57 protein-coding genes and 1 pseudogene (1 of these 58 cut by a window edge) are annotated in these 55,591 nt (G+C 63.8%); 21 read left to right on the top strand and 37 right to left on the bottom strand.

What is annotated here, in order from left to right; genetic code table 11:
- On the top strand, window positions 1–728 hold the 3' portion of the coding sequence (locus AWB76_RS31465) for a LysR family transcriptional regulator (protein ID WP_061164017.1). 166 nt of this gene lie to the left of the window's left edge; 728 of the gene's 894 nt are visible here — the last part of the coding sequence; its start codon lies beyond the left edge, outside the window; it ends in the stop codon at window positions 726–728.
- 6 nt (window positions 729–734) lie between these two features.
- Here the strand turns inward: AWB76_RS31465 and AWB76_RS31460 are convergent, their stop codons facing one another.
- The 7 genes from AWB76_RS31460 to AWB76_RS31430 all read right to left on the bottom strand — a co-directional run bounded on the left by AWB76_RS31460 (window position 735) and on the right by AWB76_RS31430 (window position 7,186).
- Window positions 735–1,613: an ABC transporter permease gene (locus AWB76_RS31460; protein WP_061164016.1), complete on the bottom strand. Its 879-nt coding sequence runs from the start codon at window positions 1,611–1,613 to the stop codon at window positions 735–737.
- Window positions 1,610–2,434 (bottom strand): ABC transporter ATP-binding protein, encoded by an 825-nt coding sequence (locus AWB76_RS31455; RefSeq protein ID WP_061164015.1) that lies wholly within the window; start codon window positions 2,432–2,434, stop codon window positions 1,610–1,612. Before AWB76_RS31455 ends, AWB76_RS31460 begins: the two co-directional genes overlap by 4 nt.
- A gap of 99 nt (window positions 2,435–2,533) precedes the next feature.
- Entirely contained in the window at window positions 2,534–3,556 is a 1,023-nt protein-coding gene (locus AWB76_RS31450; RefSeq protein ID WP_061164014.1) for an ABC transporter substrate-binding protein, read from the bottom strand.
- Window positions 3,557–3,584: 28 nt separating this feature from the next.
- Window positions 3,585–4,496, bottom strand: a complete 912-nt coding sequence (locus AWB76_RS31445) for a TauD/TfdA dioxygenase family protein (RefSeq protein ID WP_061164042.1) — start codon at window positions 4,494–4,496, stop codon at window positions 3,585–3,587.
- A 119-nt stretch (window positions 4,497–4,615) separates the two neighbouring features.
- Complete coding sequence (locus tag AWB76_RS31440; protein ID WP_244173516.1) at window positions 4,616–5,248, bottom strand: hypothetical protein; 633 nt, start codon at window positions 5,246–5,248, stop codon at window positions 4,616–4,618.
- Window positions 5,249–5,475: 227 nt separating this feature from the next.
- Window positions 5,476–6,654 carry a DNA polymerase IV gene (dinB, locus tag AWB76_RS31435; RefSeq protein WP_061164012.1) on the bottom strand — a complete coding sequence of 393 codons (1,179 nt, stop codon included), beginning with the start codon at window positions 6,652–6,654 and terminating at the stop codon, window positions 5,476–5,478.
- A 166-nt stretch (window positions 6,655–6,820) separates the two neighbouring features.
- A complete protein-coding gene (locus tag AWB76_RS31430) occupies window positions 6,821–7,186 on the bottom strand; it encodes a hypothetical protein (RefSeq protein ID WP_061164011.1) in 366 nt (121 codons plus the stop codon).
- Window positions 7,187–7,463: 277 nt separating this feature from the next.
- Between AWB76_RS31430 and AWB76_RS31425 the strand changes: the two genes are divergently transcribed.
- A complete protein-coding gene (locus tag AWB76_RS31425; RefSeq protein WP_061164010.1) occupies window positions 7,464–7,652 on the top strand; it encodes a DUF3563 family protein in 189 nt (62 codons plus the stop codon).
- Window positions 7,653–7,667: 15 nt separating this feature from the next.
- Here the strand turns inward: AWB76_RS31425 and AWB76_RS31420 are convergent, their stop codons facing one another.
- Together AWB76_RS31420 and AWB76_RS31415 are read right to left on the bottom strand one after the other, a co-directional pair.
- Window positions 7,668–8,351, bottom strand: a complete 684-nt coding sequence (locus tag AWB76_RS31420; protein ID WP_061164009.1) for a response regulator transcription factor — start codon at window positions 8,349–8,351, stop codon at window positions 7,668–7,670.
- A 175-nt stretch (window positions 8,352–8,526) separates the two neighbouring features.
- Window positions 8,527–9,876 carry a sensor histidine kinase gene (locus AWB76_RS31415; protein ID WP_061164008.1) on the bottom strand — a complete coding sequence of 450 codons (1,350 nt, stop codon included), beginning with the start codon at window positions 9,874–9,876 and terminating at the stop codon, window positions 8,527–8,529.
- 462 nt (window positions 9,877–10,338) lie between these two features.
- Between AWB76_RS31415 and AWB76_RS31410 the strand changes: the two genes are divergently transcribed.
- Window positions 10,339–11,856 (top strand): MDR family MFS transporter, encoded by a 1,518-nt coding sequence (locus AWB76_RS31410; RefSeq protein ID WP_061164007.1) that lies wholly within the window; start codon window positions 10,339–10,341, stop codon window positions 11,854–11,856.
- 55 nt (window positions 11,857–11,911) lie between these two features.
- On the opposite strand, the gene AWB76_RS31405 is transcribed toward AWB76_RS31410, so the two are convergent.
- Window positions 11,912–12,139, bottom strand: a complete 228-nt coding sequence (locus AWB76_RS31405; protein ID WP_061164006.1) for a hypothetical protein — start codon at window positions 12,137–12,139, stop codon at window positions 11,912–11,914.
- 340 nt (window positions 12,140–12,479) lie between these two features.
- Here AWB76_RS31405 and AWB76_RS31400 point away from each other — a divergent pair, with 340 nt between their 5' ends.
- Window positions 12,480–14,426 carry a PAS domain-containing hybrid sensor histidine kinase/response regulator gene (locus AWB76_RS31400; protein WP_061164005.1) on the top strand — a complete coding sequence of 649 codons (1,947 nt, stop codon included), beginning with the start codon at window positions 12,480–12,482 and terminating at the stop codon, window positions 14,424–14,426.
- 6 nt (window positions 14,427–14,432) lie between these two features.
- On the opposite strand, the gene AWB76_RS31395 is transcribed toward AWB76_RS31400, so the two are convergent.
- Together AWB76_RS31395 and AWB76_RS31390 are read right to left on the bottom strand one after the other, a co-directional pair.
- Entirely contained in the window at window positions 14,433–15,563 is a 1,131-nt protein-coding gene (locus AWB76_RS31395; RefSeq protein ID WP_061164004.1) for an FUSC family protein, read from the bottom strand.
- Window positions 15,564–15,599: 36 nt separating this feature from the next.
- Entirely contained in the window at window positions 15,600–16,526 is a 927-nt protein-coding gene (locus tag AWB76_RS31390; RefSeq protein ID WP_061164003.1) for a LysR family transcriptional regulator, read from the bottom strand.
- Between the two features lie 115 nt (window positions 16,527–16,641).
- On the opposite strand from AWB76_RS31390, the gene AWB76_RS31385 reads away from it, so the two are divergent.
- Window positions 16,642–17,076: a VOC family protein gene (locus AWB76_RS31385; protein ID WP_061164002.1), complete on the top strand. Its 435-nt coding sequence runs from the start codon at window positions 16,642–16,644 to the stop codon at window positions 17,074–17,076.
- A 45-nt stretch (window positions 17,077–17,121) separates the two neighbouring features.
- On the opposite strand, the gene AWB76_RS31380 is transcribed toward AWB76_RS31385, so the two are convergent.
- The 10 genes from AWB76_RS31380 to phnG form a co-directional block, all read right to left on the bottom strand.
- Window positions 17,122–17,406 (bottom strand): hypothetical protein, encoded by a 285-nt coding sequence (locus AWB76_RS31380; RefSeq protein WP_061164001.1) that lies wholly within the window; start codon window positions 17,404–17,406, stop codon window positions 17,122–17,124.
- 156 nt (window positions 17,407–17,562) lie between these two features.
- A complete protein-coding gene (locus AWB76_RS42780; RefSeq protein ID WP_061164000.1) occupies window positions 17,563–19,101 on the bottom strand; it encodes a methyl-accepting chemotaxis protein in 1,539 nt (512 codons plus the stop codon).
- 235 nt (window positions 19,102–19,336) lie between these two features.
- Window positions 19,337–20,701, bottom strand: coding sequence for an MFS transporter (locus AWB76_RS31370; protein ID WP_061163999.1), 1,365 nt, complete (start codon window positions 20,699–20,701; stop codon window positions 19,337–19,339).
- A 281-nt stretch (window positions 20,702–20,982) separates the two neighbouring features.
- Complete coding sequence (locus tag AWB76_RS31365; protein ID WP_061163998.1) at window positions 20,983–22,116, bottom strand: alpha-D-ribose 1-methylphosphonate 5-triphosphate diphosphatase; 1,134 nt, start codon at window positions 22,114–22,116, stop codon at window positions 20,983–20,985.
- Window positions 22,110–22,877 (bottom strand): phosphonate C-P lyase system protein PhnL, encoded by a 768-nt coding sequence (gene phnL, locus AWB76_RS31360; RefSeq protein ID WP_061163997.1) that lies wholly within the window; start codon window positions 22,875–22,877, stop codon window positions 22,110–22,112. The genes AWB76_RS31365 and phnL overlap by 7 nt, the downstream gene beginning before the upstream one ends.
- A 10-nt stretch (window positions 22,878–22,887) precedes the next feature.
- Entirely contained in the window at window positions 22,888–23,658 is a 771-nt protein-coding gene (gene phnK / locus AWB76_RS31355) for a phosphonate C-P lyase system protein PhnK (protein WP_061163996.1), read from the bottom strand.
- Window positions 23,655–24,509 (bottom strand): alpha-D-ribose 1-methylphosphonate 5-phosphate C-P-lyase PhnJ, encoded by an 855-nt coding sequence (locus AWB76_RS31350; RefSeq protein WP_061163995.1) that lies wholly within the window; start codon window positions 24,507–24,509, stop codon window positions 23,655–23,657. Before AWB76_RS31350 ends, phnK begins: the two co-directional genes overlap by 4 nt.
- Entirely contained in the window at window positions 24,506–25,606 is a 1,101-nt protein-coding gene (locus AWB76_RS31345) for a carbon-phosphorus lyase complex subunit (protein WP_061163994.1), read from the bottom strand. The genes AWB76_RS31350 and AWB76_RS31345 overlap by 4 nt, the downstream gene beginning before the upstream one ends.
- The gene (phnH, locus tag AWB76_RS31340; protein WP_061163993.1) at window positions 25,606–26,229 is read right to left on the bottom strand and encodes a phosphonate C-P lyase system protein PhnH; all 624 of its coding nucleotides are present in this window, start codon (window positions 26,227–26,229) and stop codon (window positions 25,606–25,608) included. The genes AWB76_RS31345 and phnH overlap by 1 nt, the downstream gene beginning before the upstream one ends.
- Entirely contained in the window at window positions 26,226–26,708 is a 483-nt protein-coding gene (gene phnG, locus AWB76_RS31335) for a phosphonate C-P lyase system protein PhnG (RefSeq protein WP_061163992.1), read from the bottom strand. Before phnG ends, phnH begins: the two co-directional genes overlap by 4 nt.
- A 163-nt stretch (window positions 26,709–26,871) precedes the next feature.
- Here phnG and phnF point away from each other — a divergent pair, with 163 nt between their 5' ends.
- From phnF to AWB76_RS31310, 5 genes are all read left to right on the top strand, one after another.
- Complete coding sequence (phnF, locus tag AWB76_RS31330; protein WP_061163991.1) at window positions 26,872–27,630, top strand: phosphonate metabolism transcriptional regulator PhnF; 759 nt, start codon at window positions 26,872–26,874, stop codon at window positions 27,628–27,630.
- Complete coding sequence (locus tag AWB76_RS31325; RefSeq protein WP_061163990.1) at window positions 27,627–28,319, top strand: DUF1045 domain-containing protein; 693 nt, start codon at window positions 27,627–27,629, stop codon at window positions 28,317–28,319. Before phnF ends, AWB76_RS31325 begins: the two co-directional genes overlap by 4 nt.
- Window positions 28,316–28,876 (top strand): phosphonate metabolism protein/1,5-bisphosphokinase (PRPP-forming) PhnN, encoded by a 561-nt coding sequence (gene phnN, locus AWB76_RS31320; RefSeq protein ID WP_061163989.1) that lies wholly within the window; start codon window positions 28,316–28,318, stop codon window positions 28,874–28,876. The genes AWB76_RS31325 and phnN overlap by 4 nt, the downstream gene beginning before the upstream one ends.
- Before the next feature lie 80 nt (window positions 28,877–28,956).
- Entirely contained in the window at window positions 28,957–29,994 is a 1,038-nt protein-coding gene (locus AWB76_RS31315; RefSeq protein WP_061163988.1) for a C45 family autoproteolytic acyltransferase/hydrolase, read from the top strand.
- A complete protein-coding gene (locus AWB76_RS31310; protein WP_061163987.1) occupies window positions 29,966–30,916 on the top strand; it encodes a MurR/RpiR family transcriptional regulator in 951 nt (316 codons plus the stop codon). The genes AWB76_RS31315 and AWB76_RS31310 overlap by 29 nt, the downstream gene beginning before the upstream one ends.
- Window positions 30,917–30,928: 12 nt before the next feature.
- Here AWB76_RS31310 and phnE read toward each other — a convergent pair whose 3' ends face one another.
- From phnE to phnC, 3 genes are read right to left on the bottom strand one after another with little or no spacing between them, the layout of a single operon-like run.
- Window positions 30,929–31,699: a phosphonate ABC transporter, permease protein PhnE gene (gene phnE, locus AWB76_RS31305; RefSeq protein WP_374729960.1), complete on the bottom strand. Its 771-nt coding sequence runs from the start codon at window positions 31,697–31,699 to the stop codon at window positions 30,929–30,931.
- Window positions 31,700–31,747: 48 nt separating this feature from the next.
- Window positions 31,748–32,710, bottom strand: a complete 963-nt coding sequence (phnD, locus tag AWB76_RS31300) for a phosphonate ABC transporter substrate-binding protein (protein WP_061163985.1) — start codon at window positions 32,708–32,710, stop codon at window positions 31,748–31,750.
- Window positions 32,711–32,742: 32 nt separating this feature from the next.
- Window positions 32,743–33,564 carry a phosphonate ABC transporter ATP-binding protein gene (gene phnC, locus AWB76_RS31295; RefSeq protein ID WP_061163984.1) on the bottom strand — a complete coding sequence of 274 codons (822 nt, stop codon included), beginning with the start codon at window positions 33,562–33,564 and terminating at the stop codon, window positions 32,743–32,745.
- A 228-nt stretch (window positions 33,565–33,792) separates the two neighbouring features.
- Here phnC and AWB76_RS31290 point away from each other — a divergent pair, with 228 nt between their 5' ends.
- Complete coding sequence (locus AWB76_RS31290; RefSeq protein ID WP_061163983.1) at window positions 33,793–35,187, top strand: dihydrolipoyl dehydrogenase; 1,395 nt, start codon at window positions 33,793–33,795, stop codon at window positions 35,185–35,187.
- A 9-nt stretch (window positions 35,188–35,196) separates the two neighbouring features.
- Window positions 35,197–35,940, top strand: a complete 744-nt coding sequence (locus tag AWB76_RS31285; protein ID WP_061163982.1) for a Pr6Pr family membrane protein — start codon at window positions 35,197–35,199, stop codon at window positions 35,938–35,940.
- Here AWB76_RS31285 and AWB76_RS31280 read toward each other — a convergent pair.
- From AWB76_RS31280 to AWB76_RS31230, 11 genes are all read right to left on the bottom strand, one after another.
- Entirely contained in the window at window positions 35,937–37,160 is a 1,224-nt protein-coding gene (locus AWB76_RS31280) for a YbfB/YjiJ family MFS transporter (RefSeq protein WP_061164041.1), read from the bottom strand. The genes AWB76_RS31285 and AWB76_RS31280 overlap by 4 nt on opposite strands.
- Window positions 37,161–37,229: 69 nt before the next feature.
- Window positions 37,230–37,844, bottom strand: a complete 615-nt coding sequence (locus AWB76_RS31275; RefSeq protein ID WP_061163981.1) for a TetR/AcrR family transcriptional regulator — start codon at window positions 37,842–37,844, stop codon at window positions 37,230–37,232.
- 190 nt (window positions 37,845–38,034) lie between these two features.
- Window positions 38,035–38,343: an EthD family reductase gene (locus AWB76_RS31270; protein ID WP_061163980.1), complete on the bottom strand. Its 309-nt coding sequence runs from the start codon at window positions 38,341–38,343 to the stop codon at window positions 38,035–38,037.
- A 53-nt stretch (window positions 38,344–38,396) separates the two neighbouring features.
- Window positions 38,397–39,332, bottom strand: a complete 936-nt coding sequence (locus AWB76_RS31265) for an MBL fold metallo-hydrolase (RefSeq protein ID WP_061163979.1) — start codon at window positions 39,330–39,332, stop codon at window positions 38,397–38,399.
- Window positions 39,329–40,195, bottom strand: coding sequence for a quinoprotein dehydrogenase-associated SoxYZ-like carrier (locus AWB76_RS31260; protein WP_082864572.1), 867 nt, complete (start codon window positions 40,193–40,195; stop codon window positions 39,329–39,331). Before AWB76_RS31260 ends, AWB76_RS31265 begins: the two co-directional genes overlap by 4 nt.
- Before the next feature lie 20 nt (window positions 40,196–40,215).
- Window positions 40,216–41,148, bottom strand: a complete 933-nt coding sequence (locus tag AWB76_RS31255; RefSeq protein WP_061163977.1) for a quinoprotein relay system zinc metallohydrolase 2 — start codon at window positions 41,146–41,148, stop codon at window positions 40,216–40,218.
- Window positions 41,145–42,119 carry a LysR family transcriptional regulator gene (locus AWB76_RS31250; RefSeq protein ID WP_061163976.1) on the bottom strand — a complete coding sequence of 325 codons (975 nt, stop codon included), beginning with the start codon at window positions 42,117–42,119 and terminating at the stop codon, window positions 41,145–41,147. Before AWB76_RS31250 ends, AWB76_RS31255 begins: the two co-directional genes overlap by 4 nt.
- 686 nt (window positions 42,120–42,805) lie before the next feature.
- Window positions 42,806–43,570: a hypothetical protein gene (locus AWB76_RS31245; protein ID WP_061163975.1), complete on the bottom strand. Its 765-nt coding sequence runs from the start codon at window positions 43,568–43,570 to the stop codon at window positions 42,806–42,808.
- Entirely contained in the window at window positions 43,567–44,478 is a 912-nt protein-coding gene (locus AWB76_RS31240; protein ID WP_061163974.1) for a substrate-binding domain-containing protein, read from the bottom strand. The genes AWB76_RS31245 and AWB76_RS31240 overlap by 4 nt, the downstream gene beginning before the upstream one ends.
- A 61-nt stretch (window positions 44,479–44,539) precedes the next feature.
- Complete coding sequence (locus AWB76_RS31235) at window positions 44,540–44,932, bottom strand: c-type cytochrome (RefSeq protein WP_374729959.1); 393 nt, start codon at window positions 44,930–44,932, stop codon at window positions 44,540–44,542.
- A gap of 133 nt (window positions 44,933–45,065) precedes the next feature.
- Window positions 45,066–46,877 carry a methanol/ethanol family PQQ-dependent dehydrogenase gene (locus AWB76_RS31230; protein WP_061163972.1) on the bottom strand — a complete coding sequence of 604 codons (1,812 nt, stop codon included), beginning with the start codon at window positions 46,875–46,877 and terminating at the stop codon, window positions 45,066–45,068.
- Window positions 46,878–47,250: 373 nt separating this feature from the next.
- Here AWB76_RS31230 and AWB76_RS31225 point away from each other — a divergent pair, with 373 nt between their 5' ends.
- The 9 genes from AWB76_RS31225 to AWB76_RS31185 all read left to right on the top strand — a co-directional run bounded on the left by AWB76_RS31225 (window position 47,251) and on the right by AWB76_RS31185 (window position 55,415).
- Entirely contained in the window at window positions 47,251–47,631 is a 381-nt protein-coding gene (locus AWB76_RS31225) for a 4a-hydroxytetrahydrobiopterin dehydratase (RefSeq protein WP_061163971.1), read from the top strand.
- 676 nt (window positions 47,632–48,307) lie between these two features.
- Entirely contained in the window at window positions 48,308–49,351 is a 1,044-nt protein-coding gene (locus AWB76_RS31220) for a beta-ribofuranosylaminobenzene 5'-phosphate synthase family protein (protein ID WP_061163970.1), read from the top strand.
- A gap of 39 nt (window positions 49,352–49,390) precedes the next feature.
- Window positions 49,391–50,320, top strand: coding sequence for an NAD(P)-dependent methylenetetrahydromethanopterin dehydrogenase (locus AWB76_RS31215; protein WP_061163969.1), 930 nt, complete (start codon window positions 49,391–49,393; stop codon window positions 50,318–50,320).
- Window positions 50,317–51,492 carry an ATP-grasp domain-containing protein gene (locus AWB76_RS31210; RefSeq protein WP_061163968.1) on the top strand — a complete coding sequence of 392 codons (1,176 nt, stop codon included), beginning with the start codon at window positions 50,317–50,319 and terminating at the stop codon, window positions 51,490–51,492. Before AWB76_RS31215 ends, AWB76_RS31210 begins: the two co-directional genes overlap by 4 nt.
- Window positions 51,489–52,487, top strand: a complete 999-nt coding sequence (mch, locus tag AWB76_RS31205) for a methenyltetrahydromethanopterin cyclohydrolase (RefSeq protein WP_061163967.1) — start codon at window positions 51,489–51,491, stop codon at window positions 52,485–52,487. Before AWB76_RS31210 ends, mch begins: the two co-directional genes overlap by 4 nt.
- Complete coding sequence (locus tag AWB76_RS31200) at window positions 52,484–53,413, top strand: ATP-grasp domain-containing protein (RefSeq protein ID WP_096031380.1); 930 nt, start codon at window positions 52,484–52,486, stop codon at window positions 53,411–53,413. The genes mch and AWB76_RS31200 overlap by 4 nt, the downstream gene beginning before the upstream one ends.
- The gene (locus AWB76_RS31195; protein WP_061163965.1) at window positions 53,400–54,257 is read left to right on the top strand and encodes a triphosphoribosyl-dephospho-CoA synthase; all 858 of its coding nucleotides are present in this window, start codon (window positions 53,400–53,402) and stop codon (window positions 54,255–54,257) included. The genes AWB76_RS31200 and AWB76_RS31195 overlap by 14 nt, the downstream gene beginning before the upstream one ends.
- Window positions 54,258–54,425: 168 nt before the next feature.
- Window positions 54,426–54,935, top strand: a complete 510-nt coding sequence (fae, locus tag AWB76_RS31190; RefSeq protein WP_061163964.1) for a formaldehyde-activating enzyme — start codon at window positions 54,426–54,428, stop codon at window positions 54,933–54,935.
- A gap of 78 nt (window positions 54,936–55,013) precedes the next feature.
- Window positions 55,014–55,415 (top strand): hypothetical protein, encoded by a 402-nt coding sequence (locus AWB76_RS31185; RefSeq protein WP_061163963.1) that lies wholly within the window; start codon window positions 55,014–55,016, stop codon window positions 55,413–55,415.
- Here AWB76_RS31185 and AWB76_RS41895 read toward each other — a convergent pair.
- Window positions 55,391–55,591: pseudogene (locus tag AWB76_RS41895) on the bottom strand (hypothetical protein); the annotation flags it as partial. The gene AWB76_RS31185 and the pseudogene AWB76_RS41895 overlap by 25 nt on opposite strands.

The following is a 55,591-nucleotide window of genomic DNA, read 5'->3' as shown; positions in this document are numbered from 1 at the left end:
GCAGCGTCACGCCGACCGAAGCAGGCGAGCGGCTGATCGAGCGGCTTGCGCCCGCGTTCACGGAAATCGCGGGCGCGCTCGATGCCGTCAACGGCTTTCGCGACAGCCCGACCGGCACGCTGCGGCTGAACGTGCCGCGCATCGTCTCGCGGGAAATCTTGCCGCCGATCGTCGCGCGCTTTCTGACGGCGCATCCGGGCATCAAGCTGGAGATCAGCGCCACGGATACGTTCATCGACGTGCTCGCCGCCGGTTTCGATGCGGGCATTCGCTATGACGAGCGCATCGAGCGCGACATGATCGCGGTGCCGATCGGGCCGCGCACGCAACGCTTCGTCGCGGTTGCGGCGCCGTCGTATCTCGCGGCGCACGGCGAGCCGAAGCATCCTCGCGATCTGGTGAATCACGCGTGCATCGGACATCGGTTCGATAGCGGTGTGCTCGCCGTGTGGGAATTCATGCGCGGCAAGGAAGTGATACGCATCGCGCCGGAAGGGCCGCTCGTCACGTCGTCGATCGAAATCAGCCGAAGCGCGGCCATCGCGGGACTGGGTCTCGTCTATACGTTCGACGAGTTCGTGCGCGAAGCCATCGACAGCGGCGCGCTCGTGCCGGTGCTCAAGCCGTGGTGGCAGAGCTTCACCGGGCCACGGCTCTACTATCCGAGCCGCGCGCACATGCCGGGGCCGCTGCGCGCGTTCATCGACTTCATTCGGGCGGAGAGTTGAGCGCGCTTATTGCTGCACGCCCCAGCGACGCACCGTCACGCGCTCGACGGTATCGAAGACGAGATGCTCGACCGCGAGCCCGATCACGATGACCGCCGCCAGTCCCGCGAACACGCGGTCCGTGTAAAGCTCGTTGCGGTTCTGGAAGATGTACCAGCCGAGTCCGCCCTTGCCCGAGCTCGCGCCGAACACGAGTTCCGCCGCGATCAGCGTGCGCCACGCGAACGCCCAGCCCACGCGCAAGCCGGCGAGAATCGAAGGCAACGCGGCGGGCACGAGAATCAGCATCACATGACGCATGCCGTTGAGTCCATAGTTGCGGCCCGTCATGCGCAAGGTCGAAGGCACGGCCTGAAAACCCGCATACGTGTTGAGCGCGAGCGGCCACAACACCGAATGCACGAGCACGAATAACAGACTGCCCGTGCCGAGGCCGAACCATAGCAACGCGAGCGGCAACAGCGCGATGGACGGCAGCGGATTGAACATCGCGGTGAGCATCGAAAGAATATCGCGGCCGATGCGCGTCGATACCGCCAGCGATGTCAGTACGAACGCAAGCGCCGCGCCGAGCGCATAGCCGCGCAGCAATACAGACATCGAAATACCGATCTTCTCGATCAGTTCGCCCGACGCGATGCCCTGCACGAACGCGACGAAGGTCGCGCTGAACGTGGGCAGCAGCAGATCGTTATCGACGGCGCGCGCGGCGATTTCCCACAATGCGATCAACACGAGCGCGATGATCGACTTGCGCAGCCACGAGCGATCCACGAGCCGCTTCGACAGCGGCAGCGGTGCTTCATGTTCGACCGCGACGCTCGCGGCGGGCTTGACTTCGTATTCCGGCCGCACCGGCGGCTGGATCAGATGCGGCGTGCTCACAGCGCGGTCTCCTCTTCGAACAGCAATCGATGAATACGCGCGACGCTCTGCTGAAACTCACCGCGACCCAAGCTTTCCTGCGTGTATTGATGACTGTTCAGCTCGGCGCGCACGCGTCCCGGATGCGGCGTCAGCAGCAGAATGCGATTGCCGACGATGAGCGCCTCCTCGATCGAATGCGTGACGAACAACAACGTGAAGCGCTCGTCGCTCCACAGGCGCAAAAGCTCTTCCTGCATGCGGCGTCGCGTGAGCGCATCGAGCGCGGCGAAGGGCTCGTCCATCAGAAGCACGCGCGGTTGCATCGCGAGCGCGCGTGCGATGGCCACACGCTGCTTCATGCCGCCCGATAGCGTATGCGGATAGGCATCGGCGAATGTGGCGAGACCGACCTTGTCGAGATAATGCAGCGCGCGCTCGCGTGCTTCGGCGCGGCCGAGTTTGCGCGCGGCGCGCAGCGGAAAAGCGACGTTCTGCACAACGGTTTTCCACGGCGGCAGCTGATCGAACTCCTGAAACACGACGATGCGATCCGCGCCCGGCCCGCGCACGCGCTCGCCGCCGATCTCGATGCTGCCCGCAACCGGCTCGAGGAAACCTGCAACGGCCTTGAGCAAGGTCGACTTGCCGCAACCCGAAGGCCCGAGCAGCACGAAGCGATCGGCGCCATAGATATCGAAGCTGACATCGTGAGTTGCGCGCACGAGCCGCTCGGGCGTGCGGTACTCGAGCGTGACGTTCTTCGCGCTGAGCAGCTTGCCGCTCGTGGAAGCCTCGCGAACGGCTTCGTGCGAATAAAGCGCTTGGGGATTGGCGGCCATGTTCATCTGCCCGATTGCAAACGATCACGATACCGGCGCGCTGCGCCCGAGCGAACCAATCATTGCGCATATCGAATTCGCAATCGTCGATAAGCGGCGTCAGCTTCCGTCCTTCGTCGCGGGATCGCTGAAGAAGTAGTCCTGCCACGACTTCGGCTCGTTCCTGATGACGCCGACGCGATGCATGAACTGCGCGAGCGCGAACGTGTTTTGCGGCGCGACCTTGAATTGCACCGACGGATCCTTGATCACCTTGATAAGCAGATCGCGGTCGATCTTCGCGTTGTTCACGCGCAGATAGATATCGGCGGACTGCTCGGGATGCTGCGTGATGTAGCGCGCGGCATCGGCGAGACCGGCGACGAATGCGCGATACGTCTTCGGATTCTCGTTGCGGAATTTCTCGGTCGCGTAGAGCACAGTTGCCGAACTCGGGCCGCCGAGCACATCGTATGAATTGAGCACGATATGCGCTTTCGGATTGCCCGCGAGTTCCTGCTGCTGGAACGGCGGATTGCCGAAGTGCGCGTTGATCTCCGTGCCGCCCGCGATGAGCGCCGCCGTCGCATCGGGATGCGGCACGGCTTGCGTGAGCTTGTCGAGGCGATCGTATTGCTTGTCGCCCCATTGCTTCGCCGCCGCGTATTGCAGGATGCGCGACTGCACCGAGACACCGACCGCCGGCACTGCGATACGGTCCTTGTCGGTGAAATCGGCGATGGTCTTCACGCGCGGATCGTTCGATACGAGGTAATACGGAAAATTGCCGAGCGATGCAACGCCCTTTACGTTTTGCCGTCCGTGCGTGCGATCCCAGATCGTCAGCAACGGTCCGACGCCCGCCGCCGCGATATCGACGGAACCGGAAAGCAGCGCATCGTTGACGCTCGATCCGCCCGAGAGTTTGGCCCAGTCGACCTTGATATCGAGCCCCTCCTTCTTGCCTTCCTGCTCGATGAATTTCTGATCGCGCGCGACATTGAGCAGCAGATAGACGACGCCGAATTGTTCGGCGATACGCAACGTGCCTTCCGCACGCGCGCCCGCCGACGTCATGCCGAGCGTGACCGCGAGCGCGGCGGCGAGCGCGCGCACGGCGCCCTTCCCTGTTCGAGAATGCATCGATGAAACCCCGTAAAAAATAGTGTTCTTAGAAAGGCGCGTCGCCTTCGATGGTCGTGCGATACAGCTTGCGGCGCTGATCGTCGGGCGTGCCGGCCGCGAGATGCATGACCGAGCGGTTGTCCCAGAAGACCATGTCGCGCGCCTGCCATTGATGCCGGTAAATGAACTCGGGCTTCGTGCCATGCGCGAACAATTCCGCGAGCAAGGCGCGGCTTTCGTCTTCGGGAACGCCGATCACGCGCGTCGTGAAATGCTCGCTGACGAAGAGCGCGCGGCGCCGCGTTTCCGGATGCGTGCGCACGATCGGATGCGTCACGGGCTTGACCTGCGCAATCTGCTCCGCCGACAGATTGGGCCGCCACGGACTGCGCTTTTGCAACTCGCCGTATTTGGCGAGATACGTATGCTCGGCGACGCGCCCTTCGACTGCATTGCGCAAATGCGCGGGCAGCGCGTCCCACGCGAGATGCTGATTGGCGAAGAGCGTGTCGCCGCCGGTCGCCGGCAGTTCCTGCGCATGCAGCAGCGAACCGAGGCTCGGCTTGTCCTTGTACGAGAGATCGGAGTGCCAGAAATGGCCGGCATCGCCGAGACCGATCGGCTTGCCGTTCTCCACGATGTTCGACACGATCAGCACTTCCGGATGCCCCGCGAGCCCGAACTGATGCAGCACGTGAATCTGCAGCGGGCCGAAGCGCCTGCTGAACGCGATCTGCTCGTCGGGCGTGATGCGCTGATCGCGAAACACGAGCACGTGATGATCGAGATGCGCGCGGTGAATGCGCGCGAAATCGGCATTCGACACCGGCTTCGACAGATCGAGCCCGATCACTTCGGCGCCGAGCGGCGCGTCGAAACGGCGAATTTCGATGGTTTGATCGGCGGCTTCCTCGAGTGCTTTGCGCGAAGCGAGGGCAAAATTGGGGTCGGTCTGAATCGTCACGGGCGAGCGGATGGCAGTCGATAGCTTCGGGGAAGCGATCAATCTAACGCGCGCCGATCCGCCCCGCAACGAAGCATCCAAGCTTTGAATATGCGCCGGATCGCTAAAGCCGCCTAGAAGCGATACGACACGCCGACCTGCACCACCGGATACCAGCGATAACGCCACGCCTTGTCGTTGAGCTGCTGCTCGCCCGTGCTGATCAGCAAGGCGCTGTTCGATCCCGCGATCTGCGCCAGGCTCGGCGACAAGGTGTAGGTCGTTTTCGGCACGCCATACGCGACGCCGATATCCGCGACGAACCCGAAGCCCTTGCCCGCCGGCGCATGTCCGAAGCCCAGGCCGAAGTACGGCATCGCGGCCGGGTATTTGACCGTCGCGGTGGCGGTCGCGTCGGGCGGCACGGCGAAGCGCTTGCGCTCGAATACGTAGGTGCCGTTATTCTGCTGCGACACGGCGGTGAGCGAGTCGTCGTTGAACCGCACGCCCGCCGTGACGCGCCATCCGCGACTTTCGAACGGGAAGTAATCGAGGTAGATGCCGCCTTGCCTCAGGCGCACATCGCCTTCGTAACGATTGCCGCCCAGATTAAAACCGCGGCCGTAGTTCCAGCCGTTGAAATCGGCGTGCACGCCGAAGGACGAACCCAGCGAAAACGCCGCGCCGATTCCGATGCCTTGCGTTCCGCCCTGCGTGAAAATCTCCTGCCCGAATGCCGTCCCCGAACAGACGACGCTGCTTATCATCCAGACCAACGTCCGCTTTCTCATTCTCGTTTTCCCCGGGTGCATGTGAGATGACCCGCATCAGCGAGCCGATGTCCTGCGTCCAGAAGCGCGACTTACGTGTGACTGTGAGAACTTAGCGACACGATTTAATTAAGTATGTGTGTCGCGTAACCGATTGAAAGCCCGATGTATTGATCAGACTAATAACTTGGCGACGAACGCGCCATGAGGGGAAACGCAGAGGACTATTCGCCGGCGATATCGAACGGCAATTCGACCTGCACCGGCTCGACGAAGCCGCTTTCGTCACGCCCGGCGAGCGCACTGACGCGCACGCCCAGCAGTCTGATGCGGCGATCGAGCACGATCCGCTTCAGGCATTCGGTCGCGGCACGGCGAATTTCAACGGGATCCGCCGTCGCGACGGGCACCGTCAGATCGCGCGTGACGGTGCGGAAGTCGTCGAAACGCAACTTGATGCCGACCGTGCGCCCGACATAGCCCTTGCGCTGCAAATCTTCGGCGACGCGCGTGCAAAGCCCGGTGAACTCGGCGGAAAGCGTCGCGCGATCCTGCTTCGGATGGAAGTCGCGCTCGAAGGTCGTCTCGCGGCTCATCGACTTGGGCGTCGAGGTCACGACGACGGCCCGTTCGTCCTGACCCTGCGCGATCCGCGCGAGCCACGCGGCATACGTATGACCGAAATGCGTCTGCAGCAGACCGGGATCGGCGGCGGCGATATCGCCCACGGTGACGATGCCGAGCGCCGCGAGCTTCTCGCTCGCCTTCGGCCCGATGCCGTTCACCTTGCGCGCGGCGAGCGGCCAGATGCGCGTTTGCAGATCGTCCATCGTGAGGATGGTGAGACCGTCGGGCTTGTCCAGTTCGGAGCCGATCTTCGCGAGCAGCTTGTTCGGCGCGATGCAGATGGAGCACGTGAGCCCGGTCGCGTCGCGCACGGCGTCCTTCATGCTTTGCCCGATCTCGGCCGATTCGCCGGGCAGATCGCTCACGTCGATATAAATCTCGTCGATGCCGCGATTCTCGATCTGCGCCGTAAAGGTCGCGACGGCCGCCTTGAAGAGCCGCGAATAATGGCGATAAGACTCGAAATCGGTGGGCAGAAGGATCGCGTCGGGTGCGAGCTGGGCGGCTTTCATCATGCCCATCGCGGAGAAGACGCCGAACTTGCGCGCCTCGTAGGTGGACGTGGTCACGACGCCGCGTCCCGCATAGTCGCGCAGACGTCTGAACCGGCGCGTGCCGTCAGGAAGCGTTTCGGGCGTGGCGCTGCGGCCGCCGCCGACCACGACCGGCATGCCGCGCAGCTCGGGATAACGCAGAAGCTCGACCGACGCGAAGAACGCATCCATGTCGAGATGCGCGATGCGGCGCGGCAGCAGTGCGGAAGACGGCGCGTCCATGTGCAGCGGTCAGCTCGCCGCCGCGCGAAGAGACGCGCTCAAAGCGAAATCGACAGGAACGAACGCACCGAACATGCTCGTGGCAGTGCCGCCAGGCCAGGAAAATGGCTTACTGTACATCCATACAGTGATTCGCGCTAGGGCCAGACTGTGCGGGACCGGCACGTCATTCCGGCGTGCGCTTTTCCGCGAGCGCGCGGCGGCAGTCGTCGAAAACCTGCCGCACGACATCCGATTGATAGTTCAGGTCTTCGCTGTCGAGAATTTCTTCGACGGCGGCGCGCGCCCAGTCCGCTTCGAGCATTGCGCAGTGTTGCGTGGCGATTTCGCGGGCGATGGCCGCAAGCTTCGCGACCGTGAGCCAGTCCGCCAGCCGCTGATGCCGTTCGAGCCATTTGTGCGCCGCCTGCACGTGAAAAGACGCCGCGGGCCAGTCGCCATTCAGGTAGTACGCGCCGAGACTGCCGCACGTGAGCCAGCAGAGCAGCTCGACGCGGTCGCGGGCACTGAGGGTACGAGACACATCGTTCATGGCGGCCTTCACGAGAGACGATCGACGAATGCGGAGAGCGCACCGTTCCGTATGAAACCCCTACGAAACACAATATCACGGGATGGTGCGACGCGGCAGTGCCTTCCCGCTGCGCGATCCATGTCACGGTGCGTTGCCGAACGCTTCGTCATGCGAAGAGCAGCATGGCGCATGCCGCGAAGCACGCGCCCGCGTTCTCATTCGCCGCTAATTCGCGGGGCATAACCTGCTTTCGTCTGCCCACTCATCGGCCTTCCTTCAACGACGGGAGCACATCATGTTTGAACGTCTCACTCACTCCATCGACAGTCTCTTTTCGATTCACACCGCGCAGGAAACGCGCGACGCCTATCTCGCATCGTCGAGCGATCTCGCCGATCTCGAACGGCGCATGCGTCAGGTCGAAACGCAGGATCACGACTACAGCATGTACTTTTGCGGCTCGCTCGGCCGTCGATACGATTAAGCGATGAACCGCGCGCTATTTCGTTTCCTCGCGGCCCGACTGGCCGAGCATCACGGTCCAGCCGAGTCCGCGCACGTTGCGGATCACGCCCGCTCCGAACTTCTTGCGCACCGAATGGATCAGCACGTCGACCGCGTTGCTCTCGACTTCCTTGCCCCAGCCGTAGAGCCGGTCTTCGAGCTGGTCGCGCGAGAAAATCGTGCCGGGACGTTCGAGCAGCGCGTGCATCAGCGCGAATTCACGCGCGGACAGCACGCCCGAATTTTCGCCGCACGTGAGCGTGCGTTGATCGAGATTGAGGCTGATCGAATCGTCGCCGAGACGCGAGACCGCGTAGCCCGCCTTGCGGCGCAGCACGGCGCGGATGCGCGCGAGCAGCTCGGGCATGTCGAAGGGTTTCAGCAGGTAATCGTCGGCGCCGAGATCGAGGCCCTGCACGCGTGTGTCGAGATCGTCGCGCGCGGTGAGGATCAGCACCGGCGTCGCGTTGCCGGCGGTGCGCGCCTGCCGCAAGAGCTCGATGCCTGTCATGCCCGGCAAGCCGAGATCGAGCAGCACCACGGTGTATTCGGCGGCGTTGATCGCCTCGCGGCCGGCGTTGCCGTCGCGCACCCAGTCCACGGCATAGTCGGCATCCTTGAGCGCACGCATGAGGCTCGTGCCAATCTGCACGTCGTCTTCGATCAGAAGAATTCGCATGTTCCACCCCGCGCGTCGCGAGAATGGCGCGCGCCACGCGCCCGGAATGCGGCCCGAAGGATCGGAAGAATCGAAAACGCACGACCGGTCTTTGTGCTCTTCTACTGACCGGCGATGATCGCTTCGCGCCACGCAGCGAATGCATTGTAATCGGCGTAAAACCGCGCGCAAATCACTAAAGGTTTAATGCGAGCGCGACCGTGTTTTCCTTGACTTCCTCGACCGGAAAGCCGATCGAAGCGACGATGCCCGAGCGTCCGTCGCTGCGGTTTTTCAGCGTCACGTCGCCGCCGTAGCGCGCGGCGATCGCCTTCACGATGGAAAGCCCCAGCCCGCTGCCCTCCACGTCCGGATTCGCGCGGAAAAAGCGGTCGAAGACGCGCGGCAGCAAGGTCTCGTCGATGCCCGGTCCGGTGTCGATCACGTCGATCCACACCATGTCGCCGTCGCGTCGCATGTGCAGGTCGATGGTGCCGCCGTCGGGCGTATAGCGCACCGCGTTCGACACGAGATTCTTCACCGCCATGCCGATGTCGGTTTCCACCGCGCGCACGTGCGCGTTCACCATTTCCTCCGCGCCGATATCCATGCCGCGCGCGAGCGCGATCGGCAGCACATCGGCGACGGCGCCCGTCACCACTTCCGAGAGGTCGACGCGGGCGAGCGGCGAGCCATTCATCGGCGCATCGGCGCGCGCGAGCCGCAACAGTTGCGTGATGAGCTTGCCGCTGCGCGCGATGCCCTTGCGCAACTCCTGAAAGCGCTCCTGATTGCCGGGATAGATATGCGGCGCGAGATTGTCGGCCTGAAGCTGCAACGCCGTGAGCGGCGTGCGCAGTTCGTGCGCGGCATCGGCGATGAACTTGCGCTCCTTTTCGATGGAACTCGCGAGGCGCTCGATCATCGTGTTGATCGAATGGATGAAGGGCTCGATTTCCGTGGGCACGCCGACCGTCGACAGCGGCTGGAGATGACCCATGTCGATCGCGCTCACTTCCGCGCCGAGTTCGTTCAACTGACGCAGCGAGCGCCGCACGACGAGCGCCACCGCGATCCACACGAGCGGCAGCAGCACGGCGATCGGCCAGAGCGTTTGCGTCGCGGCTTCCTGCGTGATCTCGCGACGGATCGACGAGCGTTGCGCGACCTGAATCGTCATGGTCGGCTCCTGGCGCGTGAAGATGCGCCAGTGCTCGCCGTTGAATTCGGCGCCGGAGAAGCCCGGCTGCGCGTCGCGCGGAAAATGCAGCGACGGGTCGGTCGTGCGGAACGGCACATCCTGGCCCGGCTTCCACACGACGGCGACGACGTCGCGCTCGTCCTGCGTGCCGCGCGCGGGATTTTTCGGCAGGCTTTCGGCGAGTCCGTCGCGCAGACGCGCCGCCACCTGTTCGAGCCGCATGTCGAGCAGCGCGCTCATGCCGGTCTTGCTCAGCTGATACGAACTCACGCCCTGCACGACGCCAATCACGGTGACGAGCAGCCCGAGCGCGAGCACCAGCTGATTCTTCAGTGACTTGATCATTCGGGTCCGCCGCTTCGGAAGGGAACGGGGCAACGCTGCAGCCCGTTCGATTTTAGGCGACATTCCCGGCGATTTCGGTCTGAAAGACGACATGTGCATGACAGATGCGCGTAAGCGCGGAGGAGAAAAAAAGCGCCGGTCCATGCGGCCGGCGCCAAGGGCTGAGGAGATACGAGAACGTGAAACGGGCCGCAGATTGCCGGGGAAGCGCGCCGCCCGTCCACAGAACCAGCGTAGGTGCGAAGAATTAGCGTTGAATGAGCGCGCCGCCGGCCCATCGAGCAGCGATTCGCGCGGCGGGATAACATTGCAACCGGCGCTTCTTCATCGGCGACATTGCGTTGGCTGCAAGGATTCTGCAAGCCTGAACGTCGCCGCCGCATCTCCATCATTCGGGCATGACCCGCCTGCGCGTATCGTCATTGCGGTTCGCGCGGCGGCGGATAGGCCATTCAAAACCGCATGTCACAGAACAGCAAAACCGTCCGTCCCCTCGTCATTGCCGCGGTGATGGCCTCGATGGCCATGGTCGCGATCGAAGCCACCATCGTCTCCACGGCGATGCCGCAAATCGCGACGCAGCTCGGCGGCCTCAATCTCTATAGCTGGGTGTTCTCGTCGTTCCTGCTCACGCAGACGGCGCTCACGGTCGTGTTCGGCAAGCTCGCGGACCTGTATGGCCGCAAGCCAGCGATCCTCGCGGGCATCGTGATTTTCCTGATGGGCTCGGTGCTCGCGGGCTTCGCGTGGTCGATGCCCGCGATGATCGTCTTCCGGCTGATTCAGGGCGTCGGCGCGGGCGCGATCCTGCCGGTCGCGCTGACGGTCGTCGGCGATCTGTACCCGGCGCGCGAACGCGGCAAGGTGCAGGGCTATCTGGCGAGCGTGTGGGCGGTGTCCGCCGTGCTCGGGCCGATGGTCGGCGGTCTCCTGATCCGCCAGTTCTCGTGGGCGTGGATCTTCTGGATCAACGTGCCGATCGGCATCCTGGCCGCGCTGCTCTTCACGCTCTTTCTGCACGAGGAGAAGCGCCACGACCGCCCGGCCATCGATCTCGCGGGCGCGTTCTTCTTCACCGCCGCCGTCGCCGCGCTGATGATGGCGCTCACCGACGCCGGTCACGCGAGCAACCTGCGCGTCGGCGTGGAAATCGCGGTGCTGGTGCTGGCCATCGCGGGCTTCGTCGTGCAGGAACGCCGCGCCGCCGATCCGATGATCTCGTTCAAGCTGTGGTCGCATCGGCCGATCGCGGCGAGCAACGTCGCGACGCTCCTCGCCGGCATGGCGATGATGGGCCTCACCACCTTCCTGCCGATGTACGTGCAGGGCGTGATGCACCGCACGCCGGTGCAGGCGGGCCTCGCGCTCACGATGATGATGATCGGCTGGCCGAGCGGCGCCACCTTCACGTCGCGCTCGTTCAGCCGCATCGGTCTGAGGCGTCTGCTGATGATCGGCCCGGTGTTCATTCCGCTGGGCGCGTTGCCGTTCGTGCTGCTCGGCCCGCAATCGAGCCCGCTGTGGGCGGGCGTCGGCTCGGCGGTGCTGGGCTTCGGCATGGGCATTACGAGCGTGTCGTGCCTCATCCTGATCCAGGAAATCGTGCAGCCGCTCGAACGCGGCAGCGCGACGGCATCGAACCTGTTCTCGCGCAATCTCGGCAACACGCTCGGCGCGGCGGTGTTCGGCGCGGTGCAGAACTACGGCCTCACGCACACGGACGGCCTGCCGCCCGTGCATGCGGATCAGTTGAAGCAACTGCTCTCTTCCGTGCCCGGCGACTTCGCGATGAACAACGACATTCGCCTCGTCCTGCATCATTCGCTGCATCTGACGTTCACGGCGATGTTCGTGATCGCGCTCGGCACCGTGATCGCGATGCTCTTCATGCCGAAGATCGAGATCGGGCGCGCAAAGGAAACGGTCGAGACAGCCGGCGCCGCAGACGCGCAGCGCGCCGCGAGTCAGGCGTTCCACTGAACGCGGATCGCATCCCGCCGATCAATGGCGGGATGCGACTTCATACAGATGCGCTTTAATCCTGCGCCTGGATGAGCGGGCTGTCCTGCTTCGATTTATCGACGCTCGCGTCGTTGCTCTGCTCCGCATCCTGCGCGATGGTCTGCATGTTCATGCCTTGCTGCGACGTGGGCGCGCCGTCCATCGGTGTGTAATGCGGTGCGGGACCATAGCCGCTTGCGAGCGCATAGGAAGCGCCCGCGAGCGCCGCGACGAAGATGATGCCTTTGAGATTGCCGATCATGATAGTGCTCCTGAGGGTTTCACATGGCCACTTCAATCGGCCTCATTGCACTGCCTGCCAGCAACCGACCTTCTGAAATGTGCACGCAGTCTACGTGCGCGAATCGGCGTTGAAATCCCCTCAAAAGCACGGTTAAGAACGGATGGATGCGTCGCGCATGTATGAAGCGCATTGTGCGAATCGATCGCATCGTGCGCTGCCGATGCACGCTTTCTAGCGACGGCACGCGGATAGCTACCTCGTTACAAAGGCATGGCAGCGATGCCGGGGCTGCGGGTAGACTGTGGCGTCGGCGGACGTTTTGTCCAGGAATCGTCCGCCGCGCGAACCAACCAGACCCATGACCAGACCCAAAGCCGCTTCGACGCTCGACATCGCCCGCCATGCGCCCTCGGCGCCTTCGATGAGCGAGCCGCAGTATCACGCGCTCGTCGATGCGATCGAGGACTGCGCGATCTTCATGCTCGACCTGAACGGCCGCATCACGAGCTGGAACAAGGGCGCGCGCAAGATCAAGGGGTATGAGGCGCACGAGATCATCGGGCAACACCTGTCGCGCTTTTACACCGAGGAATCCGTGGCGCGCGGCTGGCCCGAATACGAGCTGAAACAGGCCTACGCGACAGGCCGCTTCGAGGACGAAGGCTGGCGCGTGCGCAAGGACGGCTCGCTCTTCTGGGCCAATGTGGTCATCACGGCGGCGCGCGACACGAAGGGCGAGATCATCGGCTACGCGAAATACACGCGCGATCTCACCGCGAAGCGCGCCGAGGAAGAGAAGCTGCGGCTCTCGGAAGAGCGCTTTCGTCTGCTCGTGGAAAGCGTGAGCGACTACGCGATCTTCATGCTCGATCCGGCCGGCCATATCGCGAGCTGGAATACCGGCGCGATGCGCATCAAGGGTTATCGCCCGTCGGAGATTCTGGGCAAGCACTTCTCCACTTTCTACTGCCCCGAGGATCTCGACGCCAACGTTCCCGAGATCGAACTGCAAACCGCGATCCGCGCGGGCCGCGTGGAAAACGAAGGCTGGCGCGTGCGCAAGGACGGCTCGCTGTTCTGGGCGAACGTCGTGATCACGGCGGTGTATGACGAACATCGCGTGCTGCGCGGGTTCGCCAAAGTCACCCGCGACATGAGCGAGCGAAAGCGCCTGGAGCAGCTCGAAGTCTCGTCGCGGCGCATCAGCGAGTTTCTCGCGACGCTCGCGCACGAGTTGCGCAATCCGCTCGCGCCGGTGCGCAACGCGGTCGGCGTGATGCAGATGGAAGCGGACATGTCGCCGCGCGTCGCCGCGTGCCGGGACATCATCGACAGACAGACTTCGCATCTCGGCCGGCTCGTCGACGATCTGCTCGACATGGGCCGCATCACCACGGGCAAGATCGATTTGCGCATGGCGCGCGTGGACGTGAGCGATATCGTCGCGCGCAGCATCGAGCTCGTGCATCCGTTCATCGATGAACGCACGCAGCGCGTCGTGACGAAGCTGCCGACGGAGCCGGCCCACGTCCTGGGCGACAGTACGCGGCTCGTGCAGGTCGTGCAGAACCTGCTGAACAATGCGTCGAAGTTCTCGCCGCGCGGAAGCACGATCTCGGTCGAAGTCGAGTGCGAAGCCACGGCGCTGCTGCTGAAAGTGATCGACATGGGGCGCGGCATTTCGCAGAAGGGCCTCACGTCCATCTTCGATCTGTTCGTGCAGGAAGATCACTATCTCAATCCGGGCGAGGCCGGGCTCGGCATCGGACTCACGCTGTGCCGCTCGATCGTCGAGATGCATGGCGGCTCGATCAGCGCGGCGAGCGCCGGGCCGAATCAGGGCAGCACGTTCACCGTGCGCCTGCCCTACGCGTCCGAAGACGATGCGCCGCGGCCGCATCGCGTGCTCGCCCAGAGTGCGACGCAGGGCGTGGGCGGCGGTCTGCGCATCGTCGTCATCGACGACAACCGGGATTCCGCCGATAGCCTCGCCATGCTGTTGCAGATGAAAGGGCACGACGTGCGCATTGCCTATCACGGCAAGGAAGGGCTCGATGTCATCCGGCATTTTCCGCCTGAGCTGATTCTGCTCGATCTCGCATTGCCCGATATGGACGGGCACGCGGTGCTGCGCACCTTGCGCTCGCAACGGCTCCTCGGGCATGCGACGGTGGTGGCGATGACGGGCTTCGGGCAGGAGAGCGACAAGGAACGCTCCGCGCAGGCGGGCTTCCACGCGCATCTGGTGAAGCCGGTGGACTTCGACGTGCTGGATAAGTTGCTGGAGAAGGCGACGCAGAGTTGAGGGCGATTACGCCCTCACCATCCGCAACGGAAAGACGATCCGTGACGCGATCAACCCGAGCGCGCCGCCCAGCAAGGTCTCCCACGCGCGCGCCGTGAGCAGCTCGACCGAATGCACGCCGCTCGCGGCAAGCGTCACGATGAGCACGAACGCGAACGCTCCGCACGCGATGTCATATCGCTCGGGCAGCGCCATCGCATAGGCGATCATCGCGAACGCGGACAGTGTCCAGACGACGAGCGGCCAATGCTCGGCGAGCGGCAGACACACGATGCCGATCGGCACGCCGACGAGCGTGCCGTAAATGCGTCGCCGCACGCGCTCCGCCGTCCCGACCGCCGACGTCGCGACGACATACACGCAAGCCGTGATCGCCCACGCCGATTCCGCCAGCCCGAACAGGCGATTCAACGCCACCACGACGAGCGCGCCGCACGCCGCCTGCAGGCCCATCGCGAATGCGGGCGAGATCGCGTGACGCCCGTAAGCCGGCTCGGACGCCAGCGCAGGCAGCACGACCGGATGCTCCGCCGGCCCGCTCAACACGCGCGGCACGACAGCCGCGAGCATGCCGATCAGCAACGCGAGCAGGATCGCCCATGAATCGCCGGGCCTGAGATTCATTCCATACCCGAGAAGCTGGCCGATATAAAGCTGCGAGCCAACGCCCGCGCCGGTCATTCCGAAGCGCTTCAGATAGCCCGCGAGGAACGCGCCCGTGACGAGAATCAGCTCGGCGCCGCCGCGCCCGAAGCCACGAAGCATCGGCGCGAACAGCGTGAAGGTGAACGCGCCGAACGCCGCCGCGAGGCACAGAATGACGAGATCGCGGCTCGACTCGAAGCGCGTGCTGCGCGCTTCCGACACGCTCGCCCACAGCGCGAAACCGCCCGCGAGCGCGCCCACCGACACGCCCGACGGCACGCTCTGCGTCACGTCCTGCAACGCGCCGAGCGCCGCCGCGAGCCCGTACGCGGTGACGAGCCGCAAGCCCTTGATGCGCCGATGCGTGCCCGGGTCCACGCGATCGAGCCACGCATTCGCCGCCCGCACGCGATGCCCGAGCGCTTGCGCGATCGTCAGCGTGGAATCCGCGAGACGCGTTTTCGCGTCGCCGATGTGCTGCTCGTCATCCATAGGCACTCACCGAAGGAAGCGGCTCTGCCACGCATTCTAGGCCGCGTTACGCGTCCGCGCGCGTTTCGCGGCCGCGCTGGCGCCGCCACGCTTCGCCGCCTCGACGATGCACGCGGCGAGGCGCGCCGCCGCGTCCGGCTCGTCCGCACGCACGCGCCGCGCACGCTCGACAAGGCCGATCTCGCGATGAAACGTGTCATCGCCGAGATCGAGCGCGACCGCGCCGCGCGGCCACGCACCGATGCCATCGGACACCGGCACGAGCGCCACGCCCAGCCCGCGCGCCACCAGTTGCGCGATGCCCGGCAACTCGTCGACTTCGATCGAATCGCGCACCGCGATGCGGCGCTTCGTCAAAAACGCGTCCACTTGCCGGCCGCCGAACGAACGCCGGTCATAGCGGATGAACGGCTCCGAGCCGATCAGCGCGCGCCAGTCGCCACCCTTCTTCGCGGCGGGCGCGAGCAGCACGAACGGCTCCGCGACGAGCGGACGCCATTGCAGCTCCGCCGGCAGCGAGAACGGCGGGCGGATCATGACGGCCATGTCCATCTCGCCGGCATCGACGCTCGCGAGCAGATTGAGCGAGACGCCCGGCACGAGCCGGATGCGCCACGCGGGCAGCATGCGCCGGAACGCATCGATCGCGTCGGGCAAAAGCGCCGCATGCGCCGACGCGATCGCGCCCACCGACAGCGAGCCGCCGCGCCCGTCATCGCCTTCCGGCCCGGCAAGGCGCGCGTACAGCGCGATCAGTTCATCGGCGAGTTCGAGCGTGCGCTTGCCGGTCTTGTTGAGCGTCGCGGAGCGTCCCGTGCGGTCGAACAGCTTGACGCCGAGATGCGCCTCGAGGCGCTGCATCTGCGCGCTGACCGCCGATTGCGTGAGGCCGATGTGCGCGCCCGCGCCCGCGAAAGTCCCGTGGCGCGCCACCGCGATGAAAGTCTGGAGTTCGCGCAGCATGTCGATTCATCGAAAATATTTGGTCTGACTCCAGAAATATATCGTTTTTCAACAGAAATATTTATTAATAGGCTGTGGCTTCCGTTCCCCACACGTCGTAATAAGGACAATCGCCATGAGCACGACCCAGCACGCCATGCCGCCGTTTCACCTCGCGTTCCCCGTTCACAGCCTCGCCGCCGCGCGCGAGTTCTATGGCGAACTGCTCGGCTGCCCGGAAGGCCGCAGCTCGGACGCCTGGGTGGATTTCGATTTCTACGGACATCAGATCGTCGCGCATCTCGCGCCGGAAGAATGCGGGCATCGCACGACGAGCGCCGTCGATGGCGACGCCGTGCCGGTGCGTCACTTCGGCGTCGTGCTGTCGATTCCGCAATGGGAAGAGCTCGCGGACAAGCTGCGCGCGGCGGGCACGCGCTTCATCATCGAGCCGCATGTGCGCTTCAAGGGCGAAGTCGGCGAGCAGGCGACGATGTTCTTCCTCGATCCGTCGGGCAATGCCGTCGAGATCAAGGCATTTGCCGATATGTCGTCGCTCTTCGCGAAATAAAAAACGGGACGCCGCGCGGCGTCCCGTTCGTCATTGCAGCGCGCGTTACTGGCCGGAGCCGCTCGCGCTGACCGGCGCGCCCGGACCGCTCGGCGTCGCGGTGCCGCCCGGCTGCGTCGACGGGCCGGCGTTCATCGTGCTCTTGTGCATCTTCTTCGACTGCGTCGATTTGTGCGCATGCGAATTCGGCTGCGCGGGCTGCGCCGTGGTCTGCGCGTTGTCGCCGGCCTGCATGCCCGTGTTCGAGCTCGGCGGATTGTCCTGCGCGAATGCGGACGCACAGACGAGCGCGAAAGCGCCGGCAGCGGCGGAAAGGGCAAAACGTTTCATATCGAAGACTCCTGTTGGCTGTTAGCGAAATGCGATGCTTGCGGCTGGGTTCTGCCTGCCGGCCGCCGCGATGTGCGCGAGCGGCCGGTTCGCACCAGATAGTTCAGCACGCGCTATGCCACGGTCTGACGATTCGCCAACGCCTTTTGTCTTCGTTCAGGTCCTGAACACCGCGACCGCACGCTTCAGTTCTTCGGCCTGCACCGCGAGCGCGGACGCCGCGGCCGTCGCCTGCTCGACAAGCGCCGCGTTCTGCTGCGTGACGGCGTCCATCTGCGTGATCGCGACGCCAACCTGCTCGATGCCCTGCGTCTGCTGCAACGAAGCCGACGAGATCTCGTTCATGATGTCCGTCACGCGCGAGACCGACGCGAGAATCTGCTTCATCGTGTCGCCGGATTGCTGCGCGAGATCCTGGCCCGCCGTGACGTTCGTCACCGATTCGTCGATGAGCGTCTTCACGTCTTTCGCCGCCGCCGCGCAGCGCTGCGCGAGCGCCCGCACTTCCGATGCGACCACCGCGAAACCACGGCCATGCTCGCCCGCGCGCGCCGCTTCGACGGCCGCGTTCAGCGCGAGAATGTTGGTCTGAAACGCGATGCCTTCGATCACGCCGATGATGTCGACGATCTTCTCCGAGCTGCCCGCGATCTTGTCCATCGTCGCGACGACGCCGAGCACGACGCCGCTGCCGCTGTCCACCGTCGACGATGCGCTCGCCGCGAGCTGGCACGCCTCGCCCGCGTTGTCGGAGTTCAGTCGCACGGTCGACGTGAGCTCTTCCATGCTCGATGCCGTTTCCGCGAGCGAAGCCGCCTGCTCTTCGGTGCGCGACGACAGATCGTGATGGCCGTCCGCGATTTCGCGCGACGCCGCCGTGATGCCGTCCGCGACGAGCTTGATCTGCGCGATCGTCTGCGTGAGACGCGACTGCATCGTGTGCATCGAATGCATGAGGCTCGAATCGTCGCCGCGCTGCACGTGCACGGTCTGCGCGAGATCGCCGGCCGCGATGCGCTGGCAGACGATCGCCGCATCGCGCGGATCGCCGCCGATGCTCTTCAGCACGCCGCGGATGATGAGCGTCATCGCGAAGGTCAGCGCCGCGCCGATCACGCCGATGAGCAGCAACGACTTGAGCACGACCGCATGAAAGGCGGCGTCGATATCGTCGATATACGCGCCCGTGTACACGTGCCAGTCCCATTCGCGCACGTAGTCGCCATAGGTGATCTTCGGCAGCGGCTCGGTCTCGCCGGGCTTCGGATAGAGATAGGTCGTGACATGCGAGCCGTCGAGGCCGTGCTTCACGATTTCGCCGGTGAAATGCTTGCCGGTGCTATCGACGAAATCATTGATCTTGTTCTCCGTATCGGGGCGCACGGGGTTCAGGATCTGGAACAACTTCGAATCGAGGATGCCGACATAACCGCTCGTGCCGTAGCGAATCGCGCGCACACTGGCGATGGCGAGCTTCTTCGCCTCTTCGTCGGACAGCGCGCCGCTTTGCGCCTGCTTCACATAGAACCGGACGACGCTCGTCGCCGACTGAACCTGTTCGGCGAGCGCATCCTGACGGTTCTTCATCAGCGAATGTCTGGTGGAGATCGCGTTGACCGCGCAAAGAAGAATCAGACTGAGCCATACGAAGCCCACGGTGCTCATGAGCTTGGTCTTGAAGGAAAGTTTATTCACGATCTGGTTGGAAGAGCCGAAGGATGCGCCGGGGCGGGCGCTCGCTTTGCGGCCTTCGATCGCGGGCGGTTTTTACGTTTGCGCGCCGGCTTGCGACGCCGCCTCGTAATCGAAAGCTGCTCGCAATTTAACGGCAATAGATGCGGAATCTTGAGCCGCGACGCGCGCCGCGCACAAAGCAAAACGCCCCGCGCGACCGGCGTCGCGCGGGGCGCTTTGTGCAGCCGTCAACCGTTCAATGTCCGACCGGCTCCGTGGCCTTGAGGTCGCTTGCCATCGCCGTTTGCGGATGCGCGGCCTGCTTGATGAGCAGCGCAACGGCCGAGACGATGCCCGCCACCGCGATCGTCGCGAAGATGCCGCCGAAGGTGAAGTGCCGACGCGTCAGTTCGGCGACGAGAAACGATCCCGCGATGCCGCCGAAGCGCCCGATGCCCAGCATCCACGCGACGCCTGTGCCGCGCCCTTGCGTCGGATAGAACGCCGCGGCGAGCGCGGGCATCGACGATTGCGCGGTGTTCATCAGCACGCCCGCGAGGAACACGACCAGCACCAGCATGCCGACGTTGCCCGCCGCCTGGCCGATCAGATACACGCTCACGGCGGTCAGCGCATAGCACGCCGCGATGATGCGGTTCGCGTTGAACTTGTCCATCAGCACGCCGCACAGCACCGCGCCGACGCCGCCGAGCGGGAACAGCGCGGAAATGAGCGTCGCCTTTTGCGGCGTGAGGCCGGATTCCTTGAGCAGGATCGGCATCCAGTTGATCGACGCATAGAAGATCACGAGGCCCATGAAATACGTGAGCCACAGCATCACCGAGCCGACGATATACGAGCGCGACAGCACCACGCTCATGCCGCTTTGTCCAGCCGCGGCGGGCGCGACTTCGGTCATGAAGAACGAGCTGGCGTTCATGGCGTCCGACGAGAGGCGCGCGAGCGTCGCGCGAATCTTCTCGACGGGCTTCGACTTCGCCACCATATAGCGCACCGATTCCGGCAGCGTCGCGATCAGCAGCACCGAGAGCACGAGCGGCGCGATGCCGCCGAGCATCAGCACGCTGCGCCAGCCGAACTGCGGAATCATCCAGGCCGCGAGAAAGCCGCCGAATGCCGCGCCGAGCGGAAAGCCGCAGAACATCAGATTGATGAGCGTGGCGCGGCGGTTGTCGGGGCAGAACTCGCTCATCATCGTGACGGCGTTTGGCATCGCGGCGCCAAGACCCAGGCCGGTAATGAAGCGCAGCGTCGTCAGTTGCGTGATGTCGGCCGAGAACGCCGATGCGAGACACGCGACGCCGAAGATCAGCACCGACGAGAGCAGCATCGCGCGGCGGCCGAGTTTGTCCGAGAGCGGGCCGGACAAGAGCGCGCCCGCGGCGAGGCCGAAGAGCGCGGCGCTCAGGACGGGGGCGAGCGCCGGACGGCTGATATGCCATTCGGCCACGAGCGAAGGCGCGATGAAGCCGATCGCGGCGGTATCGAAACCGTCGAGCAGGACGATGACGAAGCACATCCCGAAGATGAGCCACTGAAACGGCGAGAACGGATGCTCGTTGATGAACGTCTGTACGTTCACGGCAGGACTTCTACTCACTTCATTCCCTTTTCAATGATGGGCGCGCGCCTGGCAAGGCGCATCCCGGAACTGAAATCGCGTCCCGCCGCCGTTCTTGTTGTTGTCGTGCGAGCCGCGGACCTCGGTCGAAATACATGCGAATCGGCAGAAAAGTTCGACAGACGAACACCGATTCACATAGCGAACACGCGAGTGAGGGTACTTAAGAAGTTTGCGCTTCGTCAACGCGGGCTTACCCGTGTATGACGAAGCGCTGACGTGTGGCTGTCGGGCGGGAGTCGGGAATGAAGCGTGGAGCGTCAGGCGACGCGCCGTCCCGCGCGATACGTCTCGCGCGGCACCTGCACGCCGTCGACCGAGGCGACGCGCACGAAGTCCGCGCGCAGACCCGTGGCGATCGCGCCGCGGTCCGCGAGACCCGCCGCGTGCGCGGGCGCCCACGATACGGTCGCCACCGCGCGCGGCAAGGACCAGCCCGCCTTCGCGACGAGATCGAACACCGCGATCAGCAGACTCGACGGCACATAGTCCGACGACAGGATATCGAGCAGCCCTTCGCGCGCCAGTTCGAGCGCGGACACGTTGCCTGAATGCGAGCCGCCGCGCACCACGTTCGGCGCCCCCATGATCGTCGCGATGCCGTGCTCGCGCGCCGCGCGCGCCGCTTCGAGCGTCGTCGGAAATTCGGCGAGCGCGATGCCGTCGCGCGCCGCTTCCTCCACGTGCTCGACGAGCGTGTCGTCGTGGCTCGCGAGTGAGATGTTCAAGCTCTTGCAACGCGCGACGATTTCCGCGCGATGCTTCGCCGCGTAACGTGCCTGATGATCCGCGAGCTCGGCGAGAATCTTGTTCGCGTGCTCGTCGCTCCACTTGCCGTGACGCTCCTGATACTTGCGCCACTTCTCGTGGTCCTGCCACTGACGCTGGCCCGGCGTGTGATCCATCACCGACGCGAGCCTGAAAAGCGGATCGGACGACAGCGAATCGAACACCTCGACAACATCCGTCGTCCCTACTTCGCAGCGCAGATGCAGGAAGTGATCGGCGCGCAAGAGATCGCGCGCGACGAACTTGCCGATCGACTTCGCGCACTGCACCTGAAGCTCGCGGCCGCGCACGCCGTCTTCGGGACGCGAACCCACGCCGAGCGCATCGAACACGGTCGTGATGCCCGCCGACGCCACCTGCGCGTCATGCACGATGATCGCCGCTTCGTGATTCCACAGCACGCCGGGACGCGGCGCGAGATGCTTCTCGATGTTGTCCGTATGCAGCTCGACGAAACCGGGCAGCAGATAATCGCCGTCCCAGTCGAGCGCCTCGCGCGCGGCGGTGTTGCCCGGCGCGATCTCTTCGATGCGTCCGTCCTCGACACGCACGGTGCCCACGAAATCCTCGTCGCGCGTCACGATGCGCGCATTCTTGATCAGCATGTCTGCAACACTCCGGAATCGGTTTGATGAGTGGCGGCGGCGGTCGATGCGAGCCGCACGATGCGCGTCGCGACGCGCTCGCGCGTGTCTTCGTCGTGAAAGATGCCGACGATCGCCGCGCCCTTCTCGCGCGCCTCGACGATCAGATCGGCGACCACGTCGCGGTTCCCGGCATCGAGCGACGCGGTGGGTTCATCGAGCAGCAACAGCGGATGCGCCGCGATCAGACCGCGCGCGATATTCACGCGCTGCTGCTCGCCGCCCGAGAACGTCGCGGGCGCGAGCGTCCACAAACGGCGCGGCACGTTCAGGCGTTCGAGCAACGCGCTCGCGCGTTCGCGCGCTTCGTCTTCATCGACACCGCGCGAGACGAGCGGCTCCGCGACGAGATCGAGCGACGACACACGCGGGATCGCGCGCAGGAACTGGCTCACGTAGCCCATCGTCGTGTTGCGCAGGCGGATGATGTCGTGCGGCGCGGCTTCGGTCAGCATCGTATGGCGCGATGGCTTGCTGTCGTCGCGAATCGCGATGCTGCCGCGCGTCGCGAGATAGTTGCCGTACATGCAGCGCAGAAACGTGCTCTTGCCCGCGCCCGATGCGCCCGCGAGCACGACGCATTCGCCGCGCTCCACATCGAGCGATACGCCCGACAGCGCAGCGATACGCGCGCCGCCTTGCTGATGCAGCGTGAAAGTCTTTTCGATGCCGCGTGCCTGCAGCATCAGCTTGTCGTTGGTGATAAAGGAATCGTGGGTCATCGGTCGAACCTCAAACGGGCAACACGGACGCGACGAGCGTCTGCGTATAAGGATGTTGCGGATCGTCGAGCACCTGATCCGTGAGGCCGCTTTCGACGACGCGCCCGTCCTTCATCACCATCAGCCGATGCGCGAGCAGCCGCGCCACGCCGATATCGTGCGTGACGATCACCGCCGCGAGATGCAGCTTGCTCGTGAGCGTGCGCAGCAGATCGAGCAGACGCGCCTGCACGGAGACATCGAGGCCGGCGGTGGGTTCATCCATGAACACGAGACGCGGACCCGTCACCAGATTACGCGCGACCTGCAGACGCTGTTGCATGCCGCCCGAAAACGCCGAAGGCAATTCGTCGATGCGCGCCGCATCCAGTTCGACGCGGCTCATCCAGTCGGCGGCCGTTTCACGCAGACGGCCATAATGACGCGCGCCGATCGCCATCAGCGGTTCACCGATGTTCGCGCCCGCCGATACATTGCGGCGCAAGCCATCGCGCGCGTTCTGATGCACGAAGCCCCATTCGGTGCGCGACAGGAGGCGCTTGCGCAGCTCGGCGAGCGTCAGCAGATCGAGCGCTTCGCCTTCGCGCGTCGTGTAGGTGAGCGCGCCGCCATCGATCTCGCTGCGCAATGCGAGCGCGTTCAGCAAGGTCGATTTGCCCGATCCCGATTCCCCGACGATGCACAGCACTTCGCCCGGATGGACATCGAGATCGACATCGACGCAGCCGCCGCGGCCGTCGTAGCGCTTCGTGAGGCGCGTCGCTTTCAGGAGTGCGTTCATTGCGTCACCTCTTCGTCGTCGCGACGGCTATGGCAGTAATCGCTGTCGGAGCAGACGAACATGCGCGTGCCCTGATCGTCGACGATCATTTCGTCGAGGAAGCTTTCATGCGAGCCGCACAATGCGCACGCATGCTCCCACTTCTGCACGCTGAACGGATGGTCCTCGAAATCCAGGCTCTTCACCTTCGTATAAGGCGGAATGGCGTAGATGCGCCGCTCGCGGCCCGCGCCGAAGAGCTGCAACGCGGGGTTCATGTGCATCTTCGGATTGTCGAACTTCGGGATCGGCGAGGGCGACGTCAGATAGCGGTCGTTCACCAGCACCGGATAATCGTAGGTCGTCGCGATGCTGCCGTGCTGCACGATATCCTCATAGTATTTGACGTTGATGAGGCCATAGTCCGCGAGCGCGTGCAGCTTCTTGCATTCCGTCACGCGCGGTTCGAGGTGGAACAGCGGCTCGGGCATCGGCACCTGATAGACGATGATCTGCTTGTCCGTCAGCGGCGTCTCCGGAATGCGGTGACGCGTCTGCACGATGCTCGCATCGGCGGTGCGCGTGGTGGTCGCGACGCCCGCCGTGCGCGCGAAGAAGCGGCGGATGTTCACCGCGTTCGTCGTCTCGTCGGAGCCTTGATCGATGACCTTCAGCGTATCGCTTTCGCCGATGATGGCCGAGGTCACCTGCAAACCGCCCGTGCCCCATCCATACGGCAACGGCATTTCGCGCGATGCGAACGGCACCTGATAGCCCGGCACCGCGACGGCCTTGAGCAGCGCGCGGCGGATCATGCGCTTGGTCTGCTCGTCGAGATACGCGAAGTTATAGCCTTCGGTGAGTGCGTTCATGCCGCATTCTCCTGGTTGTCGTCCGGGCCGTGCGCGGCGCGCAAACGGCGCAGCAATTCCAGCTCGGATTGAAAATCGACGTAATGCGGCAATTTCAGATGCTGCACGAAACCGGACGCTTCCACGTTATCGCTGTGATACAGCACGAATTCGGGGTCCTGCGTGGGCGAGCCGACGGACTCGCCCAGTTCTTCCGCACGCAACGCGCGATCCACGAGCGCCATCGCCATCGCCTTGCGCTCCGAATGGCCGAATGCGAGACCGTAGCCTTGCGTGAACGTCGGCGGCACATCGCCGCTGCCCGCGAACTGGTTGATCATCTGACACTCGGTGATGTCGATATCGCCGATCTCGACGGCAAAGCCCAGTTCATCGACCCATATTTCCACCGCCACTTCGCCGTGACGGATCTCGCCCGCGAACGGATGACTGTGCGCATAGCCGCGCTGCGTCGCGTAGCCGACCGCGAGCAGAAAGCCTTCGTCGCCGCGCGCGAGGTTTTGCAGACGCGTCGAACGATCGGCGGGAAAGGACAGCGGCTCGCGCGAGAGATCGCCTGGTTCCGGCGCATTTTCGTGCGCGCGTTCCTGCTCGATCAGACCTTCCTTGTCGAGCATGGACAGCACGCGGGGCATCGCACTCGCATCCAGCGCTTTCGCTTCGATCGTTGCATCGCTGGCTTGCTGACCTTCGGCGAGCAACGTGAAATCGAGCAGACGTTGCGTGTAATCGTACGTGCCGCCCAGCATCTGACCGCCGGGAATGTCCTTGAAGGCCGCCGAAATGCGGCGCTCGACGCACATTGCTTCCGTGTCGATCGGCAGCGTGTAGCCGAAGCGCGGCAATGTCGTGCGATACGCACGCAACAGAAAGATGGCTTCGACGAGATCGCCGGCAGCCTGCTTGATCGCGAGCGCGGCAAGGTCTTCGTCGTAGACGGAGCCTTCGGTCATCACGCGCGCGACGGCGAGCCGCATCTGCTCGCGAATCTGCGCGACCGACAACTCGGGCACGGAGACATCGCCGCGACGCTTCTTCGCGAGCACATCCCATGAACGTTCGATGGCGCGTTCGCCGCCTTTGACCGCGACGTACATCAGTTCACCTCCACATGCGTCGTGCGCGGCAGGCCGACGAGCGCGCTGCCCGCGACGAAGTAGCAATCGATGCCGCAAGGAAAGAGCGCGGTGAGCGCCGCGCGCTGCCGCCAGAACTCGCGCGACAATCCCGCGATGGCCACGCTGCGCGATTGCGCGATGCCGGGACCGCGCCACACGAGCGGCTCGCCTTCGGTCAGCGACGGCACGCGAATGAAGAGCGTCGCGGCATGCTCGGGCGATTCGGGCTCGCCGTGCGAGAACGCATCGAGCGAAGGCATGGTGCGCGCATCGTCGATATAGACGAACGCGGCCTCGCGGCGATCGCGGGTCAGTGGCGCGCTCGCATGGAAACGCAGCGCGTCGCCGAGCACGTTGTCTTCGCGTTCGATGAAGACCGGCGTCGAATAATCCGTCAGCGCCAGCAGCGACGCGAAGGCCGCGAGCGGCACGCGTCCGGCGAGCCCGTCGCGCATTGCGTGGTTATTCGGCAGCGCGGCGTCGATCGCGACGATGCTGCCCGGGCGCGACAACGCGTCGAGCAAGGCGCGAAAGACGCGCTGTGCGTCGTGCACCGTGTCGTTGAAGCCGGGCACGAGCGTGGTCATGTCGATCCGCATCATTCGCCTCTCACCATCGTGAAGAATTCGACCTTCGTCGCGGCCGCTTCGGCCTCTTTGCGACGCCTTTCATCGGCGATGCGCGCAGCCAGCGGCTCGACCAGCCGCGCCTGCAACGTGTCCGCGAAACGCGGCATCTGCAACAGCGCGTCGACGAGCGCGGCGAGCGTCGCGCGTTCCTTGTCGCGGCCCATGTGCACCGCGACGCCGACCGGCGCGCTGCCGTCGCCGGTGCGCAGACGCAGCGTGGCCCGCGTGACGGTCGTTTCGCCGAGATTGAACGCATCGCCCGTGCCGCCGATGCGCGCGCGCACCATCGCAAGCCCGATGTCCGGCGCGCGCAGCCACTCGTAGTCGGGCACCTTCGCGCCGTCGAGCGCGGCGTCCAGCGCGTGTTGCAGCGCGTCGCGCGGCGTGCGCGCAAGCACCGCCATCCACTCGCGGCGGCCTCGTGCTTCGCGCGGCTCCATTGAAGTACTCATCGCTTTCCCTTTGTCTGGAAGGATTCGGTCGTCGTCATGCTACTCGTTGTCTGATCTAGTCGTCTAGACGTTTAGTCATGTAGTGAGGCTTTCACATTTCCATCACGAGTTGCGCACTACAATCCGAGAGAACGATATTCAAACCGACAGGAATGACAGCGCAATGACATCCAATGAAAATGCCGCGCCTGGCGTTGCCGTCGAGCGCGGCGCGGGGGTCGCGGTCTGGCGGCAGATCGAGCAGATCCTGGCCGCCGAGATCGCCGCGAAAAGCTTCGGCGACGAAGGACGCCTGCCCAGCGAGGCGGAGCTGGCCAAGCGCTTCGACGTCAACCGTCATACGGTACGCCGCGCGATGCTGCGGCTCGCCGCGACCGGCCTCGTCAGCGTCGAGCAGGGGCGCGGCACGTTCGTGCAGCCGGGCGCGATCGACTATCAGATCGGCCGGCGCACGCGCTTTACCGAGAATCTGCGCCGCCAGAAGCATACGTCGGCGGGCGTCGTGCTCACGTCTGAGCGCGTGAAGGCCGATCCGACGGTCGCGAAGGCGCTCGGCGTGCGCGCGGGCACGCTCGTCTATCAGATCGAAACGCGCCACGACTCCGACGGCATTCCGATGACCTACGCGCGCAACTGGTATCCGGCCGCGCGCTTCAACGAACTGCCTACCGCCATCGAAGCGGCGGGCGGCGTCAGCGCGGCGCTCGAACAGTTCGGCGTAAAGGATTACATGCGCAAATGGAGCCGCATCGGCAGCGTGCTGCCCTCGTCGGACGTGGCGCGGCGCTTGCAGATCAATCGGCAGCAGCCGGTGCTGTGGGTCGAGAACGTCGATGTCGACGAAGACGGCGTGCCGATCAAGTACGGCATCACGCATTTCGCGGCGGATCGCGTGCAACTGATGGTCGAGCACGATCTATGAGCGGCGCCGCCCATCCGCGCGTGGCGCTGTATTACGCGCCGCCCGCGTCGTCCGCATGGTGGCGCGAAGGGTGCGATTGGCTCGGCCGCGATCCCGAGAACGGACGGGAAAGCGCGACGCCCGCGCATGCCGTGACGCACGCGCCGCGCCGTTACGGCTGGCACGCGACGCTCGTCGCGCCGTTCCAGATGGCGCCGGGCGTCGAGTTGTCCGATGTGCTTGCATGCGCGCGCGCATGGGCCGGCTCGGTGCCGCGCTTCGAGATGCCGGTGAAAGCCGCGGAAATCGGCCGTTTCGTCGCGCTGCGGCCCGCCTTGGAAAACGACGATGCGACCCTTCGCGCACTGGCCGCAAGCGCACTGAACGCACTCGCGGCGTTGCGTATGATGCCCTCGCGGGAAAGCATCGAGCGGCGCATCGTCGATGGCATGAGCGCGCGGCAAATCGAACTGCTGCGCGAATGGGGCTATCCGTATGTCATGGACGAATATCGCTTCCATATGACGCTTTCCGATTCGCTCAACGACGCGAACGCGCGCGCATCGATCGTATCGGAATGGACACAGCGCATCGACGCGCTCGGCGCGTTGCCGGTGCACGGCGCCGCGCTTTTCATCGAACCGCAACCGGGCGCGCCGTTCACGCTGTGGCAGCGCCTGCCGTTCAACAACGCACAGGACGTGGCATGAAGGAAGTGGACAGCACGAAACTGATCTACGTGATGGGGCCGTCGGGCGCGGGCAAGGACTCGCTGCTCGGCTTCGCGCGCGAACGCATCGGCGCGGAGGTGCTGTTCGCGCATCGCTATATCACGCGCGCGGTCGCGGACGGCGAGAACCATATCGCCCTTTCGCCTGATGAATTCGTTTCGCGGCTGTCGTACGGCCTCTTCGCGATGCATTGGGAGAGTCTCGGGCTGCGCTATGGCATCGGCATCGAGCTGGATGCGTGGCTCGCGCGCGGCAGGCCCGTCGTCGTGAACGGCTCGCGGCAGCACGCGGAACTCGCGCTCGCGCGTTATCCGCACGCGCACTTCGTGCATATTGATGCCACGCCCTCCGTGCTGGCCGCCCGCCTCGCGCGTCGCGGACGCGAAGACGCGCGGCAGATCGAGGCGCGTCTCGCGCGCCGCCCGGCGTTCGAACTGCCTTCGCATGCGCATGTTGTGAAGATCGACAATTCGGGCATGCTCGCCGACGCCGGCACGCAATTCCTCGATCTACTCGCGCTCGTGAGCCGCGCTTAAGGTGTCCCTGCGCTGATTGCAAGCCGATTTGCGTTGATATAATCGACGCAAATCCACTTGCAATTACGCGACTCATCTTCATGGCAGCACTTGGCTTTATCGACATTTCCGGCTCGCCGCGCGAGGCGGGCGAAGCACTCGGCCGATTCGGCGCCAACGCCGTTCACACGCACTTATTGAACACGCACGCATGGGCGACGGTCATGCAATGGCGCGGCAGCGAGCCATCCCGCGCGATGGCCGCGCTCGTGCGCGAGCGCTTCCCGCGCGTGTGGAACGAGCTTCACGGTCTCGCTGCGGGCTTGCGTCTGCCCTTCGAAGACGTCTTCCTGTGGAACTGCCGCGGCGATCTCTGGGCGATGTCACCCGATGGCTGCACCACCGTGCAGCTTCCCGGCGCGCAGATGCGCCGCATCAGCCATAACGAGGACGGCCTTCCCTGCTTCGCGGGAGAGTGCGCGATCGCGCAATGCACTATCGACGGTGGAACCGGCTTCGCGGCATTCGTCTATCCCGGCTCGCTGCCGGGCCACACGTTCGCCGTAACGGACAACGGCCTCGCGATCACCGTGAACAACCTGCGTCAGCGTGAAATCGTCGCTGGCGTGCCGCGCATGGTAATGACGCGTGCGTTGCTCGATGCCGGAGATATCGACGAAGCGGTGTCGATCGTGCGGGACAACCCGCGCGCGGGCGGCTTTCATCTGACGCTGGGCGCGTGCAAGAGCCCGGCGTTGTTGAGCGTCGAATTCAGTGCGCACGCCTGTTCTGTCGTCGAAGTCGCGACGCCATCGTTGCATGCGAATCACGCGATTCATCCCGCGATGCAGAGCTACGCGCAGGTCATCACCGATTCGTCGCGACATCGGCAGACACGCGGCGATGCGCTGGTCGCATCGAATGACGAGATCGATCCGATCGCGATCCTCGCCGATCGTGGCGACGCCGCGCTGCCGATTCATCGCACGCAGCCGGACGATCCCGATCACGAGAACACGCTCGCCACCGCCGACATCGCCATTCATGCGTCTCACATCGAATGGGCGGTTCACGAACACCCCGGACAACCCGCCCGCTACCGGATGATCAATGGACACAGGCAAAGAGAGCGCGACTGAAACCGCTATGCAGATGCCGCCGCGCAATGTCGACGGCTTGCGCGAGCTCGCGATACGCATCGGACGCGACGAAGCCGACGTTTCGCTCGGCGGCAAGGCGCACACCGTGCTCGCGAAGCTGCTCGAGCGTCCCGAGGAAGTCGCGGTGCGCACGATCACCGAACTCGCGGCATCGCTCGATGTGAATGCATCCACGCTCACGCGTCTGTCGACGAGGCTCGGCTATGCCGGATTCGCCGATTTTCAGAGCGTGTTCCGCGATAGCCTCGCGCAACGTCATCGGCACTTCTATAGCGAGCAGGCGGAGCGCATCGTCGCGAGCCGCAAGACGCGTGCGCGAAACGCCGCGCCCGAAGTCGACATGGTCGTGAAGCTCGCGCGCGAATCGATCGGCAATGTCGAAGGCTTCATCGCGCAGTTATCGCCCGCCGATTTGCGCGGCGCCGCGCGCCTGCTCGCCGATGCGAAGCGCGTGCGCGTGCACGGCCTGCGCCAGTTCAGCGCGCTCGCGAGTTTCCTTTGCTACGGCCTCGGCATGATCCGCACCGATGTCGCGCTGCTCGACGCGCACGGTCTCGGCGTCGCCGAAGGGCTGGCGCAGTTGCAGCGCGGCGATGTGGTCATCGTTGCGAGCGTCGCGCCGTATACGCGCAGCGTCGTCGATGCAGCGCTCGCCGCAAAGGAAGCGGGCTGCACCGTCATCGCGATCACCGATACGCTCGCGTCGCCGCTCGTGCCGCCCGCGCGTCATGCGTTTCTCGTTCCGCACGAGAGCAGCTTCTTCAGCAACAGCATCGGCGCTTATTTCGTGTTCTGCGAGGGTCTGCTCAATCTCGTCGCCGCCCATCTCGGCAAACGCTCGCTGCAGGCGCTGGAACGACGCGAGCGCCTGATTGCGGCGCTCGGCATCGAAAGCACATAGCGTCAGCGTGGTTCAGATCACGCGCTCGCGCACCCAGCCCGAAACGAGATCGATCAGCGACACGATCACGATAACGATCAACATCACCGCCGATGTCTGCGCATAGTTAAACGAGCGAATCGCTTCGTACAGCACGACGCCGATGCCGCCCGCGCCGACCATGCCGACGACCATCGCGGAGCGCACATTCGACTCGAAGCGATACAGTGCGAACGAGATCCATAGCGGCAGCACTTGCGGCAGCACGCCGTAGACGATCTCATCGAGACTGCTCGCGCCGGTCGCACGCACGCCTTCGGCCGACCTCGAATCGACGGCTTCGACCGCTTCGGCGAAGAGCTTCGCGAGCACGCCCGTCGTATGCACCCACAGCGCGAGCACGCCCGCGAAAGGCCCCAGTCCGACCGCGACGATGAACAACATCGCGAAGACCATCTCGTTGATCGCGCGGCACGCGTCCATCAAACGGCGCACGGGTTGCGAGATCCACACCGGCGCGATGTTCTGCGCCGAGAGCAGTCCGCACGGCACCGCGCAGATCAAAGCGAGCGCCGTGCCCCATACCGCGACCGCGAGCGTCACGATCATTTCATGCGCATACGTGCGCCATTCGGTGAAGTCGGGTGGAAAGAAGTCGCGCGCGAACTGACTCATGTTGCCCGATGCGCCGAGCAGATCGAGCGGGCGCATGTCCGCGCTCTTCCATGACAGACCCAGCACCGCGATGACGACGATCCAGCCGAGCGTCGACGTCCAGCTGCGTTTGGGCGCGCTCGCCTGCACGGGCCGGACGATGCCGGCCTCGAACGTGGTTACGTCGAGCGGCTTCACTTACTTCGCCGCCGTGGTGTCGAGCGCGGCGATCTTCTGATCGAGCGCGGCGATCTGCGCTTTCTTGTCGGCGTCATCGAGATGCGTGTCGTTCTGCACTTGCTGCTTCTTCTGGAAGAGCGCCATCTGGCGGATCGGCACGAGTTGCGCATTCGACGAATCCGCGAATCCCGAATAGCCCGAAATCGACGTCATCACGGCCTGCTCGCGCGGGTCTTTTTCCGCGTAGTGATCGAAGAAATTGCGCAGCTTGTCCTTCGTTGCTTGCGGCAGATCGCGACGCCACACGAGCGGGTCCGACGGAATCAGCGGCGACTTCCACAGCACGCGCACCTTCGGATACAACTCCGGATGCTGCGTCTTGATGGTGTCGAGCATGTCGGTGTTGTTGGTCGCGACGTCGATCTTGTCGTTCACGACCGCGAGCATGTTCGCTTCATGGCTCGACGGCAGCACGCTCTTGAGCGCCGACTTCGCGTTGATGCCGTTCTTCGCGAAGAGATAGTACGAAGGCACGAGCGTGCCCGACGTCGAGTTCGGATCGCCGAAACCGAGGTTGATGTCCTTCGTGTTCTTCAGCACCTGATCGAGCGACTTCCACTTGCTGTTCGTGTTCGTGATGAGCAGCGAGTAATAGCCCGCTTCGCCGTTCCTGTACTTCACCTTCGCGAAGACTTCGCCGTTGGAGCGATCCACCGCTTCGATCGCCGATGCATTGCCGAAGAAGCCGATCTGCACCTTGTTGAAGCGCATCGCTTCGATGATGCCCGCGTAATCGGTCGCAAAATACGCCTTCACGTCGAGACCGGTCTGTTTGTTCAGATCGTCGATGAGCGGCTGCCAGCGCTGCTTGAGCGCCGCGGACGAATCCGTCGAGATGATGCCGAAGTTGATCGTCTCGGCAAGAACGGACTGCGTCAGCAGGAAAGACGCGAGCGCGGCGCCGGCCAGGAATGTTTTCATGATGCGATCCAGGGTTGATGTTGAGCGATGAGTCAGGAGGCGGCGAACGCCGGTGCGTCGTATCGGGCCTGCGCGATGGAATGAGTCAGCAGTTCATCCGCGGACGAACCGTATAACTTGTGCAGCATGTCGGGCGTGAGGCGCTCGCTCGCGCCATCGAAAACGACGCGGCCATCGCGCAGCGCGACGGTGCGCGGGCAGTACTTCATCGCGACATCGATCTGATGCAGCGACACGACGACCGTCAGCTTGCGCTCGCGGTTGAGCGTCTGCATCAGCTCCATCACGCGGCGCGCGGACTCGGGATCGAGCGATGCGATCGGCTCGTCGGCGAGCACGATGCGCGCGCGCTGCACGAGCGCACGGGCCAGTGCCGCGCGTTGCTGCTGACCGCCCGACAGATTGCTCGCGCGTTCGAACGCGTGTTCGCCGATGCCCATCGCGGTGAGCGAATCCATCGCGAGCGAACGTTCGCCGCGCGGAAAACGCCCCGCGAGCCTGCGCCACAACGACACGCGCGACAACGCGCCGATGAGCACGTTAGTCAGCACGGAAAGACGTCCGACGAGATTGAACTGCTGAAACACGAAGGCGACGTCGCGGCGAATCGAACGCACTTCGCGCACGATCTTGCCGTTCTGCTGAATCGGCCGGCCGAGCAGCGTGACGTGCGACGGCGCGGGGTCGGATGCCGTAAAGCCGGCGATATGCCGCAACAGCGTCGACTTTCCCGATCCCGATGCGCCGATGAGCGCGACCATTTCGCCCTCTTCCACGCGCAGATCGACGGAGTCGAGCGCCTTGCGGCCGTTCCTGAACGTCTTGGTGAGACGCTCGATGCGAATTGCGTCCATAGCTTCCCTCGATGGGCGCGCTCAAACGGCGCGCTGAAACGTTGGGGAGATTCTAGGAAGCGAACATGACGAGAGAGTGACGCGCATGAGACGTCTAGATGACTACATGCCTTCGAGGCGTCGGCGGTTGAGACGATCGAGTGGAAAATCGATCCGAACGAGCATTCACCTTTTCGACGTCGCGCCTCATGATGATCCGCAAATGCAGCAACCATTCGGGACTTCATCATGAACACGATCCATACGGACGTCGCCATTATCGGCGCGGGCAGTGCGGGACTTTCCGCGTATCGCGCGGCGAAGGCGGCAGGTGCTTCGGCGATTCTCATCGAAGGCGGCGCGCACGGAACGACGTGTGCGCGCGTCGGCTGTATGCCGTCGAAGCTGCTGATCGCGGCGGCCGAAGCGGCGCATCACGCGACGCACGCGGCGGCGTTCGGCGTGCATATCGACGGCGCGGTGCGCATCGACGGACGCGAGGTGATGGCGCGCGTGAAGCGCGAACGCGATCGCTTCGTGGGCTTCGTCGTCGCGGGCGTCGATGCGATGCCCGACGCGGACAAGTTGACCGGCTACGCGCGCTTCATCGACGATAACGTGCTGCAAGTGGGCGAGCATACGAAGGTGCGGGCGAAGAGCATCGTCATCGCGACAGGATCGAGTCCGGTCATGCCGGCGATGTATCGCGCGTTAGGCGATCGCGCCATCATCAACGACGATGTCTTCGCGTGGGACGACTTGCCGAAGCGCGTCGCGGTGATCGGCGCGGGCGTCATCGGCCTCGAACTCGGTCAGGCGCTGGCGCGGCTCGGCGTGCGCGTGTCCTTGCTCGGCGCGCGGGGGCGTGTCGGGCCATTGAGCGATCCCGATGTGCGCGACTATGCAGGGCACGTGTTCAGCGAAGCGTTTCGCTTCGAGCCGAGCGCGCAGGTGCAGGCCGCCGTGCGTGAAGGCGATGAAGTGCGTTTGCGTTATGTGTCGAGTTCGGGCGAGCTGGTCGAAGACACGTTCGATTACGTGCTCGTGGCGACGGGGCGCAAGCCTAACGTCGGCGGGCTTGGTTTGAGCAACACATCGCTCGCACTCGATGAAGATGGCTTGCCCGTCTACGATCCGCTGACCTTGCAGGCGGGCGCGCATCCGGTGTTCATCGCGGGCGATGCGAACGGCGTGCTGCCCCTGCTTCATGAAGCCGCCGATGAAGGCCGCGCCGCTGGCACGAATGCGGCGCGCTATCCGGACGTTGCAGCGCTCGAACGTCGTGCGCCGATCGCGATTGCGTTCACCGATCCGGGCATCGCGATGGTCGGTGCGCGCTACGTCGATTTGACGCCGGCATCGTTCGTGGCGGGCGAAGTGAGTTTCGAAGATCAGGGCCGCAGCCGCGTGATGCTCAGGAATCGCGGGCTGATGCATGTGTATGTCGATCGCGCGAGCCGCCGCTTTGTCGGCGCGGAATGGATCGGACCGGATGCCGAGCATATCGCGCATTTGCTTGCATGGGCGCTGCAGATGAAGCTCACAGTCGATGAGATGTTGCGGATGCCGTTCTATCATCCGGTGGTCGAGGAAGGGCTGCGGACGGCTTTGCGGGATGCGGTGGTGAAGCTTGCCGGCACGTAAAATGGCGTAATGCCAAAGCCATCCAGCAAACCCCACCGCCAACAACCCGACTTGCCGCTTCACACGCCGAGCACCGCATCGCTCGCGCTTGCCGCAGCCATCGCGATGATCGCGTGGCTCGCGTTCGCCGCGCAGACGGACATCACCGTCGCGCGGCTCGTGAATCGCGGCTTCACCGTCATCGACGGCCTCGCGCGCATGAGCAGCTATCTGACGAATCTGACCGTGCTGCTGACCGCCTTCTGCTTCACGTGCGTCGCCACGCGCGCGCAGTTTCCCGTCGCGTGCTTCTTTCGCAGACCGACCGTCGTGACGGCAGTCGTCGTGTATATCGTGTTCGTCGGAATTGCGTATAACGCGTTGCTGCGTTATCTATGGACGCCATCGGGCTATCGCGCGCTCGTCAACGAAGCGCTGCATACCGTCGTTCCTGCGCTCGCGGCTTTGTACTGGTTTTTGTTCGTGCCGCGCTTTCATCTCTCATTGCGACGGTGCGCGCTCTGGCTCGTCTATCCGCTGTCTTATCTCTGCATCACGCTATGGCGCGGACGTTTATCCGATTTCTATCCCTATCCGTTCATCAATGTCGCCGAACTCGGCTATGAGCGCGTCTTTATCAATGCCGCAATGCTCGTCGTTGCGTTCCTCGTGTTGATGAGCGTGTTCCTCGTGATCAATCATCGGCGCGAGGACTTGAGCGTGGCCGATCCGGAAGTCGAATCCGGCGATTCGTCCTCCGGCCGCATCGATTAGATCGGCGCTTGCGTGCGATTCACCACGAGATCCGCGACGAACGCGACGGCCAGCGCGAACGCGCCGCACGCAAAGATCAACGCATAGTTGTTATGCGTGTGCGAAAACAGGAACGAATAGCCATATCCCGCGAGCGCCTGGCACAACGCAAATGCCGATGTCGCCCTGCTCCATGCCGCCCGCTGCTCGGTGTGATCGTGCGGCAAGAGTTCATGCACGCGACCGAGTGCGAGCGGCACGATGCCCGTCGTCAAGATGCCGAGCGCGACCGTCGCGACGCCGATCACATACGCATTCGCCGATAAAGCCAGCAACGCCGCTGCGCCTGCCTGCACGAACAGCGCAAAGCGATACGCCATGCCGAAGCCGATGCGATCGCCCGCATTGCCGCAAATGAGCGGACCAGAAATCGCCGCGACGCCATACAGCACCCAATAGCTCGCGCCCACTTCCGCGCCCCGTCCATAACCGCGCGCGATGCAGTCAACGAGCAGAATCATCACCGGCACGAGGCCGAGCGCATTCGCCGCGTATTGCGCGTACAGCAGTCGCAGACGTGTGCCGCCTTGCGCATTCGAATGTGTCCCGGCGCCTTGCGTTGCGACGGCGGAAGGATTCGATGCAGGCCAGCCGAACCATGCGATCGCAGTCAGCACGAGTGAAAAGACGCCGAGGCCTATCCAAGTAGCGTGCAGACCGTGATGCAGCAGCTTCGGAATCAGCGTGCCCGATGCCGCAATGCCGAAGCCCAGTCCGACGAAGATCATCCCGCTCGCGAAGCCGCGACGCGCGGGCGGAACGTGCGGCAGGATCGTCGTCGCGACGAGCACCATGATCGCGCCGCCCGACAATCCCGAGAGAAAGCGCCACGCGAAGAACCACGCGATAGAAAGCGGAAACGCGCACGCGAAGAACGCCGCCGTTGCCATCGCCATGAGAAGGCGCAACGCGTGACGATTCGTGAGCACGTTGGCAATCGAGCGGCCGAACAGCGCACCCGCGAAATAGCCCGCGAAATTCGCTGCGCCGAGCGTTACGGCTTGCGACGACGTGAACCAGTGCGCCTCGATCAGCGGCGGGATCAGCGGCGTGTAGGCGAAGCGTGCAAGGCCGATCGCGACGAGGCTTGCGCAGAAGCCCGCGAGCATCGCGAAGAAGGTGCGCGAATCGAGTGAAGTGTGTTGATCGGCACGAATAGCCGATACCGTTTGATCCGACATGATGACGACTCCCACGGCCAGTGCGGTTGCACGCGGCCGGACACGTGACGTGAAAGAATGCGATGGGCGTTAGCGCTTGCCGACGTCGAGGCCGAGCGGCGGCAGCTTCAGCATTGCCAGCGTCGGTGCGACGGCGCCACTCAGCAACGCGGGCTTCGGGTCCACGCGCGCGAGCACGCGCAGCCCGAGCAGCACGGCGAGCAGGCCGGTGGCGGCAGCATCGGCCGGCATCACGCGCTCGATATCGCCGCTCTTCAAGCCCGCCTTCATGCAGCGCTCGAAAAACGCGCGTATCAGCGACATCTCCTCGGCGATGAGCACTCGAAACTCTTCGTCCTCCGGCGACGCGCCAAGCGCCGCATTGACGAGCATGCAGCCGCGCCGATGCTCGTCGGATACCGAACGCTCGACGATCTCGCGAAAGAACGCGGTGATGGCGCGATCGGGCGTCATCGACGATTCGAGCCGGTAAATGCGCTCGCGCAACGTGTGTTCGAGATAGTGGTCGAGCGCGCGCAGAAAGAGCGCGCGTTTGTCGCCGAACGCGTTATAGAGGCTCGGCTGCGTGAGGCCCGTGTACTGAACGAGGTCGCGCGTGGAGGTGCCGTCGTAGCCGTGCGTCCAGAACGCGTCGGCAACGGCATCGAGCACGCTGTCCTCGTCGAAATTGCGCGGTCGCGCCATGATCCCGCTCCATTGAGTTGACGAACGAATGTTTTATATCGGTCGATACATAACGGATTATATATCGATAGATACAAAACCGCGCAGCATCTCCATTCGACGATGCGGGTCTTGCGCTGGAAGGGAATGAACTGAGGAAAGCAGAGGCTGTTCGGAGACGCACGCGCATCTCCGAAGGCGTGGAGGTCGGTCAGGCTTGTTTCGAATCGAACATCAGTAGTTCGACGCCGGCTTGCGCGAAATTGGCGAGATCGCCGGCGGTCTTCTGGCCTTCGGCCGAATTGAGCGCGGTCTGGATGGCTTCGAGCGAATCGAATTGCAGCAGCGCGACGAGGTAATACGGCGAGTCCCCCGACGCCGCCACGATCGGCCCGGTGCTGATCTCATAGCGGCGCAAGCCCGGCAGCGTCTTCGCGAGCGGCGCGTGAGTCGAAGCATAGTAGTCGTCGAATGCCTTCGGATCGGACGGATTCTTGTACAGCGCTACGAGCTGGGCCATCGTCGTGTCTCCTGGTGGTTGTACGGCGTTTGAAGGAACATCGTCTCGATGCGTTATTGCTTTTCCAGTTGAAGCCAGATGCGCTGCACGTTCTGTGGCTGCGCGATCGCATAGAGCTTGTCGTGTTTGAACGCGGGCACCTGCACGGTGTGCATCGCCTCGGTAAGACCGATGCCGCTCGCGTATGCGCGCTTCACCGCTGCCTCGAGCGCCCGCAGATATACGCCCGTCTGCATGATGTCGTCGCTTCCGTGCAAGGGCGCGCCGAAGCCGGGTATGACCGTTTTCAGATCGAGACCGCGCAAGTTCTCCAGCGCGGCGAGCCAGCCGGAAATCTGTTCGTTCCGCAACTCGGGTATGCGTCCGTTCGAGACGAGTCCGCCCGCGAATAGCACGCCGGTTTGTGTGTCGAGCACGGCGAGGTCGCCGGGCGTGCTGGCGGGGCCGAAGTGCAGCAGTTGCAGCTTGCGCCCGCCGCTGTCGATCTCCGTCGTGCCGTTCACCGTTTGATCGGGCACGGTGACGCGCGAGCCGGCCATCTCGTCTTCGCCGAGCGTCTTACGCAGATTCGCGAGGCAAATCGAACAGCGTTCGCGAATCAATTGCGCCGCGCGTGCGTGCGCGAGGATCGGTACATCGTCGTCGCGAAAGGCAGCCGCGCCGAACACGAACTCGGGTGCCTGATGCGTGATGATGACGAGCTTCACCGGCAACGGCGTGACCTTGCGGATCGCTTCGATCATCGCGCGGCCATAGCGATACGATGATCCCGTGTCGACCACCGTCACGCCATCTTGTCCGACGATAAAGCCATTGTTCGCGACGATGCCATGATTCGCGGGCGCGACGGCATCGCTGTCGCCGATGAACGCGTACACGCCCGGGGCGATCGCGACGGGTGCGGGCATGCCGCTCATCGCCGCATGCGCGAGCGCGCTTGCAGCAAGAAGCAGCGTGCAAACGAGCGCTCGCAAACTGCGCACCGTCATTTCATCGCCGATGTTTGCGCGCCGCCCGGCTGCGCGGTGACCGCCACGGCGCCGTCCCAATGCTTGTTCTTCGTATCCTCGATGTACGCCTTCAGTTCGCCACTGCCGCTCGGCACGAAATAGAAGCGGAAGTTCGGGTTCTCGCTGATCGAGAAATTGACGTTCGCGGTCATCACCGGCTTATCCGCATACGTGACCGAGATCTTGCGAATGAAATACGCCGACGCGTAATTTCGCGTGACCTGATTCATCGCCATGCCGGTTCGATTCGGGTGACGCACCATCAATTGCGCGAGCTCGGGCTTGCCCGTCACGGGCTGTCCTTCGGCCTGAAGCTTGACTTGTCCCGCCGCGCGCTCGGCGGCGTCTTCGTCCTTGTCGGCCGGTGCCGAACAGCCGCCCGATGCCTTCACGAAGCGGACCGCGCTATAGAGCTTGCCGTCGTTAGTCTCGGCGACTACGCGCATGAATGTGTAGTCCTCCACGCGCACGCGTGTTTCGATCGTCGCGAGTCCCGATTCCGGCGTGAACTCGAACGATCCCGCATAAGGCTCGGGATTTTCGTCGATGAAAAGATAGACCTTCCTGATGTAATGCGAGGGCGTCTGCGGAAATTGCGCGTTGATCGCAATCGGCACAACGGCGGCATCCGCTGCGCGCGCGGGTGCGTCGAGCTTGATGACGGCATCGGCGTGCGTGTCGATCGTGCGGCCCTTGAACGTGCCTTCCCTGAAATCGACCCAGCGCGCGACTTTGTCGGGATCGTCGTCGGGCTGCGCCGCCTGCGCGGCATAGGGCGCGAGCGCCGCGGCTGCGAGACTCGCGATCGTCATCACGCGATTGCCGGACCATGCTGTATTCATGATGTCCCTCCAGTGCTGCACTACTGCTCCCACTCGAGCTCCGCATACGCGGCCGTCACATTGCGACGGTGATAGTTATCGAAGAGAAGCCACTTGTCTTTCTCGTCGAGACCGATGTTATCGACGGCTTGCCGGATCGTTTCCCCTCGCTTGATGGCCGCACGCACATCGCGCGCCAGATCGGCGAGATAGCGCTCTTCGGCATCGAGCGATTGATGCCACGGCGGATCGAGCGGACCGTGTCCCGGCACGACATGACGCGGATTCATCTGGCGAATGCGCGCGATATCGTCGAGCCAGCCGAGCACGCTGCCATCGACTACGGGAATGCAGCGCACAAATAACAGATCGCCAGTCCACAACGTGCCGCTCTTCTCATCGTATACCGTCAAATCGTTGTTGGTATGCGCGGTTTTCCATGTACGCAAAGTGACCGTGCGCCCGCCGAGATCGATCGTGCCTGTGCCGTCGATTGTCTTCGTCGGCATGATGATCTCGCTGCCCGCCGCTGCGCTGCCCAGTTCGCGATTCAGCGCGCGCATATAGTTGTCCGCGCGCGAGGCTTCCGCTTGTGCCAGCTTCGTGCTGCCGACGAATTGCGGATGATCGTCCTTGAATGCAGCATTGCCGAAGATATGATCCGGATGCATGTGCGTGTTGATGACATAGCAAACCGGCAGCGTCGTCACGGCGCGTATTGCGGCGCGCAACGCCCGGCCTTCCGCGAGCGTGCCGCCTGTGTCGATCACGGCGACGCAGCGCGTTCCGACGATAAAGCCGACGTTCGCGATATCGCCGCCGTTCTCGCGTGTCGCGACTTCGTCGTGGCCGCGATGGGCGTAATTGCCCGGTGCGATTTGCGTGACCGGCAATGCAGTCTCGCTACGCGCGATGGTGGCGCACGCGATAAGTATGAAGAACACGACATGACGCCAGGCCGATGCAATGTTCATCGGACGTCGCTTGTCTCTGCGAGACGCCTGGGGCGGCGCAAGCCGAACTGTGCGTATTCGCGCTCCAGGAACGGCTCTGCGTTTTCGAGGAGGAAACGGCGGAATGCGAGACACGTCGGCGAAAGTTGTTTCGAGCGCGAATGCACGAGTTGCCAGGTTCGTTCGACGGGCGTGCCGTTGACGTCGAGCACGGCGATCTCGCCGGTGCGCAACTCCAGCGACAGTGTATGCAGTGAGATGAGACTCACGCCCATGCCTGCCATCACCGCCTGCTTGATGGTTTCGTTGCTGCCGAGCGTGACGCTGTGCGCGGGCACGAAGAGGTTTTGCCGGAAGACGTGCTCGGCGACCGCGCGCGTGCCCGAGCCGGGCTCGCGCAGGAGGAATGTATCATTCGCGAGTTCCTGCAAGTCGAATCGCTTTGCATGACGCAACGGATGCGAGAGCGGCGCGACGATCACGTGCGGATGATAGGCGAGCGGTTCGGCTGTCGTCCCGAGTTCGGGCGGCGGCCGCCCCATGATGGCCAGATCGGTTGCATTGTCCTGCAAGAGACGCAGAAGCGTTTCGCGGTTTCCTACGGAGAAGTGCACATCGACTTTCGGATACTGCTGCCTGTAGAGCGCGAGAAGCTTGGGTGCGAAGTATGTCGCCGAGCTGACGATGCTTACCGCTATCGAACCGCTGTCAGCTTGTGTGAGCGACATCATCGCGTCTTCGGCGTCTTTTATCTCGCCTAGTATGCGGGTTGCGTGGTGTGAAAGCCTTTCGCCGGCCTCCGTTAGCGAGAGGCGTCGGGCGACTCGTTCAAAAAGCGGCAGGCCTATCGCGTCTTCCAGTTGCCGGATTTGCATCGATACCGCTGGCTGCGTCAGGTGCAATTCTTCCGCCGCGCGGGCGAAGCTCGGACAGCGGCTCGCTATCACGAAGATTTGCAACTGACGCAGGGTCAGAGAGCGGATGAAATTCACTGAGGGTTCGTCGTCGGGTCGGGGGATTGGGCTTTTGTGGAATCCTGAATTCGCGTCGGTCTATTAGCACTGCCCCTATGCGGGGCGGCAGTCACTTTCTTTGCTGCTGCAAAGAAAGTAACCAAAGAAAGCAGCTCGATACGCCCGCGGTCACACGCAATTTGGGTAGTTCTCTCGTCCTCGGTGGCACTCGCCTAAGTGTCGCCCTCAAAGGCCCAGCCGGGCTTGGCTCGCGCACGGTCTGTCACATCGCGACGCACAACACACTGGTTCAGCACGAAATGGCTCCGGCCCGCTTCGCGGCCGACCGGTGCATCGGGGACGCATGAGCTTCTCTACTAATACTTCCATCTCACTGCATCTGCCACCCGTTGGTTTCCCTTGCCGACCCAACGGCAGCGCGGAGCGCTGTGCCGAAACTCTTTCGTGCTGAACCAGCGCCCTAAGACGACTAGCTAGTCAGACCGTGCGCGATCCAAGCCCGGTTGGGCCTAGGAGGGCACTCTTTAGGCGAGTGCCACCGAGGACGAGAGAACTACTCAAACTACGTGTGACCGCGGGCCTGAAAAGCTGCTTTCTTTGGTTACTTTCTTTGCAGCAGCAAAGAAAGTGACTGCCGCCCCGCATAGGGGCAGCGCTAATAGACCAACAACAAAACGGGATCCGGCGAAAACGAAACATAAGAATCACCGACTAGCCCGAGGCGCATTAGCCCCCTTAACCGGCGCACCCCCCGGCGCATTCAAATTCTTGAGCGTCCCTTGATAAGCAATCGTCTCCTTCTGCAGCGGATGCGCAAAATCATTCCCGTCACCGGGCACTTCGGTGCGAATCAAAAGCAACCGCCCGGGTACATCATCGGCCATGACGAACGTATAGCGCTTGGCCGTGTACTTCGTGAAGCGTTCAGCATTGGGATCGTTCAAATAAGGCTGAATAACGATCTGCTGCGCCTTCGCGTGCTTGCCGAGCCCGAGCGACTCGCTGGACACCGGCGTAATCGCGGGCCCCGCAGCAAGCGCCATCCGCACGCGTTGCTGGAAATAGCGCCGCTGACCGCCGGTCAGTTGCTCCATCTCCGCGACGTCATGCTCGAGAAAATAGATGATCGCCGGATTGCACGGCAAACCACCCGGCACGTTGACGGCACCAGTACGATCCGTCACCTTCGCGTCGTTCTTGCTGTTACCAGGACTCACCACAAGCACCCGCAACGTGTCACTGATCTTCGACGGCGGCCCGGAATAATTTACCGCGTAGTCGAGTTCGGTCTGCGGCTCGACACCATTCATATGCGGTTGCATGAAAAGCAGTTGCTCGGCCGGCTTGATATCGGCGGACGGCGCCGAAGCCGAAGCCGCCGGCGCATCCGCAGCCATCGCGACTGCCGGCATCGCAGCAACAAGCGCCATGACCATTGCGCGAAGAGAACCCCCGTATGTCCGCTTCATTGCGCGCTTACCGGCTGCAACGGCAGCAATGGAACCTGATACGTCGACAGGATCTGATCGATCTTCGGTTGATTCGATGCGATCCAGTTATCGACCTTGTCGCGCCACGCCTTTTCGCCGTAACGCACGCCCATCGAAATCTCGTAGTCGAAGCGGATCGGCTGACCCGCCGGGAACGCCACGAGGCGCACCTTGTTATCCGAGCGATTCGCGAAATAACCTGCGATCGGCCCCCACACGAAAGCCGCATCGACATCGCCCTTCGCCAGATCGCGCTCGATCATCTCGCCGGGAAACGCCTCGGGATCGCCGCTCTGTCCTTGATACGACACCGCCTGACCGATCAGGTTATGACTGAGCAGCCAGTCCACCGCCGGACTCTTCACGAAGATGCCGAGCTTCATCTTCTTCAATTGATCGGGGGGAAGATTCATCAGATCCGACGGCGCCTTGATGCTCGCGTATTCGGGCTTGTTCGGGAACACCATCGCGTACGTGGAATGGAGATACGGTCGCGTCGTCGCAGTGAGCTCATAACCCTTCGGCACGCCGATGATCAGATCGCATTTGAAGCGCTCCGTCTGCGGCACTTTCTCGCGCAGCGTATTGCGCACGAAACCCATGCGTTGCGGCCAATACGTGTATTCGAGCTTGTAGCCGAAATCGCTCGCCATCTGGCTCGCGATCTTGTTCTCGTAGCCCTCGCCCTTCTTGTTCGAGAGCGGCATGTTGTTCGGATCGGCGCACACGCGCAGGATGCCGTCAGCGCCATCGTTGTTGGGCAGATCGGGCGGCGGTCCGCCCGCACCTTGCGCGAACGCCTGTTGCGCCGAGAACGTCGCGAGTGCCACGCATAACGCAGCTATGAATCGGAACGAAGCGGCGCGGCTTGCATTACGATCGGACATCGACACCTCCGGTATGAGAGCAATCATCAGACGTCAGCCGTTTAGCGGCCATGCAACGTCCTCATTTTGCATCGATTGCCTGCAGATCGCCGGGGTTGATCTTTCCGTCGGAGCGCCCTTTCAAATACGCGAAAAGGTTCTCCCAGTTCTTCTGCATCATCTGGCTCGCGCTGAAATCGGGCATGCCTTTATCCACGCGTCCGCCGAATACGGTTCGATGAAACTCGTTCTTGTCGAGCGTCTTGAAAGCATCGATCAGCGACGGGCCGACCATCCCCTCCTGCTTCGCCCCGTGACAGCGTTCGCATGCGAGCGCGCGCCAGGTCTTCCAGCCCTGCAACGTGTCGCTGTCTACCTTGTTGCCATCGACGACCTTGTACGCGACCGGCTTGATTTGCGCAGGCATCGGGGGCGGTGTCTGGGCAAACGAAGCGGTCGACGCAGCGAGCGTCATCGTCAGCATCAAGAGTGATCGGCCTTTCATACGTCTGACTCCTTGAACATGTCTTGTATATGGGGTGTTTCGGCGCGGCGGCCGTTGCAGCCGCCGCGCATCGCCAAACAATTACGTACACCGAGCGACCCGATCAACCACCGGGAATCGCGAACACGAAGAGCGTGCCGCCGAGAGCCGTGTACTTCGCGAGCTCCTTGTAGCCGCCGACCGCGCCGAGGCCTTCCGTCGACTTCTCGAGACCTGCCGCCATGCCGATGCCGGCCCAGCCGCCGATGCCCGAGTACACGCCGACATACTGCTTGCCCTGGTACTGGTACGTGAACACGTTGCCGATGACGCCCGACGGCGTCTTGAACCTCCACAGCTCCTTGCCGTCCTTGATGCGCACTGCCTTCAGATAGCCTTCGAGCGTGCCGTAGAACACCACGCCGCCAGCAGTTGCGAGCGCGCCGGACCACACCGAGAACTTCTCCGGCTTGGACCACACGATCTTGCCCTTCGAGGCATCCCACGCGATAAAGTTACCCATCGCGCCGTTCTCGTTCGGACCCGGATACATCGAGAGCGTCGCACCGACGAACGGCTGACCCGACACGTAATCGACCTGGAACGGCTCGTAGTCCATGCAGACGTGATTCGTCGGCACGAGGAACAGCTTCGAGCCCGGATCGAATGCGGCCGGCTGCTGGTCCTTCGAGCCGAGCGCCGCGGGGCAGATGTTCTTCACGTTGTGATCGGGACCGGCCTTCTGCGTCGAGTAGCTCGCATTGCGAATCGGCAGGCCGCTCTTCAGATCGACGCTATCGGCCCAGTTCACCGCCGGGTCGTACTTCTGCGCGACCAGCAGTTCGCCGGTCTGGCGATTCAGCGTATAGCCGAAGCCATTGCGGTCGAAGTGAACGATCGCCGGCACGGTCTTGCCGCCGATGTTCAGGTCGGAGAGGATCATCTCGTTGACGCCGTCATAGTCCCACTCGTCGTGAGGCGTCATCTGATAGACCCACTTCGCCTGGCCCGTGTTGAGATCGCGTGCGAAGATCGTCATCGACCACTTGTTGTCGCCCGGACGCTGCGTCGGGTTCCATGTGCCCGGATTGCCCGAGCCGTAGTAGACAAGATTCAGCTTGGGATCCCATGCGTACCAGCCCCATGTCGTGCCACCGCCGTACTTCCACTGGTCGCCCTGCCAGCTCTTGATCGACGAGTCCGCACCGACCGGCGCCATCTTGCCGTCGGTCCAGGTCATGGTCGACTGCGGGTCCATGAGCATTTCGCTGTCGGGACCGGTGCTATAGGCCTTCCAGACTTCCTTGCCGTCCTTGATGTTGTACGCGATGATCCGTCCGCGCACGCCGAACTCACCGCCCGAGATGCCGGTCAGCACCTTGTCGCCGAAAACGTGCGGCGCGTTGGTGTTGGTTTCGCCTTTCTTCGGATCGCCGTTCGTCGCGGTCCATACGACGTCGCCGGTTTTAGCATCGAGCGCGACGAGCTTGGTATCGGCTTGCTGGAGGAAGATCTTGCCGTCGCCATAAGCCAGGCCACGGTTGACCGTATCGCAGCACATCACCGAGATGACTTGCGTGTCCTGCTTCGGCTGGTATTGCCAAATGAAGGTTTGATCCTTCAGGTTGATGGCGATAACTTTGTTAGGGAACGGCGAATGGATATACATCGTGTCGCCGATGACGAGCGGCGAACCTTCATGGCCGCGCAGCACACCTGTCGACATGGTCCAGGCAACCTGTAGCTTGCCGACGTTGTTTTCGTTGATTTGCTTGAGCGTGCTGTAGCGGTGATTCGAATAATCGCCCGCTTGCGCCGCCCAGTTCGAGGGATTCTTGATCAGGCTGTCGAGTTGCGAGTCGGCCTGGGCAACATATGAATTCAGGCCAGCCGTCGCGACCACCGCTAGTCCAAGAACCAGGGTGCGTAAGTTCATGTCTCCTCCAGAATGGTGATGCCTCCGACCCAGGGATGACCACGCTACCAGGTTGCATCGTGCGCGCCTTCAAATGCAGGTAACGAGCTGCGCTTCGTCCGGTGCATTGCCGGACTCTTGCGTAGAGAGGCCAATTGCATATTCCATGCCGGTTTAACTCGCGCTGCTTCAAATCGGGAATTTGAAGGGCGATGCTGTCGCAGATGGACGAGTTCCTGTCGGGTGGCGACACATACTGTGTCAAATACGCGAAAAAGTGGACCGCATGGAACACAGAATCCGCGCGCGTCTGCGCGCATGACATGCCGCGATGCAGCATGTTTTCTTTGGCGCATACTTGAGTTCTGTGTCGACTTCTATTGGAGGCTTCGCCATGGCTCAAGCCGAAAAGGTCTATTCCGACGAGGAGATCAAGCAGCGCCTCACGGGTGCGCTCAAGCACTGGTACGTGGAGGATGGGTGGCTTCGGCGCAAGTTCAAGACCGAAGGCTGGAAGGGGACGCTCATGGTCGTCAATACGGTTGGGCATCTTGCCGAAGCGGCCTGGCATCATCCGGATCTCACCGTTTCTTATGCGTTTGTCATCGTCAAGCTCAAGACGCATTCGGCTAGAGGAATCACTGATAAGGACTTTGCTCTGGCTTCCAAGATCGAAGAGGTTATCCAATGGCAGCCGGGTAAGGAGGATGGGCCTCTTGACGGCACGCCTTCCGACGATCAGCGGTTTCGCTATATCAAGTATGACGAGGGTTGAGGGTCCCGTTTTCTTTGTGGTCTATTAGCGCTGCCCCTGTGCGGGGCGGCAGTCACTTTCTTTGCTGCTGCAAAGAAAGTAACCAAAGAAAGCAGCTCGAAGCGCCCGCGGTCACACGCAGTTTGGGTAGTTCTCTCGTCGCAGGCGGCACTCGCCTAAAGAGTGCCCTCATCACAATCACCCGGCTTGGCTCGCGCACGGTCTGTCACATCGCGCCGCATAACAAACTGGTTCAGCGCCAAATAGCTCCGGCCCGCTTCGCGGCCGATGGGTCCACGCGGTCGCGCGGCGCAGCGAACCAATGGTTTCCCTCGCAGACCCGACGGCAGCGCGGAGCGCTGTGCCGGAACTCTTTCGTGCTGAACCAGCGTCCTAAAAAGACTAGCTAGTCAGACCGTGCGCGATCCAAGCCCGGTTAGTCGTCCGAGGGCACTCTTTAGGCGAGTGCCGCCTGGGACGAGAGAACTACCCAAATTGCGTGTGACCGCGGGCCTGAGAAGCTGCTTTCTTTGGTTACTTTCTTTGCAGCAGCAAAGAAAGTGACTGCCGCCCCGCACAGGGGCAGTGCTAATAAACCAAAAAGAAACCGGGATCCGGCGAAAAAGAAAAGCTGGTACAGGATTTGCCTAACCCCAACACCCCCAAAAATTCCGCCTGAAAAAGGAATCCACTCCCGATGCCGCCCACCCCTGCACGCCTATCGCCGCTCTCGGCGATCACAGTCGAATCGCCTGCGCGCCTGCATCTTGGCTTCATCGATCCGAACGGCTCGCTGGGCCGCGTCTTCGGCAGTGTAGGGCTCGCAATCGACGCGCACAGTACGCGAATCACAGCGCGCCAAGCCCCCGCATCGAGACGCGATGCGATCATCGAAGGCACGACGAGCAGCGCTCAACGCGACCGCATCGAACAGCACATCAGGCAGCTGGAACAGGCCCTAGGCAAAGGCCCCGCCATCGACATAGAGGTACACGAGACGCCTCGCGCCCACACGGGCCTGGGCTCCGGCACACAACTGGCACTGGCCCTTGGCACCGCCTACGCGCGCGTAAGAGGCCACGAAGCAACCACCGCCGATATCGCCAGAATCCTCGCACGCGGCGCGCGTTCCGGCATCGGAATACATGGCTTCGACCACGGCGGTCTGATCGTCGACGGTGGCCGCAACACACGCAACGCGTCCAAGACAAACCTGCCGCCACTCATCGCGCGACAGCCATTCCCCGAAGCATGGCGCGTGCTGCTCATCGACGACACCTCACGCGAAGGCCTCCACGGCGATGAAGAGAAACGCGGCCTCGCCTCACTCGCGCCCTTCCCCGCGTCGCTCGCCGCGCATCTCTCGCATCTCGTGCTGATGCGCGTCCTGCCCGCCGTCGCGGAAAGCGATTTCGACACCTACGCCGACGCCATCTGCGACCTGCAGCAAACCATCGGCGAATACTTCGCGCCCGTGCAAGGCGGCGTGTTCGCAAGTCCGGCCGTCGCGCGCGCGCTCGAAGCCGTCGCGGCCGAGCAGAAAGCGGGCATCGGACAGACATCGTGGGGACCGGTCGGCTTCGCGTTCGTCGCGAGCGCACAGGACGCCGAACGCGCCCGCGCCGCTGCACAGCGCGTTTCGCCGGGCGCATCGCTCACGTTCACGATCGCAGGAGGACGCAATCGCGGCGCAACATGGCGCGCGGCGCGGCAACATCATCACGACGCAAACGCGGCCTGAATATCAATCGACATCACCACGCCAAACGAGTCCATCGCCATGCCCGAAGCCACCGAACGACCCTACGTCCTGCACATGTTCACCAGCACGCCGCAAATGAGCCCGTTCGACGTGAACATGGCCGCCGACGCGGGCTATCAGGTTCTCGTGCCGTACTGCAACGTCGACGAGGACATCGTCGTGCAACTCACGCAGGACGCGATCTTCTCGCGCGGGCCGAAAGGCGTGTCGCGCACGGGCATCTTCATCGGCGGACGCGACGTGATGCTCGCCGCCGACATGCTCGAAAAAGCCCGCAACGCGATGGTCCCGCCCTTCGAAGTCTCCGTCTTCGCCGATCCGAGCGGCGCGTATACGACCGCCGCCGCGCTCGTCGCGCTCGCGGAAAAGCATCTGCGCGCCGCGCATTCCGTCGATCTCGGCGGCAAACGCGTGCTGATACTCGGCGGCACCGGCGCGGTCGGACGCGTGGCCGCGGCGATGGCCGCATCGCTCGGCGCGGATGTCGTCGTCGCGAGCCATTCGAGCCAGTCGCGCGCGACGCAAGTGAGCGACGAGATCAATCGCCGCTTCGATATCGCCACCTCGGGCGTCGCGACCGGCTCGCCCGATCAACTGCATCGCGAACTCGCGCGCGCCGAAGTCGTGTTCGCGACGGCGGTCGCGGGCGTGCAGGTGATGACCTCCGCCGATCTCGTGCACGCGAAAAACCTCCTGATCGCCGCCGATGTCAACGCCGTGCCGCCCGAAGGCATCGCGGGCGTCAACGTCATGGACGACGGCAAGCCGCTCGCGGGCGCCGCGCGCGCGGATGCGGTCGGCATCGGCGCGCTCGCGATCGGCAACGTTAAATATCAGGCGGAGCACCGGCTCTTTCTGCGCATGCGCACCGGCGGCAAGCCCGTCTATCTCGGCTTTCCCGAAGCATTCGACGAAGCCCGCGCGATCGTCGCGGGACAAAGCTCATGATTTCGGGCGATGCCTCTCGCGCGCCGCGCATCGCCGTCGCGGGATTGTCGGCGCGGCTCCTAGCGCAATCGGCGGCGCGCGCGGGCCTGAACGTCGTCGCGCTCGATATCTTCGGCGATCGCGATACGCGCGAGCACGCGGGCATGTGGTTCGATATCGGCGGCAAGGGTCTGTCGATCGATCGCGCGCGTCTCTACGATGCGCTCGAACACGCCGCGCGCCTGCCGCGCATGCTCGGCCTCATCGTGACGAGCGGACTGGAGCCGCTCGCGGGCGAACTGAGTCGCGCGCCGCGCGTGCCGCGCTTCATCGGCAATGGCGCGCAGGCGGCGGCGGTGCGCGATCCGCACCGCTTCTTCGCGCTGCTCGACGAAGCGCATATCGCGCATCCGGACGTGCGCTACACGCCGCCCGCGGATCGCGCGGGCTGGCTCGTGAAACGGTCGGATGGTTGCGGCGGCACGCATATCGAATGGGCCGGCGATGTCGAACGCACGACCGATGGCGCGTATTTCCAGCGGCTCGCGAAAGGCCGTTCGATGTCCGCGCTCTTCGTCGCCGCGCATCGCGAAGCGGCGGTGATCGGCTTCGCGGAACAACTGACGATCGCGGCTGGACGCCTGCCCTTCGTGCACGCGGGCTCGCTCGGGCCGGTGCGCTTGCCAGCGCACGTCGCGGCGCGCATCGTCGAGGCGATCGATCGAATCGTCTGGCAAACGGATCTGGCGGGCTTGAACAGCATCGACTTTCTGCTCGATGGCGATGACTTCAGCGTGCTCGAAATCAACACGCGCCCGTCATCGACGATGGCGCTCTACGAAGCCGCCTGGCCCGACGCCTGGCCGCGCGGGCTGATCGGCGCGCATCTGGACGCGTGTCTGCACGGCGATCTGCCGCACGCGCCGGAAACGGCGACGGGCACGCCGCCGCTTTACGCCGGACAGCGTGTCGTGTTCGCGCACGAAAGCTTCATCGCATCGCACGCGTTCAGCGACGCCTGTTTCGACGATCCCGCGTGCCACGACGTGCCGCTCGTCGGCGCGCGCATCGAAGCGGGCCAGCCGGTCTGCACGATGACCGTCTCCGCGCCCGCATTCGCCGATCTGCGCGACGCGCTGGACCGCGAGCACGCACGCCTTCTGCAACGCATCGACACCTTATCGAGACCATGACATCAACTTTTCAGGCGGATGCCGCCGTGAGCGTCAACGCATCGAGCGAGCGGCTCGTCGCGCGTCTCATCGACGATGCCGCGCGCCTTCACGTCGACGTGACGCGCACGGACGGCGGCACCGTGATCGTCGATGCGGGCGTGAACGCCAAAGGCAGCGCCGACGCGGGCGTGCTGATCGCGCGCATCTGCATGGGCGGGCTCGGGCGCGTCGCGCGGCGCATCGCGTTCGATGACGCGCCGCTCTGGCCCGGCTTCATCGAAGTGCATACGAGCAACCCGGTGCTCGCGTGTCTCGCGAGCCAGTACGCGGGCTGGAGCCTGTCCGCGACCAAGGAGCAGACGGGCGGCAAGAAATTCTTTTCGCTCGGCTCGGGCCCGGCGCGCGCGCTCGCATGCAAGGAGCCGCTCTTCGACGAACTCGGTTATCGCGACCGGCATGATCGCGGCGCGCTCGTGATGGAAGTGGACCGGCTGCCGCCGCAGGTCGTCATCGACAAGGTGCTCAACGATTGCGGCCTCGCGCCGGAGAACCTCGTGATCGCGGTGACGCCGACACAGTCTGTCGCGGGCACGGTGCAGGTCGTCGCGCGTGTCGTGGAAGTTGCGCTGCACAAGACGCATGTGCTGGGCATCGATCTGGCCGAGATCGTCGAAGGCAGCGGCAGCGCGCCGCTTCCGCCGCCCGCGCCCGATGGCATTGCCGCGATGGGCCGCACCAACGACGCGATCCTCTATGGCGGCCGCGTGCATCTGACCGTGAAAAGCGATGCGGCCGCGAAGCGTCTCGCCGCCGAGCTGCCGTCGTCGAATGCGCGCGATTACGGGCGTCCGTTCGCCGATATCTTCACGTCGTTCAACTACGACTTCTATCAGATCGATTCCGCGCTCTTCGCGCCCGCCGAAGCGTGGGTGTCGAGTCTCGAAACCGGCGCGACGTATCACGGCGGCAAGGTCGATCGCGCGTTGCTCGACGCGCAATGGAGCGCGTCATGAGCGTGCGCGTGGCCATCATGACCGACGAAACCGGCTGGCACACCGGACGCCTGAAAAAAGCGTTCCGCGCGCGCGATGTCGAAGCGCGCAACGTCGATCTCGCCGATTGCCGCATCGACACGACATGGAAGCCGCACGGCCTCGCGATTCCCGGCTTTGGCCACACGCTGCCCGATGCCGTGTTCGTGCGCGGCATCGCGGGCGGCACGTTCGAACAGGTGACCTTGCGGCTCGGCATCCTGCACGCGCTGCGCGAGAGCGGCGTGCCCGTCTACAACGATGCGCGCGCGATCGAGCGCAGCGTCGACAAGTCGATGACGAGCTTCCTGCTCAACCGCTACGGCGTGCCGACGCCCGCGACGTGGGCCAGCGAATCGCCCGCGCATGCGCAGCGCGTGCTGATGCGCGAGGCGGCGGCGGGCCGGCAGGTCGTGATGAAGCCGCTCTTCGGCTCGCAGGGCAAGGGACTGAAGAAACCCGGCGTGACGCTGCCGTCGCTCAGCGCCTTCAGTCAGGTCGCGTATCTCCAGCGTTATGTCGATGCAGGCACGCCCGGCTTCGACTGGCGCGTGCTCGTGATCGGCGGCAAGGCGCTCGCGGCGATGAAGCGCGTGGGCGGCGAGGACTGGATTCACAACTTCGCGCGCGGCGCGAAATGCGAGCCGGCGGAACTCACGCCCGCGCTCGCCGAAATCGCCGTGCGCGCCACGGAAGCGCTCGGGCTGGATTACGCGGGCGTCGATCTGATTCCGTCTGAGGACGGGCGGCCCGTGGTGCTCGAAGTGAACGGCGTCGCGGCGTGGCGCGGACTGCAATCGGTGACGCCGCTCGATATCGCGGCGCTGCTCGTCGACGATTTTCTCGATCGCAAGCTGGCCGCATCGAAAGGCACGCTTGCGCTCGCCAGCGGCGATGAGCGCGTCTGACGCCGCGCGCACGGCGTTTCTGCGCGCGTGCCGTCTCGATGTCGAGACGCGCAAGCCCGGCAATGTAAGTGTCGCGAGCGCGGGGCACAACATGACGTCGGCACAATTCATCGCGAGCGCGGGCACGGCGGCCGCGGGGCTTTTCGCGCCCGGCGCACGCGTGGGCGCGCGCATTCTCGACGCCGTGCGCCGCACGTTCGACGCGGTCGGCTGCAATACGAATCTCGGCATCGTGCTGCTCGCCGCGCCGTTGTGCGCCGCGCTCGACCGTTTCGATGCGCACGAGCCGGTCGATGCATCGCGCTGGCACGCCGCGACGCAACGCGTGCTCGCGGAGCTGGACATCGACGACGCCCGCCTCGCCTATCGCGCGATCGCGCTGGCCAATCCGGGCGGCCTCGGCGATGCGCCCGAGCAGCCCGTGCACGCGCCGCCGACCGTGACGTTACGCGCCGCGATGGCGCTCGCGGCGGATCGCGACAGCATCGCGCGTCAATACGAGAACGGATTCGCCGATATCTTCGGCGCGGGCCTCGATGCGGCGGGCACGGTCGACGCGGCGACGGAGCATCGCGCGATGCTCGCTGCGTTCCTGACGTTTCTTTCCGGCTGGCCCGATTCGCACATAGTGCGCAAGCAGGGCGCGGCGGTGGCGCAAAGTGTCACGCGCGATGCATCGATTCAACGCGCGAACTGGCGCCGCGCGGACTGTCCCGCCGAGTCGCCGGCGCTCGATGAATGGGATGCCGAACTGAAGGCGCGCGGCATCAATCCGGGCACGAGCGCGGACCTGGCGGTGGCGACGCTTTTCGTCGCGCTGATGACGTCATCGACGAATGCATGAAGTCTGCCGGCGCGGACAAAAAATTGGCACGGAACATGTTAGGAAGTTCGCGGTTGAGCGGTCGCATCGGCAATCCGGTGGACCGCGAGCCTTGCGCGGCTTTGGTGACCGTCGCGAGTCGAGAGCAAGTCGCTTGTCCCGAGAACCACACATCACTGGAGGAACAGCATGGCCAAGATCAACCGCGTCCTGGTAGGAGAGTCGCTCGTCGGCGATGGCAACGAGGTCGCACACATCGACTTGATCATCGGACCGCGAGGTTCCGCTGCCGAGACCGCGTTCTGCAACGCGCTCACGAACAACAAGGATGGCTTTACGTCGCTGCTCGCCGTGGTCGCGCCGAATCTGCTGACCAAGCCGAACACGATTCTCTTCAACAAGGTGACGATCAAGGGCGCGAAGCAGGCCGTGCAGATGTTCGGCCCGGCGCAGCGCGCAGTGGCGATGGCCGTCGCGGACAGTGTGGAAGCGGGCGTCATTCCCGCCGATGAAGCCGACGACGTGTTCGTGTGCGTCGGCGTGTTCATCCACTGGGAAGCGAACGACGACCAGAAGATCCACGACTTCAACTATCAGGCGACGAAGGAAGCGCTTGCGCGCGCGGTGGCGGGCGAGCCATCGGCGAAGGATGTAGTATCGAAGAAGGGCTCGATGTCGCACCCGTTCTCGCCGAGCTGATTGCTTTGCTTGTGGCCGGTGCGTGGGTTCATCTGCGTGCCGGCTGTTCTGGCGTTATGACATGACGAGGCTTATCGCATGACCCCACGTTGCTGCGCGTTGATGGTGCTCACTTGCCTCTCGCTGATTTCGCCGCTTTCGATTGCCGCGACGGGCGCGGGGAATGGTGCGCCGCCGGCGAAGAGTCACGATTATCCGACCGAAGGGCGCGTGGAATACGTGCTCGGGTGCATGGACGATAACGGGCACGATTTCGCCAACGTGTACAAGTGCTCTTGTGCGATCGACAAGATCGCGCAGGTGCTTACTTATGATGATTACGTCGAGCAGTCTACGTTTTCTAAATACGCGACGTTGGGTGGGGAAGGTGGGGCGGAGTTTCGGGTCGATCGCGCGAAGGCGCAGACTAAGAAGTATCGCGAGTTGCAGAGGGATGCGTATAAGGCTTGTGGGATTCAGCAGAAGTCTGCGGCTAAGTGAGGTTTTGGGTTGGCTTTTGCTTCGCTCTTGCGTCTGCGTTTGACTGCTTGTGTTTTCGCCGGATCCTGTTTTCTTAGTGGTCTATTAGCACTGCCCCTGTGCGGGGCGGCAGTCACTTTCTTTGCTGCTGCAAAGAAAGTGACCAAAGAAAGCAGCTTTTCAGGCCCGCGGTCACA

The organism is Caballeronia temeraria, assembly GCF_001544795.2.
GTDB lineage: Bacteria > Pseudomonadota > Gammaproteobacteria > Burkholderiales > Burkholderiaceae > Caballeronia > Caballeronia temeraria.
The sequence above is the reverse complement of the archived record's forward strand: the minus strand, read 5'-3'. Positions and strand labels throughout refer to the sequence as shown.

Excerpts from the sequence above, each read along its gene's own strand:
- AWB76_RS31455 (WP_061164015.1), bottom strand. The coding sequence starts at position 2,434 with ATGGCCGCCAATCCCCAAGCGCTTTATTCGCACGAAGCCGTTCGCGAG.
- AWB76_RS31450 (WP_061164014.1), bottom strand. The coding sequence starts at position 3,556 with ATGCATTCTCGAACAGGGAAGGGCGCCGTGCGCGCGCTCGCCGCCGCG.
- AWB76_RS31440 (WP_244173516.1), bottom strand. The coding sequence starts at position 5,248 with ATGATAAGCAGCGTCGTCTGTTCGGGGACGGCATTCGGGCAGGAGATT.
- dinB (WP_061164012.1), bottom strand. The coding sequence starts at position 6,654 with ATGGACGCGCCGTCTTCCGCACTGCTGCCGCGCCGCATCGCGCATCTC.
- AWB76_RS31430 (WP_061164011.1), bottom strand. The coding sequence starts at position 7,186 with ATGAACGATGTGTCTCGTACCCTCAGTGCCCGCGACCGCGTCGAGCTG.
- AWB76_RS31425 (WP_061164010.1), top strand. The coding sequence starts at position 7,464 with ATGTTTGAACGTCTCACTCACTCCATCGACAGTCTCTTTTCGATTCAC.
- AWB76_RS31420 (WP_061164009.1), bottom strand. The coding sequence starts at position 8,351 with ATGCGAATTCTTCTGATCGAAGACGACGTGCAGATTGGCACGAGCCTC.
- AWB76_RS31415 (WP_061164008.1), bottom strand. The coding sequence starts at position 9,876 with ATGATCAAGTCACTGAAGAATCAGCTGGTGCTCGCGCTCGGGCTGCTC.
- AWB76_RS31410 (WP_061164007.1), top strand. The coding sequence starts at position 10,339 with ATGTCACAGAACAGCAAAACCGTCCGTCCCCTCGTCATTGCCGCGGTG.
- AWB76_RS31405 (WP_061164006.1), bottom strand. The coding sequence starts at position 12,139 with ATGATCGGCAATCTCAAAGGCATCATCTTCGTCGCGGCGCTCGCGGGC.
- AWB76_RS31400 (WP_061164005.1), top strand. The coding sequence starts at position 12,480 with ATGACCAGACCCAAAGCCGCTTCGACGCTCGACATCGCCCGCCATGCG.
- AWB76_RS31395 (WP_061164004.1), bottom strand. The coding sequence starts at position 15,563 with ATGGATGACGAGCAGCACATCGGCGACGCGAAAACGCGTCTCGCGGAT.
- AWB76_RS31390 (WP_061164003.1), bottom strand. The coding sequence starts at position 16,526 with ATGCTGCGCGAACTCCAGACTTTCATCGCGGTGGCGCGCCACGGGACT.
- AWB76_RS31385 (WP_061164002.1), top strand. The coding sequence starts at position 16,642 with ATGAGCACGACCCAGCACGCCATGCCGCCGTTTCACCTCGCGTTCCCC.
- AWB76_RS31380 (WP_061164001.1), bottom strand. The coding sequence starts at position 17,406 with ATGAAACGTTTTGCCCTTTCCGCCGCTGCCGGCGCTTTCGCGCTCGTC.
- AWB76_RS31365 (WP_061163998.1), bottom strand. The coding sequence starts at position 22,116 with ATGCTGATCAAGAATGCGCGCATCGTGACGCGCGACGAGGATTTCGTG.
- phnL (WP_061163997.1), bottom strand. The coding sequence starts at position 22,877 with ATGACCCACGATTCCTTTATCACCAACGACAAGCTGATGCTGCAGGCA.
- phnK (WP_061163996.1), bottom strand. The coding sequence starts at position 23,658 with ATGAACGCACTCCTGAAAGCGACGCGCCTCACGAAGCGCTACGACGGC.
- AWB76_RS31350 (WP_061163995.1), bottom strand. The coding sequence starts at position 24,509 with ATGAACGCACTCACCGAAGGCTATAACTTCGCGTATCTCGACGAGCAG.
- AWB76_RS31345 (WP_061163994.1), bottom strand. The coding sequence starts at position 25,606 with ATGTACGTCGCGGTCAAAGGCGGCGAACGCGCCATCGAACGTTCATGG.
- phnH (WP_061163993.1), bottom strand. The coding sequence starts at position 26,229 with ATGATGCGGATCGACATGACCACGCTCGTGCCCGGCTTCAACGACACG.
- phnG (WP_061163992.1), bottom strand. The coding sequence starts at position 26,708 with ATGAGTACTTCAATGGAGCCGCGCGAAGCACGAGGCCGCCGCGAGTGG.
- phnF (WP_061163991.1), top strand. The coding sequence starts at position 26,872 with ATGACATCCAATGAAAATGCCGCGCCTGGCGTTGCCGTCGAGCGCGGC.
- AWB76_RS31325 (WP_061163990.1), top strand. The coding sequence starts at position 27,627 with ATGAGCGGCGCCGCCCATCCGCGCGTGGCGCTGTATTACGCGCCGCCC.
- phnN (WP_061163989.1), top strand. The coding sequence starts at position 28,316 with ATGAAGGAAGTGGACAGCACGAAACTGATCTACGTGATGGGGCCGTCG.
- AWB76_RS31315 (WP_061163988.1), top strand. The coding sequence starts at position 28,957 with ATGGCAGCACTTGGCTTTATCGACATTTCCGGCTCGCCGCGCGAGGCG.
- AWB76_RS31310 (WP_061163987.1), top strand. The coding sequence starts at position 29,966 with ATGGACACAGGCAAAGAGAGCGCGACTGAAACCGCTATGCAGATGCCG.
- phnD (WP_061163985.1), bottom strand. The coding sequence starts at position 32,710 with ATGAAAACATTCCTGGCCGGCGCCGCGCTCGCGTCTTTCCTGCTGACG.
- phnC (WP_061163984.1), bottom strand. The coding sequence starts at position 33,564 with ATGGACGCAATTCGCATCGAGCGTCTCACCAAGACGTTCAGGAACGGC.
- AWB76_RS31290 (WP_061163983.1), top strand. The coding sequence starts at position 33,793 with ATGAACACGATCCATACGGACGTCGCCATTATCGGCGCGGGCAGTGCG.
- AWB76_RS31285 (WP_061163982.1), top strand. The coding sequence starts at position 35,197 with ATGCCAAAGCCATCCAGCAAACCCCACCGCCAACAACCCGACTTGCCG.
- AWB76_RS31280 (WP_061164041.1), bottom strand. The coding sequence starts at position 37,160 with ATGTCGGATCAAACGGTATCGGCTATTCGTGCCGATCAACACACTTCA.
- AWB76_RS31275 (WP_061163981.1), bottom strand. The coding sequence starts at position 37,844 with ATGGCGCGACCGCGCAATTTCGACGAGGACAGCGTGCTCGATGCCGTT.
- AWB76_RS31270 (WP_061163980.1), bottom strand. The coding sequence starts at position 38,343 with ATGGCCCAGCTCGTAGCGCTGTACAAGAATCCGTCCGATCCGAAGGCA.
- AWB76_RS31265 (WP_061163979.1), bottom strand. The coding sequence starts at position 39,332 with ATGACGGTGCGCAGTTTGCGAGCGCTCGTTTGCACGCTGCTTCTTGCT.
- AWB76_RS31260 (WP_082864572.1), bottom strand. The coding sequence starts at position 40,195 with ATGAATACAGCATGGTCCGGCAATCGCGTGATGACGATCGCGAGTCTC.
- AWB76_RS31255 (WP_061163977.1), bottom strand. The coding sequence starts at position 41,148 with ATGAACATTGCATCGGCCTGGCGTCATGTCGTGTTCTTCATACTTATC.
- AWB76_RS31245 (WP_061163975.1), bottom strand. The coding sequence starts at position 43,570 with ATGAAGCGGACATACGGGGGTTCTCTTCGCGCAATGGTCATGGCGCTT.
- AWB76_RS31240 (WP_061163974.1), bottom strand. The coding sequence starts at position 44,478 with ATGTCCGATCGTAATGCAAGCCGCGCCGCTTCGTTCCGATTCATAGCT.
- AWB76_RS31235 (WP_374729959.1), bottom strand. The coding sequence starts at position 44,932 with ATGACGCTCGCTGCGTCGACCGCTTCGTTTGCCCAGACACCGCCCCCG.
- AWB76_RS31230 (WP_061163972.1), bottom strand. The coding sequence starts at position 46,877 with ATGAACTTACGCACCCTGGTTCTTGGACTAGCGGTGGTCGCGACGGCT.
- AWB76_RS31225 (WP_061163971.1), top strand. The coding sequence starts at position 47,251 with ATGGCTCAAGCCGAAAAGGTCTATTCCGACGAGGAGATCAAGCAGCGC.
- AWB76_RS31220 (WP_061163970.1), top strand. The coding sequence starts at position 48,308 with ATGCCGCCCACCCCTGCACGCCTATCGCCGCTCTCGGCGATCACAGTC.
- AWB76_RS31215 (WP_061163969.1), top strand. The coding sequence starts at position 49,391 with ATGCCCGAAGCCACCGAACGACCCTACGTCCTGCACATGTTCACCAGC.
- AWB76_RS31210 (WP_061163968.1), top strand. The coding sequence starts at position 50,317 with ATGATTTCGGGCGATGCCTCTCGCGCGCCGCGCATCGCCGTCGCGGGA.
- mch (WP_061163967.1), top strand. The coding sequence starts at position 51,489 with ATGACATCAACTTTTCAGGCGGATGCCGCCGTGAGCGTCAACGCATCG.
- AWB76_RS31200 (WP_096031380.1), top strand. The coding sequence starts at position 52,484 with ATGAGCGTGCGCGTGGCCATCATGACCGACGAAACCGGCTGGCACACC.
- AWB76_RS31195 (WP_061163965.1), top strand. The coding sequence starts at position 53,400 with ATGAGCGCGTCTGACGCCGCGCGCACGGCGTTTCTGCGCGCGTGCCGT.
- fae (WP_061163964.1), top strand. The coding sequence starts at position 54,426 with ATGGCCAAGATCAACCGCGTCCTGGTAGGAGAGTCGCTCGTCGGCGAT.
- AWB76_RS31185 (WP_061163963.1), top strand. The coding sequence starts at position 55,014 with ATGACCCCACGTTGCTGCGCGTTGATGGTGCTCACTTGCCTCTCGCTG.